General features: G+C 66.5%; 38 protein-coding genes (1 of these 38 cut by a window edge). 28 read left to right on the plus strand and 10 right to left on the minus strand.

Annotated features, from left to right (window positions below):
- A protein-coding gene (locus AC1ROX_RS10795) for a hypothetical protein (RefSeq protein ID WP_493125247.1) crosses the window boundary here: on the minus strand, positions 1-226 show its 5' portion. Its footprint begins 143 nt before the window's first position; the window shows 226 of its 369 coding nt (coding positions 1-226); its start codon is at positions 224-226; its stop codon lies beyond the left edge, outside the window.
- Between the two features lie 64 nt (positions 227-290).
- Positions 291-1166, minus strand: coding sequence for a DUF4743 domain-containing protein (locus AC1ROX_RS10800; RefSeq protein ID WP_493125249.1), 876 nt, complete (start codon positions 1164-1166; stop codon positions 291-293).
- A gap of 30 nt (positions 1167-1196) precedes the next feature.
- On the opposite strand from AC1ROX_RS10800, the gene AC1ROX_RS10805 reads away from it, so the two are divergent.
- Positions 1197-1568 carry a hypothetical protein gene (locus AC1ROX_RS10805; protein WP_493125251.1) on the plus strand — a complete coding sequence of 124 codons (372 nt, stop codon included), beginning with the start codon at positions 1197-1199 and terminating at the stop codon, positions 1566-1568.
- Here the strand turns inward: AC1ROX_RS10805 and AC1ROX_RS10810 are convergent.
- On the minus strand, positions 1555-3708 hold the full coding sequence (locus tag AC1ROX_RS10810; protein ID WP_493125253.1) for a TonB-dependent receptor: 2154 nt from the start codon (positions 3706-3708) through the stop codon (positions 1555-1557). The two genes, AC1ROX_RS10805 and AC1ROX_RS10810, sit on opposite strands and share 14 nt — an antisense overlap.
- Positions 3709-3760: 52 nt before the next feature.
- On the opposite strand from AC1ROX_RS10810, the gene nikR reads away from it, so the two are divergent.
- Complete coding sequence (gene nikR / locus AC1ROX_RS10815) at positions 3761-4231, plus strand: nickel-responsive transcriptional regulator NikR (RefSeq protein WP_493125255.1); 471 nt, start codon at positions 3761-3763, stop codon at positions 4229-4231.
- A gap of 13 nt (positions 4232-4244) precedes the next feature.
- On the opposite strand, the gene AC1ROX_RS10820 is transcribed toward nikR, so the two are convergent.
- Entirely contained in the window at positions 4245-5660 is a 1416-nt protein-coding gene (locus AC1ROX_RS10820) for a short-chain fatty acyl-CoA regulator family protein (protein ID WP_493125257.1), read from the minus strand.
- A gap of 142 nt (positions 5661-5802) precedes the next feature.
- On the opposite strand from AC1ROX_RS10820, the gene AC1ROX_RS10825 reads away from it, so the two are divergent.
- Genes AC1ROX_RS10825 through folB form a run of 6 tightly spaced genes read left to right on the plus strand, consistent with a single transcriptional unit; the run spans position 5803 to position 12653 of the window.
- Positions 5803-6231, plus strand: coding sequence for an acyl-CoA thioesterase (locus AC1ROX_RS10825; RefSeq protein ID WP_493125259.1), 429 nt, complete (start codon positions 5803-5805; stop codon positions 6229-6231).
- Entirely contained in the window at positions 6228-7748 is a 1521-nt protein-coding gene (locus AC1ROX_RS10830) for an MmgE/PrpD family protein (protein ID WP_493125261.1), read from the plus strand. Before AC1ROX_RS10825 ends, AC1ROX_RS10830 begins: the two co-directional genes overlap by 4 nt.
- 11 nt (positions 7749-7759) lie before the next feature.
- A complete protein-coding gene (gene prpC, locus AC1ROX_RS10835) occupies positions 7760-8941 on the plus strand; it encodes a bifunctional 2-methylcitrate synthase/citrate synthase (RefSeq protein ID WP_493125263.1) in 1182 nt (393 codons plus the stop codon).
- Between the two features lie 5 nt (positions 8942-8946).
- Positions 8947-9885: a methylisocitrate lyase gene (gene prpB, locus AC1ROX_RS10840; protein ID WP_493125265.1), complete on the plus strand. Its 939-nt coding sequence runs from the start codon at positions 8947-8949 to the stop codon at positions 9883-9885.
- 36 nt (positions 9886-9921) lie between these two features.
- Complete coding sequence (metE, locus tag AC1ROX_RS10845) at positions 9922-12264, plus strand: 5-methyltetrahydropteroyltriglutamate--homocysteine S-methyltransferase (RefSeq protein WP_493125267.1); 2343 nt, start codon at positions 9922-9924, stop codon at positions 12262-12264.
- A 5-nt stretch (positions 12265-12269) separates the two neighbouring features.
- Positions 12270-12653, plus strand: coding sequence for a dihydroneopterin aldolase (gene folB / locus AC1ROX_RS10850; RefSeq protein ID WP_493125269.1), 384 nt, complete (start codon positions 12270-12272; stop codon positions 12651-12653).
- Between the two features lie 126 nt (positions 12654-12779).
- Here folB and AC1ROX_RS10855 read toward each other — a convergent pair whose 3' ends face one another.
- Entirely contained in the window at positions 12780-14759 is a 1980-nt protein-coding gene (locus tag AC1ROX_RS10855; RefSeq protein ID WP_493125271.1) for a methylmalonyl-CoA mutase family protein, read from the minus strand.
- Positions 14760-14863: 104 nt separating this feature from the next.
- On the opposite strand from AC1ROX_RS10855, the gene AC1ROX_RS10860 reads away from it, so the two are divergent.
- Both AC1ROX_RS10860 and AC1ROX_RS10865 read left to right on the plus strand, forming a co-directional pair.
- Positions 14864-16090 carry a DUF898 family protein gene (locus tag AC1ROX_RS10860; RefSeq protein ID WP_493125273.1) on the plus strand — a complete coding sequence of 409 codons (1227 nt, stop codon included), beginning with the start codon at positions 14864-14866 and terminating at the stop codon, positions 16088-16090.
- Positions 16091-16092: 2 nt separating this feature from the next.
- On the plus strand, positions 16093-17151 hold the full coding sequence (locus AC1ROX_RS10865) for a M48 family metallopeptidase (RefSeq protein ID WP_493125275.1): 1059 nt from the start codon (positions 16093-16095) through the stop codon (positions 17149-17151).
- A 22-nt stretch (positions 17152-17173) separates the two neighbouring features.
- Here the strand turns inward: AC1ROX_RS10865 and AC1ROX_RS10870 are convergent, their stop codons facing one another.
- Positions 17174-17713 carry a chlorite dismutase family protein gene (locus tag AC1ROX_RS10870; protein WP_493125277.1) on the minus strand — a complete coding sequence of 180 codons (540 nt, stop codon included), beginning with the start codon at positions 17711-17713 and terminating at the stop codon, positions 17174-17176.
- A 48-nt stretch (positions 17714-17761) separates the two neighbouring features.
- Between AC1ROX_RS10870 and AC1ROX_RS10875 the strand changes: the two genes are divergently transcribed.
- Complete coding sequence (locus AC1ROX_RS10875) at positions 17762-18637, plus strand: ATP-grasp domain-containing protein (protein WP_493125279.1); 876 nt, start codon at positions 17762-17764, stop codon at positions 18635-18637.
- On the opposite strand, the gene AC1ROX_RS10880 is transcribed toward AC1ROX_RS10875, so the two are convergent.
- On the minus strand, positions 18555-20189 hold the full coding sequence (locus tag AC1ROX_RS10880; protein WP_493125281.1) for an ABC-F family ATP-binding cassette domain-containing protein: 1635 nt from the start codon (positions 20187-20189) through the stop codon (positions 18555-18557). The genes AC1ROX_RS10875 and AC1ROX_RS10880 overlap by 83 nt on opposite strands.
- Positions 20190-20372: 183 nt before the next feature.
- Between AC1ROX_RS10880 and AC1ROX_RS10885 the strand changes: the two genes are divergently transcribed.
- Positions 20373-21320 (plus strand): LysR family transcriptional regulator, encoded by a 948-nt coding sequence (locus AC1ROX_RS10885; RefSeq protein WP_493125283.1) that lies wholly within the window; start codon positions 20373-20375, stop codon positions 21318-21320.
- Here the strand turns inward: AC1ROX_RS10885 and AC1ROX_RS10890 are convergent.
- Positions 21302-22420 (minus strand): mandelate racemase/muconate lactonizing enzyme family protein, encoded by a 1119-nt coding sequence (locus tag AC1ROX_RS10890; RefSeq protein WP_493125285.1) that lies wholly within the window; start codon positions 22418-22420, stop codon positions 21302-21304. The two genes, AC1ROX_RS10885 and AC1ROX_RS10890, sit on opposite strands and share 19 nt — an antisense overlap.
- 257 nt (positions 22421-22677) lie before the next feature.
- Here AC1ROX_RS10890 and cimA point away from each other — a divergent pair, with 257 nt between their 5' ends.
- From cimA to AC1ROX_RS10960, 14 genes are all read left to right on the plus strand, one after another.
- On the plus strand, positions 22678-24285 hold the full coding sequence (cimA, locus tag AC1ROX_RS10895; RefSeq protein WP_493125287.1) for a citramalate synthase: 1608 nt from the start codon (positions 22678-22680) through the stop codon (positions 24283-24285).
- 170 nt (positions 24286-24455) lie between these two features.
- Complete coding sequence (locus AC1ROX_RS10900) at positions 24456-25520, plus strand: HlyD family secretion protein (protein ID WP_493125289.1); 1065 nt, start codon at positions 24456-24458, stop codon at positions 25518-25520.
- Positions 25521-25524: 4 nt separating this feature from the next.
- Positions 25525-27033 (plus strand): DHA2 family efflux MFS transporter permease subunit, encoded by a 1509-nt coding sequence (locus tag AC1ROX_RS10905; protein WP_493125291.1) that lies wholly within the window; start codon positions 25525-25527, stop codon positions 27031-27033.
- 18 nt (positions 27034-27051) lie between these two features.
- Positions 27052-27816, plus strand: a complete 765-nt coding sequence (locus AC1ROX_RS10910) for an RNA methyltransferase (protein ID WP_493125293.1) — start codon at positions 27052-27054, stop codon at positions 27814-27816.
- A gap of 2 nt (positions 27817-27818) precedes the next feature.
- A complete protein-coding gene (locus AC1ROX_RS10915) occupies positions 27819-28241 on the plus strand; it encodes an OsmC family protein (RefSeq protein WP_216961073.1) in 423 nt (140 codons plus the stop codon).
- 189 nt (positions 28242-28430) lie between these two features.
- A complete protein-coding gene (rpsD, locus tag AC1ROX_RS10920) occupies positions 28431-29045 on the plus strand; it encodes a 30S ribosomal protein S4 (protein ID WP_493125295.1) in 615 nt (204 codons plus the stop codon).
- Between the two features lie 150 nt (positions 29046-29195).
- On the plus strand, positions 29196-30455 hold the full coding sequence (locus AC1ROX_RS10925; protein ID WP_493125297.1) for an efflux RND transporter periplasmic adaptor subunit: 1260 nt from the start codon (positions 29196-29198) through the stop codon (positions 30453-30455).
- 19 nt (positions 30456-30474) lie between these two features.
- On the plus strand, positions 30475-33600 hold the full coding sequence (locus AC1ROX_RS10930) for an efflux RND transporter permease subunit (RefSeq protein WP_493125299.1): 3126 nt from the start codon (positions 30475-30477) through the stop codon (positions 33598-33600).
- 122 nt (positions 33601-33722) lie between these two features.
- A complete protein-coding gene (locus tag AC1ROX_RS10935) occupies positions 33723-34901 on the plus strand; it encodes an amidase (protein ID WP_493125301.1) in 1179 nt (392 codons plus the stop codon).
- A 21-nt stretch (positions 34902-34922) separates the two neighbouring features.
- On the plus strand, positions 34923-35471 hold the full coding sequence (locus AC1ROX_RS10940; protein ID WP_493125303.1) for a sugar O-acetyltransferase: 549 nt from the start codon (positions 34923-34925) through the stop codon (positions 35469-35471).
- Positions 35472-35873: an oxalurate catabolism protein HpxZ gene (gene hpxZ, locus AC1ROX_RS10945; protein ID WP_493125305.1), complete on the plus strand. Its 402-nt coding sequence runs from the start codon at positions 35472-35474 to the stop codon at positions 35871-35873.
- Positions 35874-35896: 23 nt separating this feature from the next.
- Positions 35897-36943, plus strand: a complete 1047-nt coding sequence (locus tag AC1ROX_RS10950; RefSeq protein WP_493125307.1) for an amidohydrolase family protein — start codon at positions 35897-35899, stop codon at positions 36941-36943.
- 267 nt (positions 36944-37210) lie between these two features.
- Positions 37211-38776, plus strand: a complete 1566-nt coding sequence (locus AC1ROX_RS10955) for an ABC transporter substrate-binding protein (RefSeq protein ID WP_493125309.1) — start codon at positions 37211-37213, stop codon at positions 38774-38776.
- A gap of 282 nt (positions 38777-39058) precedes the next feature.
- Positions 39059-39670 (plus strand): 2OG-Fe(II) oxygenase, encoded by a 612-nt coding sequence (locus AC1ROX_RS10960; protein ID WP_493125311.1) that lies wholly within the window; start codon positions 39059-39061, stop codon positions 39668-39670.
- 3 nt (positions 39671-39673) lie between these two features.
- Here the strand turns inward: AC1ROX_RS10960 and AC1ROX_RS10965 are convergent, their stop codons facing one another.
- Positions 39674-40096, minus strand: a complete 423-nt coding sequence (locus AC1ROX_RS10965) for a winged helix-turn-helix transcriptional regulator (RefSeq protein WP_493125313.1) — start codon at positions 40094-40096, stop codon at positions 39674-39676.
- Between the two features lie 147 nt (positions 40097-40243).
- Here AC1ROX_RS10965 and AC1ROX_RS10970 point away from each other — a divergent pair, with 147 nt between their 5' ends.
- Complete coding sequence (locus AC1ROX_RS10970; protein ID WP_493125315.1) at positions 40244-40828, plus strand: flavodoxin family protein; 585 nt, start codon at positions 40244-40246, stop codon at positions 40826-40828.
- Between the two features lie 88 nt (positions 40829-40916).
- On the opposite strand, the gene AC1ROX_RS10975 is transcribed toward AC1ROX_RS10970, so the two are convergent.
- Complete coding sequence (locus AC1ROX_RS10975) at positions 40917-42446, minus strand: ABC transporter substrate-binding protein (RefSeq protein WP_493125317.1); 1530 nt, start codon at positions 42444-42446, stop codon at positions 40917-40919.
- A 136-nt stretch (positions 42447-42582) separates the two neighbouring features.
- Here AC1ROX_RS10975 and AC1ROX_RS10980 point away from each other — a divergent pair, with 136 nt between their 5' ends.
- Positions 42583-43338: a DODA-type extradiol aromatic ring-opening family dioxygenase gene (locus AC1ROX_RS10980; protein ID WP_493125319.1), complete on the plus strand. Its 756-nt coding sequence runs from the start codon at positions 42583-42585 to the stop codon at positions 43336-43338.
- The last annotated feature ends 101 nt before the right edge of the window (positions 43339-43439 follow it).

Genomic DNA, 43439 nt, shown 5'->3' on the forward strand with positions numbered 1-43439 from the left:
AGTTGCCGTCGTCCTTCTGGTAGGCGCGCGTCGGGCGGCAATCGCCTTCGACGCCGTTGATCGTGCCGTTGCAGCACGAGGCGCCGGTGCCCGGTTGTTTCAGCTTTTCGTACCAGTCGTGACTTTGGGCATGGCCCTGGCCGTGATGGCCGTCCTGCGCCATCACAGCAGGGCTAACGAACGCCGCGTAAGCAATGACTGCGGCGATCAGCAAGGGACGTGGCATGAGGGCCGCCACCTTTCGCTGTGTCGGCCGAGCCGGCAACGTATTCGAGGCGACGTGCCGTCGCTCAGCCTGAACCGTTGCGCGGAGTGTACATCATCCGCAGACCCGCGACGATGGGGATGAACTCGGGATCGTCGGCCGACAGCAATCCGTGCCGCACGAAGAAGTCGATCAACACAAGATTGCAGTTGTATTTGAACTCATCGGTATCGCGCACCGTCTCGAACACACGCTGCACCGGCCACAGCTCGAATGAATGGACCTCGCCGTCGTTTGCATGCGGTGTGAAGTCCTGCGGCAGTTCGAGATCGAAGCAGGTCATCACATCGGGCTTCAGTTGCTGGCCCGACTGGTTCCAGTAACCGACGACGCTCACCGCTTTCGCCTGCTGTGCAAGCGTCGGCGGGATGGAAGCTTCCTCGCCGCATTCCTTCACCAGGTTTTCGTGCAGGCCGAGTCCCGCGGGCTGGCCGCCGGCGACGGTATTGTCGAGCTGGCCGGGAAAGGTCGGCTTCTCGTAGGAGCGGCGCGGCACCCAGATGTGCAGCCCGTCTGAACGGCGCACATAACCTGTCATGTGCGGCCCGCCTGCGCGCACGCCGAACCAGGGCACCGCCGAGCGCTCCATCGCCATCAGGAACGGCGCGCCGTCCTGCGGCGCCACGGCGTAACTCTCCTCGCGCCACAGGCCGTTGAAGTAACCGCGCTCGCGCAAGCCGAGCAGGAAAGTGCGGACCTCCGCCGTGCGCTTCCGCGGTGTGTCGAGGCGGGGATCGAGGTGCCATGCGCCGTCGCGGCGTTCGAACAGGCCGGAGCCCTGCACCGCATCGGCCGCGAAGTCGTGGTGCACGAAACCGGCACGATGCTCGCCAACGAACCATGGTTCGAACTGGGCAAGGTCGGCGTTGTTGCAGCGGCGGATATGGTCGAGGAAGGACATGGGGCGAGGAAATAGCATAGAGTGAAGTCGATGACCGAAGATGAACTTCAGGCGCTTATCGAGAAGACACTGCCACCGGCCGATCTCCACGGAATTTTCGTCGAGGAATGCCAGGACCAGGACGTGCGGCTGCGCTTTTCACTGGCGGCTGGCGTTGAATGGACGACGGCGGCGCTGCTGTCGCTGGTCGACACGTCGCTGCGCGCCGCTGCCGGCCTGGAGGCGCGCGTGTCGCATCTCAACGTGACAGTGCTGCGGACCGCACAGCCGGCCGACGTGATCGCGCTCTCCCGCGTGATCCGTCGCGACGGCGACTCGGTCCATGCCGAGACCTGGCTGTTCAGCCACGCCGTCGTCGAGCCGATGCTGCACGCGACGGCGACGTTGCTCAAAAAGCCTTAGCCAGCGTGAAGCGCACGGCCAGCGGCTCGACCGGGTGGAAATGGCGGTCGGCGACGCCGTCGGGGCCTTCGTTGGGCAGGCGGGACGTATAGTAGTAGTCGATCTGGCTGGCCTGCGTGTTCAGCAGGTTGAAGGCGTCGACCTGCAGCTTCAGGCCGCTGTCGAACACGTAGCCCAGGCGGGCATTGATGATCGAGGTCGGATCGGACGTCACGCTCGTATCTTCCACCAGAGGCCGCGCGCCGAAGTAGCGCCAGCGCACCGCGCCGAACCAGCCGGTGTCGGCGCCGAGCGTGATGCCGGCCGAGGCGATGAACGAAGGCGCGCCCGGGATGAAGTCGCCGGCCGGGTCGGAGTTGGTGAAACGGGCCTGCGTGTAGGCGAGGTCGAGGTCGAATAGCGCCCAGGGTACCGGCCGGTACTGGTTGGTCCATTCGACGCCGATGCGGCGGCTCGGGCGGCTGGCCTCCGTGGTGCCGGCATCACCCACGAACAACAGCTCGGAGTCGAAGTCGAGCACGAAGACGGCGAGGGCGGAGTCGAGTCCCTTGATCGCCTGCGTGCGCACGCCGACCTCGGCGCCGCGCGAGCGTACCAGCAGCGGGACCGAGGCGACCGGCGTGGTCCTGTCGTTGGGATCGACGGTGATGGTGGCGCCGCGCAGGTCGTTGCTGTGATAACCGAGGCCGGCATTCACGAAGAACTCGGTCTTGTTGAACGGCCCGAAGATGAGGCTGGCCTTGGGACTGGCGAGGAAGGCCGAGACATTGCCGGAGTTGGCCGTGGTATCGGAGGCGACGGAGCCCATGAACCAGTCGCCGCGGACGCCCAGGATCGAGCGCAGCCAGTCGGTCCATTGCAGCGTGTTCTTGGCGTAGACGGCGACGCTGGTCTCGGTCACCTGGTCGTAGCGCACCGTGTTGAACGGCGTGCGTTGCACGGTGTTGAACAGGCCGACGCCGATATTGTCGTAGCGGATCTGCGTGCCGACCGTGGTCTCCGAGGCGAAGCCCGCCAGCGAATGGCGCATCAGGTGGCTGGCATTGATGCCCAGGATCATGCGCTTGTCGCTCTGCTGGAACTGGTCGCCGTTCACCGGATCGTCGAGGAAGTAGGTGAAGTTGTTGAAGAGGTTCATCGTCGAGTAGATGCCGTAGGCCTCGACCTTCGACGCCGTACGCTCGTCGCTGCGGCTCCAGCGCATCGACAGCGAATAGCGCTGCGCATCGCCGCCGTCGGTCTGGTCGATGGCGCCGTAGCGGCCCAAGCTGGCGCCCAGACCGCTGCCGTCGGCGACGGCGCGCGCCGGGATCTGGTCGGTCGAATGCCAGGAGTTGCTGTAGGCCAGCGCGGTGATGGTGAGCCCGTTGGCGGTGTCGCCCTCGGCGTAGCGCAGGAAGCCGTTGAACTTCTTCAGGTCGTCGCCGACCTGCCACGGCCCGTTATAGGTCACGATCTCGCCGGCCGCCGTCAGCGTGCCGTTGCCCGCCGCCATCGACCCCGCGGCCAGCGCGCGCCAGTAACCGAAGCTGCCGCCGGTCGCCAGCACCACGGCATTCTCCAGCCGGTTGGCGTAGGACAGGCGCAGCGAGCCCGCCGAGGCGAAGTCGCTCTCCTCGGCATAGTAGGGGCCCTTCTTGATGATCATCTGGTCGACCAGCTCGGGGATCAGGAAGTTCAGGTCTGCATAGCCCTGGCCGTGGCCGTGCGTGCGCATGTTGACCGGCATCCCGTCGAGCCAGATGGCGAGGTCGGTGCCATGGTCGAGGTTCATGCCGCGCAGGAAGTACTGGTTGGCCTTTCCTTCGCCGCTGTGCTGGGAGACGATCAGACCGGGCACCGCTTCCAGCATCTCGCCGGGACGCGAGATCGGCCGCGTGTTCAGCGTCTCGCCCGAGACGCGGCGCTCGCTGGCCGAATCGGTCGGCTCGGCCTCGAGGATGCGGGGCGCGGTGACGGTGATGGCGGGCAGCGCGGTCGAGGCACCGGTATAACCCTGCGCCGTGGGATTGGGCGCTCCCGGCTCGGACGGTCCCTGGCCGGGGGCGAGGGGAGGCGGAGGCTCTGGAGGGACCTGGGCGAGTGCGGCGGCGGAGCTGGCTAACAGGGCGGCAGAGACGAGAAGGAATTTCGTATGCACTATTTATTAATTTTGCATACAACAGGCCAATGCGGCAAGCGGAGGAGTTGAGATGCAGCGTGTCACCCTGTCGGTCGACGACGATCTCCTGGCGACGCTCGATCGCCACATGAAGAAGCACCGCTATGCCAGCCGCTCCGAGGCGCTGCGCGACATCCTGCGCGAGGCCGCTACGCGCGAGACCTTGGCGGAGGAAAAGCCCGGCAAGGAGGAGGGCTTCTGCATCGCCACGCTCGCCTATGTCTACGACCACGAAACGCGAGACCTCGGCCGGCGCCTCACCCAGGCACAGCACAAGCATCACGACCTGCAGGTGGCGACCCTGCACGTCCATCTCGACCACGATTCATGCCTGGAAGTCTCGGTGCTGCGCGGCCCCGTCAAGGACGTGCGCGCCATGGCCGACCACACGGTGAGCCAGCGCGGCGTGCGCCACGGCCAGCTCCACCTCGTGCCGGCGGAGCTCGATCACAAGCGCCACGGCCACGGCGGCCGTGGGGACCACGACCATATCCATGCCTAACGGAATGAATGTGTCACGTCGTCGGATAGGGCGCGAAGCGGCTGCGGTTTTCGTCGATCGTTAGAGTCCGCCCAATCGGCGGGAAGGCGCGTTGCGGACAGGCGGGGCGCTCGCAGACTCGGCAGCCGGCGCCGATCGGCGTGGCGCTCGCGGCATCGGTGAGGTCGAGGCCCTTGGAATAGATCAGCCGCGAGGCGTGGCGCAGGTCGCAGCCCAGGCCGATCGAGAAGCTCTTGTCGGGCGCGCCGTATTCGCCGTGACCACGCTGCACGGTGCGGGCGATCCACAGGTAGGTGCGGCCGTCGGGCATCTGTGCGAGCTGCGTCAGGATGCGGCCGGGATGGGCGAAGGCCTCGTGCACGTTCCACAGCGGGCAGGAGCCGCCGACCCGCGAGAAATGGAAGTCGGTCGCCGACTGGCGCTTGGAGATGTTGCCTGCGCGGTCGACCCTCACGAAGAAGAACGGCACGCCGCGCGCCGACGGCCGCTGCAAGGTGCTGAGCCGGTGGCAGATCGTCTCGTAGCCGACGCCGAACCAGCGGCCAAGCCGTTCGATGTCGTAGCGCACGGTCTCGGCGGCGTGCAGGAAGGCGCCGTAGGGCAGCAGCAGTGCGCCGGCGAAATAGTTCGCGAGACCGATGCGGGCCAGGGCGCGCGCCTCGTTGCCGTCGAAGTCGGCCTCGTCGACCAGGCGGCGCAGTAGTCCGTCGATATCGAGGAAGGCGAGCTGCGTCGCCATCTGGAAGGCCTGCTGGCCCGGCCGCAGATGCGGCGAGAGGTGCAGAACGCGCGCCGCCTTGTCGTAGCGGCGCTGCACGCCCGACGGCTCGTCGCCGGCATCGCGCGCGACGCGCACGCCGTAGTGGCGGGACATGTAGTCGATCAGGCCGGCGTTTAGGTTGCCCACGGAAAGACCGGCCGTCTCATAGAGACGCTCCGCGGCTTCATCCAGTTCGGCGACATGATTGTGCCGCGCGTAGAAGAAGTCGCGGACTTGTTCGAAGGGCATCGGCGTCGGCGATGAGTCCGGCCGCTCATCGCCGAGACGTGCGGCCATCGCATCGGCCCGATCGGCTTCGCTGCGATAGCGCCGGTGGAGATTGACCAGCGCGCGGCCGACTGCCGGCATGCCGGCCGCCAGTTCGCGAATCTCCGCCAGCGGCACGGCCTCGCCAGGCTGCGCTTCCGACAGCGCATCGCGGAGGTCCGAGATCAGTCGCGCCTCGTCATTGTCCGAGAAGAGTTGCACGTCGATGCCGAACACGGCGTTGATCTTCAGCAGCACCGGCACGGTGAGCGGCCGCTGGTTCTTCTCGAGCTGGCTGAGATAGCTGTTCGACAGGCCGAGCGCGTCGGCGAGGGCGGCCTGCGTCATGTGCCGCTCCTCACGCAGCGCCCGCAGCCGAACTCCCATGAACGTCTTGCGCATCGTGGTCTGTCCTCGGTTTTGCAAAGTTTGCAAATCAGCCCTCAAGCGTCCGCAAAACATCGCAAATTCAGCGATATCCAGTCGGCGTTGCCTTGCAGATATTGCGGACACGATTTGCGATTGCAAGCCCGGAGCACCGCCCATGGAGGGCGCCATATCGAACCAGCCGCCGCCCGAAGAGACCCGCTTCCTGGAGATGGTCTTCCCCGAGCAGTCCAACCATTACGGCACGCTGTTCGGCGGCACCGCGCTCTCGCTGATGGGCAAGGCGGCATTCGTCGCGGCAAGCCGCCGCGCGCGTCGTGCCGTCGTCATGGCCTCGTCCGAGAAGATCGACTTCCATATGCCGGTGAAGGTCGGCCAGGTCGTCGAGCTCTACGCGCAGGTCGTCCGCATGGGCCGCACTTCGATGACCGTCGTCGTCGAGATGGTCGCCGAAACGCTGCTCAGCGGCCAGCGCACGCTCGCCATGCGCGGCAGCTTTGAGATGGTGGCGGTCGATGCCGCCGGACGCCCCGCGAACATCGCAGCTGGCGCCATCACCCCTTCGACAGAGGAACAAGTTCCGTGAAGCTCCACAGCGTCCGCACCCACAAGTCCGCCGAACCGCTGCCGCGCGAGCAACAGCTTGCCTGGAAGATCGCCGAGGTCGCGGTCGATCCGGTGGCGGTGACGGACGACGTGGTCGAGATGATCGGCAGCCGCATCATCGACAATGCCGCCGTCGCCGCGGCCTCGCTCAACCGCTCGCCGATCGTCAGTGCGCGGGCGCAGGCGCGCACCCATCCCGCCAAGCCGGGTGCGACACTGTTCGGCCTGTCGAGCTTCCCCTCGCGTCGCGTCTCGCCGGAATGGGCGGCGTGGGCCAATGGCGTGGCGGTGCGCGAGCTCGACTATCACGACACGTTCCTCGCCGCCGACTACTCCCATCCCGGCGACAATATCCCGCCGATCCTCGCGGTGGCACAGCATTGCGGCCTGGACGGCGCGGCGCTCGTGCGTGGCCTCGCGGCCGGTTACGAGATCCAGGTCGACCTGGTGAAGGGCATCTGCCTGCACGAGCACAAGATCGACCATATCGCCCATCTCGGGCCGTCGGCCGCGGCCGGCATCGGCGCGGCGCTCGGCCTGCCGGTCGGGATCGTCTATCAGGCGGTGCAGCAGGCGCTGCACGTCACGACGACGACGCGCCAGTCGCGCAAGGGTGAGATCTCGAGCTGGAAGGCCTATGCGCCGGCTTTCGCCGGAAAGATGGCGGTCGAGGCTGTCGACCGTGCGATGCGCGGCGAGGGTGCGCCGTCGCCGGCATACGAGGGCGAGGACGGCTTCATCGCCTGGCTGCTGGGCGGTCCGAAGGCCGAGTACACGGTGCCGCTGCCGGAGAGGGGCGAGGCCAAGCGCGCGATCCTCGATACCTACACCAAGGAACATTCGGCCGAGTATCAGAGCCAGGCACTGATCGACCTGGCGCGGCGCATGGGCCCGAAGATCGGCGATCTCTCCAGGATCGAGAGCATCGTGATCCGCACCAGCCATCACACCCATTACGTGATCGGCACCGGCGCCAACGATCCGCAGAAGATGGACCCGACGGCCAGCCGCGAAACGCTCGACCATTCCATCATGTACATCTTCGCCGTCGCCCTGCAGGACGGCGGCTGGCATCACGAGCGCTCCTACGCGCCCGAGCGCGCGGCACGGCCCGACACGGTGGCGCTGTGGCACAAGATCAGCACCGTCGAAGGTCCGGAATGGACCGAGCGCTATCACTCGACCGATCCGGCGCGAAAGGCGTTTGGCGGGCACGTGCTGGTGACGCTCGACGACGGTCGCGTGGTCGCCGACGACATCGCGGTCGCTGACGCCCATCCGCTGGGCGCCCATCCGTGGCGGCGGCCCGACTATGTCGCGAAGTTTCGCACGCTGGCCGACGGCATCGTCGCCGAAGCCGAGCAGAAGCGCTTCCTCGAAACGGTCGAGCGTTTGCCCGAGCTGAAGGCCGACGAGCTCTGTCAGCTCAACTTCGTCGTCAGCCCGGACCATCTCGCCGTCCCGACCGCACGCGGTCTCTTCGAAGCCAGCGAATAAAGGAGGCCACCATGTCCAATCCGACTCCGGCCAAGCCGGCGCCCAAGAAGTCCGTTGCCCTATCCGGCGTCGAGGCCGGCTCGACCGCGCTCTGCACCGTCGGGCGCAGTGGCAACGACCTGCATTATCGCGGCTACGATATCCTCGACATCGCCGAGCGCTGCACCTTCGAGGAGATCGCCCATCTCCTGGTGCACGGCTCCCTGCCGACCGAGGTCCAGCTCGCTTCCTACAAGGCCAAGCTGCGCTCGCTGCGCGGCCTGCCGGCGGCGGTGAAGCGCACGCTCGAAGCCATTCCGGCCGCCGCGCATCCCATGGACGTGATGCGCTCGGGCGTGTCGGCGCTCGGCTGCGTGCTTCCCGAGGCGGCGGATCACAATCATCCCGGCGCGCGCGACATCGCCGACCGGCTGATGGCCTCGCTGGGCTCGATGCTGCTCTATTGGCACCACTACGCGCATAACGGCCGCAGTGTCGACGTCGAGACCGACGACGACAGCATTGCCGCGCACTTCCTGCATTTGCTCCATGGCCAAGCGCCGACCGTCAGCCATGTCCGCGCCATGGACACGTCGCTGATCCTCTATGCCGAGCACGAGTTCAACGCCTCGACCTTCACGGCGCGCTCGATCGCCGGCACCGGCGCCGACGTCTATTCGGCGGTGACGGGTGCGATAGGCGCGCTGCGCGGCCCCAAGCATGGCGGTGCCAACGAGGTCGCTTTCGAGATCCAGCAGCGCTACGAGGATCCCGACGCGGCGGAAGCCGATATTCGCAAGCGCGTGGCCGCCAAGGAGGTCGTGATCGGCTTCGGCCATCCGGTCTACACGATCGCCGATCCGCGCAACGAGGTGATCAAGCGGGTCGCCCGCCAGCTCGGCGACGAGGCCGGCACCAGTCGCATGTTCGACATCGCCGACCGCATCGAGGCGGTGATGGGCGACACCAAGAAGACGTTCGCCAACCTCGACTGGTTCAGCGCCGTTTCCTACCACCTGATGGGCGTGCCGACGGCGATGTTCACGCCCTTGTTCGTGATCGCGCGGACCTCGGGCTGGTGTGCGCACATCATCGAGCAGCGCATCGACAACAAGATCATCCGCCCGGCGGCGCACTATACGGGGCCGGAGAACCGCGCCTTCGTGCCGTTGCTCCAGCGCGGCAAGCAAGCCGCCGCCGTCCGCGCGGCCTGAAGACGATGCCGTATCTCGTCGCGAAGGACTTGCCCGCCGAGCCTGCCGGCACGCGCTTGCGATCGTTGCTGGAGCGGCCGGGAATTCTCCAGATGCCCGGCGCTCACAATGGCATGGCGGCGCTGCAGGCCAAGGCCGCCGGCTTCGAGGCGCTCTATCTCTCCGGTGCGGCCATGACCGCTTCAATGGGCCTGCCAGATCTCGGCATCATCACGGTCGAGGAAGCCTGCTTCTTCATTCGCCAGATCGCGCGCGCCAGCAGCCTGCCGCTGCTGGTCGACGGCGACACGGGATACGGCGAGGCGCTGAACGTCATGCACATGGTGCGGGCCTTCGAGGATGCCGGTGCGGCGGCGGTCCATATCGAGGATCAGCTGCTGCCCAAGAAGTGCGGCCACCTGAACGACAAGAAGCTCGCGAGTGCGCACGACATGGCGGCCAAGGTCGCTGCTGCGGCCAGGGCGCGGCGGCACCTCTACGTGATCGCGCGCACCGATGCCTATGCCAGCGAGGGCATGGAAGGCGCCGTCGCGCGCGCCAAGCTTTACATCCAGGCCGGTGCCGACGCGATCTTTCCCGAGGCGCTGACCACGGCCGACATGTTCCGCGACTTCGCCAGGGCGCTGCCGGGTGTGAAGCTGCTGGCCAACATGACGGAGTTCGGCCGCACTCCGTTCTTCACCGCCGCCGAGTTCGAGGCGATGGGCTACGGCATGGTGATCTGGCCGGTCTCCTCGTTGCGCGTCGCCAACAAGGCGCAGGAGCGGCTCTACGCTGCGATCCGCCGCGACGGCGGCACGCAGGCGGCACTCGCCGACATGCAGACCCGCGCCGAGCTCTACGCCGCGATCGATCTCGCGGGCTACGAGGCGCTCGACGCCTCGATCGTCCAGACCGTCCTTCCCGCCACCCACGGCCGCAACGCGCTCGACGCGAGCTGCTGAAGCTCTCCCTCTCAACGAACGAACAGGAACAGATCCATGTCGATTCTCGTCAGCACGCTTGGCTTTCCCCGTATCGGCGCCCGCCGGCAACTGAAGATGGCGCTGGAAAGCTACTGGTCCGGCAAGACGACGGCGACGGCGCTACTGGAAAGCGCGGCGGCCCTGCGCGCGGCGGCCTGGTCGCGGCAGAAGGCGGCCGGCGTGTCGCACATGCCGAGCAACGACTTCTCGCTCTACGACCATGTGCTCGACACCAGCGTCATGGTCGGCGCCATTCCCGCGATCTACGGCTGGAAGGGCGGTGGCGTGCCGCTCGATACCTATTTCGCCATGGCGCGCGGCAGCCACGGCAAGGGCGACGAGGCGGGTGCTTGCGCCGGTCATGGTCATGATCATGGAACGCCGGCCCACGGCCTGCCGGCGCTGGAAATGACCAAGTGGTTCGACACCAACTATCACTACATGGTGCCCGAGTTCGGCCGCGGCCAGACCTTCAGCCTGGGCTCGACCAAGCCGGTCGACGAGTTCCTGGAGGCGAAGGAGCTCGGAATCCATACGCGACCGGTGCTGGTCGGCCCCGTGACCTATCTCCTGCTGGGCAAGAGCAAGGACCCGTCGGTCCATCCGCTGTCGCTGCTGAAGAACCTCCTGCCGGTCTATGTCGAAATCCTGGGCATGCTGGAGAAGGCCGGCGCCGACTGGGTGCAGATCGACGAGCCGGCGCTCGTCCTCGATATCGACGATGCGACCCGCGCGGCGCTTGAGACGACCTACGCGACTTTTGCCTCGGCCGTGCCAGGGCTGAAGCTGATGCTGGCCACCTACTTCGGCGCGCTCGGCGACAATCTGAATTGCGCCCTGAAGCTGCCGGTCGCCGGCCTGCACCTCGATCTCGTCCGCGCGCCCGAGCAACTCGCCGCGGTCCTGGCCGGTGCGCCACAGGATCTCGTCCTGTCGCTCGGCATCATCGACGGGCGCAACGTGTGGCGTGCCGATCTCGAAGCGCTGCTGGCCCGGGCCGAGGCGGTCGTCCGGCAGCGCGGCACCGACAAGGTGATCCTCGCGCCGTCCTGCTCGCTGCTGCATGTGCCGGTCGACCTCGCGCAGGAGGAGGGAATGGATGCCGACCTCCGGAGCTGGCTGGCCTTCGCCGTACAAAAGGTGGAAGAGCTGACGGTGCTCGGCCGGGCGCTGAACGAGGGCCGCAACGTCGTGAAGGCAGCCCTTTCCGACTCGAACCGCGCCGCGACCGCGCGCTCGATCTCGACCAAGATCCACGATGCCGCCGTCCAGTCGCGCCTCGCGGCGGTGACGCCCGCGATGGCACGTCGGCATGGATCGTTCGAGGCGCGGCGCGAGCTGCAGCGCCGGCAGCTCGGCCTGCCGTCTTTCCCGACGACGACGATCGGCTCGTTCCCGCAGACCGAGGGCGTGCGCAAGGCGCGTGCGGCCCACGCCAAGGGCGCGCTGAGCGATGGCGAGTACCAGGCTTTTCTGCGCCGCGAGACCGAGACGGCCGTGCGCTGGCAGGAGGAGATCGACATCGACGTGCTGGTCCACGGCGAGTTCGAGCGCAACGATATGGTGCAGTATTTCGGCGAGCAGCTTTCCGGCTACGCTTTCACCAAACACGGCTGGGTGCAGAGCTATGGCTCGCGCTATGTCCGGCCGCCGATCATCTTCGGCGACGTGTCGCGCCCGAAGCCGATGACGGTCGAATGGTCGCGCTACGCCCAGTCGCTGACCCGGCGGCCGATGAAAGGCATGCTGACCGGGCCGGTGACGATGCTGCAATGGTCGTTCGTGCGCGACGACATTCCCCGGTCCGAGACCTGCCGCCAGATTGCGCTTGCCTTGCGCGACGAGGTCGTCGACCTCGAAGTGGCGGGCATCCGCGTGATCCAGATCGACGAGCCGGCGATCCGCGAGGGCCTGCCGCTGCGCCGGGCCGACTGGAAGGCCTATCTCGACTGGGCCGTCGAATGCTTCCGCCTCTCCGCGTCGGGCGTGGGCGACAAGACGCAGATCCACACGCACATGTGCTACTCCGAGTTCAACGACATCATCGACTCGATCGGCGCGATGGATGCCGACGTCATCTCGATCGAGACGGCGCGGTCGAAGATGGAGCTGCTCGAGGCTTTCACCTCTTATCGCTATCCCAACGAGATCGGACCGGGCGTCTACGACATCCACGCGCCGCGCCTGCCGCCGGTCGAGGAGATGGCGGACCTGCTGGCCAAGGCGAAGGAGCGCCTGTCGCCCGATCAGATCTGGGTCAATCCCGACTGCGGCCTCAAGACCCGCCGCTGGGAAGAAGTGAAGCCCGCTTTGGTCAACATGGTCGAAGCGGCGAAGAAGCTGCGCGCGACGGCTTGAGGTTCATGTCCCTGTCCGGTGACTGTATCTTCCTCCGTGGCATCGAACTGGTCGCCTGCCACGGTGTGCTGCCGGACGAGAAGACGCGGCCGCAGCGCTTCGTCGTCGATGCCGAGGTATGGCTCGACACCGACCGCTACGCCCGCAGCGACGACTATCGACGGGCGGTCTGTTACGGAGCGATCCTCGACACGATTGTCGAGGTCGCCAACGGGCCGCACAAGTTCCTGATCGAGGCGCTGGCACTGGCCATCGTGGACGAATTGCTACGTCGCTTCTGGTCGATCGACGAGGTCAGGATCACGGTCCACAAGCCCGAAGCGCCGTTGCGCGGCAAGTTCGCCGATGTCGGCGTGTCGCTGACACGGCGGCGTTCGGTGCAGCGCTGAGGCGATTCTTAAGGATCCTTCGCTGCGCCCAGGATGACACTGTTGTTGGGATATGCGCAGTGCGCCAATCAAAGAACCGGTGTCATCCTGAGCGCTGCGAAGGATCCTTAAATCATATGCGCTCGGCTAAGCCGCGTCCTTCCACGCATTGTCGACCACCGCCACCACGTCGCGCATGATCTGCGTGAGGTCGAAGTCCTTCGGCGTGTAGACACGGGATACGCCGGCGGCGATCAGGGCCTCGGCGTCGGCGGGCGGGATGATGCCGCCGACCACGACCGGGATATCGCCGATGCCGGCGTCGCGCAGTCCCTTCAGCACGTCGCCGACCAGCGAGACATGGCCGCCTGACAGGATCGACAGGCCCACGACATGGACGCTCTCCTCGAGCGCTGCGTTCACGATACGCTCGGGCGTGAGGCGAATGCCCTCGTAGACGACTTCCATGCCGCAATCGCGGGCGCGCACGGCGATCTGCTCGGCGCCGTTGGAATGGCCGTCGAGGCCGGGCTTGCCGACCAGGATCTTTATGCGCCGGCCGAGGCGGTGTGACACCTGCTCGACCTCGCGTCGCGTCGCTTCGAGGCGGCCGTCGGTGACCCCCGCCGCGCGCGCGACACCCGTGGGAGCACGATATTCGCCGAACACGCCGCGCAGCGCCTCGGTCCATTCGCCGGTCGTGACGCCCGCCTTGGCGCATTCGATCGAGGCCGGCATGACGTTGCGGTCTTCCTTGGTCGCGGCGACCAGCTCCGCCAGCGCGGCCTTCACCGCCGCCGTGTCGCGCGTCGCGCGCCAGGCGTTCAGCCGCTCGACCTGCCCGCGCTCGACCGAGTCGTCGACCGTCAGGATCGATTCCTGGCCGCCGCCCAGCGGCGAGGGCGCACCCTCGGTGTAGGCGTTGACGCCGACCACGGTCTGCTCGCCCGATTCGATGGCCGCGAGGCGCTTCAGGTTCGATTCGACCAGCCGCTGCTTCATGTAGGCCGAGTCGATGGCCGCAACCGCGCCGCCCATGTCGGCAATACGGCCCATCTCGGCCAGCGCCTCCTGCTTCAGCGCCTCGACGCGGGCGGCGATCTCCTTACTGCCGTCGAAGATGTCGCCGTATTCCAGCAGGTCGGTCTCGAAGGCCACGATCTGCTGCAGGCGCAGCGACCATTGCTGGTCCCACGGCCGCGGCAGGCCGAGCGCCTCGTTCCAGGCGGGCAGCTGCACCGAGCGGGCGCGGGCGTTCTTGCTCATCACCACGGCCAGCATCTCGAGCAGGATGCGGTAGACGTTGTTCTCGGGCTGCTGCTCGGTGAGGCCCAACGAATTCACCTGCACGCCGTAGCGGAACAGGCGCTGCTTGGCATCGGCGACGCCGTAGCGGTTCAGCGTGATGTCGTCCCACATCTCCGCGAACGCCCGCATCTTGCACATCTCGGTGACGAAGCGGATGCCGGCATTCACGAAGAAGGAGATGCGACCGACCACCTTGGGGAAGTCGGCATCGGGCACCTGGCCGCGCGCCTTCACCGCGTCGAGCACGGCGATGGCGTTCACCAGGGCGAAGGCCAGCTCCTGCACCGGCGTCGCGCCGGCCTCCTGCAGGTGATAGCTGCAGACGTTCATCGGGTTCCATTTGGGAACCTCGCGATAGGTGAAGCCGATCGTGTCGGCCGTCAGCCGCAGCGACGGCTCGGGCGGGAAGATGTAGGTCCCGCGCGAGAGATATTCCTTGATGATGTCGTTCTGCGTCGTGCCCTGCAGCTTCGACCGGTCGACACCCTGAGCTTCGGCCGTCGCGATATATAAGGACAGTAGCCAGGCGGCCGGCGCGTTGATCGTCATCGACGTGTTCATCCGGTCGAGCGGGATGCCGTCGAAGAGGGCGCGCATGTCGCCGAGATGCGAAATCGGAACGCCGACCTTGCCGACCTCGCCCTTGGCCAGCACATGGTCGCTGTCGTAGCCGGTCTGCGTCGGCAGGTCGAAGGCGACGCTGAGGCCGGTCTGGCCGCGCGCGAGGTTGGTGCGATAGAGCTCGTTCGACTTCTCGGCCGTTGAGTGGCCGGCATAGGTGCGAATGAGCCAGGGCTTGTCGCGGTTCTGGTTTGTCATGGGTGGCGGTTTGCAGTCCTGTTGACGTAAACTTGCGTACACCAGATCATGCTGCGTCGCAGCATGGAAGATTTTGCAGTGCGGCGGAAGGGGAAAGAGGGGATTTGAGCGACGCGTCTTCCCCCTGGGTCCAGGCGGCTGTGCAAGCGGCCGGGCAGCCTCCGGCAGGCACTCCCGGGCCGACGGCCGCGCCCGGCACCCCCTGGCAAGGCGATCTCACGCCGAGCCGGCCGGTCTACGACGGGCGCCTCGGCGAGCTCTACGCCATCTATCTGCGCCACCTTGCGATGATGCTGCTGACCCTGGGCTGGTCGCGCTTCTGGGGCCGCACCCGCATCCGGCGCTACGTCTGGAACCACCTGTCCGTGCTGGGCGACCGTTTCGAATATCGTGGTCGCGGGCGGGAGCTGATGATCGGCTTCGTGCTGGCGCTGCTGATGATCGGCGCCTGGGCCGGCCTCATGTACGTGGTGTGGATCTACGTCTTCCACGAGAAGCCGTTCGCGAGCATTGGCCTGTTCGACCTGTTCTCACTGTCGGTCGTGCTGATCGGCTTTCCGTTGGCCTATGTCGGCCACTATGCCGGCCTGCGCTACAAGCTCTCGCGTACGCGCTGGCGCGGCATCCGCTGCGGCATGGCGGGCTCGGCCTGGCGGTACGGCGCCATCGCGACGTTCCTCCAATTCGCCAATGCCTCGACCGCTTATCTGCTGACGCCCGTCGTGTCGGTGAACCTGGCGCGCCCGCGCATCGCCAACGCGCGGGTCGGCACGCAGGACTTCGCCTTCGCCGGTCGGGCGGGCGACATCTACGGGCGCTATATCGGCTACTACTTCCTCAACATCGCGGCCTGGATCGTCGCGGGCATTGCCACCTTCGCGGCGATCGGCGGGACGCTCGAGAGTTTGGGATTCTCTCCCGGCGATTTCCTCAAGCTGTTCGCCCATCCCAGCCTTCGCACCGTTCTCGTGCTGCTGCTCATCGCCTTCGCCGCCTATCTCCTGTTCGGCCTGCTCATCCTGCCGCTGCGCTGCTGGTGGCAGGCCTATCTGCTGCGCTACCTCGTGACCCACACCCGCGCCGGCAACGTGCTGTTCGCGACGGCGCTCTCGACCTGGCAGATGTGGGGCTTCCTGGTGCTGAACTACCTGATCCTGCTCTTGACCCTGGGCATCGGCTGGCCGTGGGTGATGCACCGCACGATGAAGCTGATCGCGGGCCAGCTCTGGATCTACGGCGCGCCGCAGGGCCGCGATATCCGCCAGCCGACCGACCTCGGCCCGACCTACGGCGAGGGGCTGCTCGACATGTTCGACGTGAGCGGGATCTGACGATGGCCGCCCGCTACTATGACGGCGTGACCGCCGAGGTGCAGGAGGTGATGTTGAAGATCACCGCCAACGAGCTAATGATCTATCGCCCGGCCGACTCCGGCGTCGTGGCGCGCTGGCCGGTTGCCGACCTGTCGGTGCTGGGCGATTCGCACCACGAGGCGGTGCCGCCGGTGGCGATCCGTGGCAGCGAGGCGCGGCTGGTCGTCGAGGATCTGGCGTGGAGGAAGCAGCTCGCCTCGCTGGTGCCGGCGCTGAAGCCGCTGGCGCTGGGACCGACGAACGTCGCGCCACGGCTCGGCGCCTATTCGCTGGCGATCGTCGCCCTGGTCGGACTGTTCTGGAGCGCGATCGAGTACGGCACAGGCTACGCCGCGCCGCTGCTGCCTTACTCGTGGCAGGTGAAACTGGGCGAGACCGTGCTCGACGAGCTGACGGCCGACGAGGAGGAGTGCACGGGCAAGGCCGGCCTCACCGCGATCAACCGGCTGGCCAACGATCTGGCGAAGGAGGCGGGCTATCCGCACGAGGTCAGGGTGCATGTCGTGAAGGGCAAGCTGGTCAACGCCTTCACGCTGCCCGGCGGGATCCTCGTCTTCTATTCGGCCTTGATCGACGACGCGACCAGTACACAGGTGGCGGGCGTGCTGGCGCATGAGATCGGCCATGTCGTGCACTTTCATCCGACCAAGGGCGTGATCCGCGCCTTCGGGATCGACATGCTGATCAAGCTCCTGATGGGCGGTTACTCCGATGTCATGAGCACGGTCGGCAGCGGTGGCAGCACGTTGCTGGCCATGCGCAACGGCCGCACCTTCGAGCGCGAGGCGGATGAGACCGGCGTGCACCTGCTCGAACAGCGTGGCCTGCGCGCCGACGGCGTCTCGACCTTCTTCGAGAAGATGCTGAAGGACAAACCCGATGATGCCGCCACCGCCGCCGGCATCTGGTCGAGCCACCCGCCCACGCAGGAGCGCATCGCCGCGACCAAGCGCCCGCCGACCGGCAAACTGCCGTTCACGCCGGCCGAATGGCAGGCACTGAAGACCGTGTGCAAGTAGACCGCGCGGAGGCGTTTCCGGATCAGTCGGCGCGCCTCACCCTGATCTCGACCTCGCGCTCGACATAGGTCCATTCGACGCTCGCGCGCAGCTCGGCTAGCAGCGCGTCGAACGCCGTCTCATGCTCGGGCGCGAACTCGAACCAGGTGAGGAAGTCGAAGGGCTCGCCGAGGTCGCGGGCGTGGTGGAGGCGGCGCGCCACCGCCGGCAGGTACTTCATCGACAGGGTGATGTGCCGCGACCGGTCCTCGAAGATCGCCCGGCGCTCGTCCTGCGCCATCGACCACCAGGCCTCCGATTTGCGGATCGGGATCAGCGCAGCGTACGTGGCTTCGGCACGGCCGAGCCCGGCTTGAACACCGGCCAGCTCCTTCAGCTCCGCCGCCGTCGAGTAGCGCGGATGGCTGACGACGCCGCGCAGGCGCCATGTCGCATCGGGCGTGTCCGTCATCGCGAGATGCGTGGCGGCGGGAAGGCCGGGACCCGCAACGGTCGAGAGGCGCTCGATGCGCCAGGGACCGGTGGTCCCGGCGGAAAAGGTGACGGTGAAGGGCGGCGGCATGACCCGATCATAGCAAGACGCGCGCCGGGGCATTGGCTATGAAGCGCCATGAGCCCGCACATCGTTCTCGCCACCTCGACCGACGATCCTGCCATCACCGCATCCGACCGGCTCTATGCCGACGCGCTGGAGCGGCGCGGCTGTCGTGTCACGGGTGCGCCGTGGGACGGGCCGCGCGAGGCATTCGCCGGCGCCGATGCGATCGTGCTGCGTTCGACTTGGGGCTATTACCGCGCGCTCGATGCCTTCCGCGCCTGGACAGAGCATGTGGCGGCGGCGACGCGTCTCTTCAATCCCATCGAGCTGGTGCGCTGGAACCTGCGCAAGGACTATGTCGGCAAGCTTGCCGCTGCGGGTGTGCGCGTGCCGCGGAGTTTCGTCGTGCCATGCGACGCGGCGGCGATCGGCCGGGTGTTCGACGAGACCGGCTGGGAACGCGCCGTGGTGAAGCCGGCCAGCGGCGCCTCGGGCTATTCCGTCGAACTGCTGCAACGCGCGACGCTTGCTCAGCAGGTCGCCGGCCTCGCCGACGAGGCGCGCAAGGCGGGCGTCGTCGTGCAGGAGTTCCTGCCCGAGATCGCCGAGGGTGAACTGTCACTCGTCTATTTCGACGGCACCTTCAGCCACGCCATCCGCAAGCGCCCGCCGCCCGGCGAATTCCGCTCGAACTCGCGCTACAAGCCGACGCGCACCGCCGAGGCGCCGCCTGCCAGCGTGACGGGGCAGGGCGCGTCGTGCCTGGCGACGTTGCCGCAACGGCCCCTCTACGCCCGCGTCGACGGCGTGGTGCGCGATGGCACCCTCATCGTCATCGAGGTCGAGGTTCTGGAGCCGGCCCTGTTCATGGAGTTCGATCCGCCGTCGGCCGACCGCTTCGCCGAAGCGACGATGAAGCGTCTCTCGACAGTTCCAGCCGCCGTGTGATGCCGATGGCATCGAGGAAGGCCTCGTCGTGGCTGACGACGAGGAGCGCGCCGTCATAGGCGCGGAGGCCGGCCTCGACCGCCTCGATGGAATCGATGTCGAGATGGTTGGTCGGCTCGTCGAGGATCAGCAGTGATGGCGGCTTCGCGCTGCCCAGCACGCAGGCGAGGCCCGCGCGCAGCATCTGGCCGCCGCTCAGGGTCGAGACGATCTGCAGGGCCGCGTCGGCGCGGAACATGAAGCGCGCGAGGGCGGCGCGGCAGGCATTCTCGTCCGCGTCTGGATTGAGCCGCAGGAAGTTGTCGCGGATCGACAGCGACGGATCGAGCAGGCTCACCTGCTGGTCGAGCATGGCAAAGTCCGTGTTCATGCGCACACTGCCGGAGCGCGGCGCGAGCTTCCCCGTGACGAGCGCGAGCAGGGTCGTCTTGCCCGAGCCGTTGTCGCCGGTGATTGCCACGCGTTCCGGACCGGTCAGGGTGAACGACAGTCCATCGATGATCGCGCGGCCGGTCCCGTAACCCGCGCTCACGGCATCGAGGCGTAGCACGGCTCTGCCGTCGGGCAGGCCGGTCGGCGGAAGAGCGACGGAAAGTGGCTGCAGCACCTCGATGCGCCGGCGTGCGGCCAGGGCTTCCTCGGCCGCTTGCGCGCGTCGCCGCTCGGCTAGGCGTGCATTCTCGCCCGAACTGTTCTCGGCGCCGCTGCGTCGGGCATTGGCGACGATGCGCGGCATGTCGCCCTTCGCCCGCTTGCGCTGGCCCGCGCCGTCCCTGCGCGCCTTGCGCTCGGCGGTGGCCTGCGTCGTGCGCGCCACTTCGGCGACGCGGCGCTCGGCATCGGCGAGGTCGTGGCGTGCAGCGGCCAGCTCCAGCGCCTTGCGCTCGCGGTAATGGCTCCAGTTGCCGCCGTAGCGCGTTGCGCCAAGCGGGGTCAGCTCGACGATGGCGTCCATGGTTTCGAGCAGTTCGCGGTCATGGCTGACGACGATCGCGGCCGACCGCCACGCCGCCAGCAGCTCGATCACCGCGGCGCGCCCCTCGCGGTCGAGATTGTTGGTCGGCTCGTCGAGCAGGATGAAGTCGGGATCGGCCAGCACCAGCGCGCAGAGAGCGGCGCGCGTGCGCTGCCCACCCGAGAGTGTCGACAGGAGCGTTGCGGGCTCCGCCTCCAACCCGACGCGACCGAGCGCCGAAGCGATGCGCGCCTCCAGCGTCCAGTCCGCTCCGGAGAGTTCCTCGGCGCTGGCCCGGCCCTCTTCGGCGCGACGCAGGACGGCGAGCGCTTCGGCAACGCCCATCAGGTCAGCCAGCGTCTCTCCGGGTGCGACCTGCACCGTCTGGCGCAGGACTCCCAGCGTGCCGTTCACCAACACCGATCCGGATTGAGGCGACAGCGTGCCGGCGACGAGCCCGAGCAGCGTGGTCTTGCCGACACCGTTGCGGCCGACGAGGCCGGTACGGCCGCCGTCGAAACTCAGGTCGAGATTTGAGAAAAGTGCGCGGCCGTCAGGCGTGGTCGCGGTGAGGCCGGAAAGCGTGATGGACGGCATGGACATGGATTTCCCTGGTGGCAAGGCGAGCGGGCATTGCGGTCAGGTGGAAATCCATTGCGGTGAGGGTCCATTGCTGGTGGCGGGAGGCGGTAGATAGTCGCTGCCGCCACGCCGATCAAGGGTGCCGGCCTACTGCGCTTGCCGTTGCGACCGTTCGGCATCCGACGGTACGCTCGCCGCATGGATATCGACCTGAAGTTGCTGCAGCACGCGGTCGTGCTGGCCCGGCACCGTCATTTCGGCCGCGCCGCCTCGGCATTGCGCATCAGCCAGCCGACGCTCAGCCGCAACATCGCGGCGCTGGAAAAGAAGCTTGGCCTGCGCGTCTTCGAACGCTCGCGCCGCGATGTGGCGGCGACGCCGGCCGGCGACGATGTGTTGCGGATGGCCGACGAACTCGTGACGCGCGCCGAGGCGATCGCCAACCAGCTTGCGGTCGTGCGCGACGGGCGCGGCGGACGGCTGCGCGTCGCCGCCGGCGCCTTCGTCCACGATATGGCTGTCCAGCCTGCCGCCATCGACCTGATCAACGCCAATCCATTGCTCCGGCTGGAGCTGCTGGAGCGCGAATGGACCGCGGTGCTGGCGATGCTGATGCTTGACCGGGTCGACTTCGCGGTATTCGACGTCGCCACCTTGCGCGGCCTGCCATCGTTGCGCGTCGAGGCGCTCGGCGTCGTCCAGGGCGCCTACTACTGCCGCGCCGGCCACCCGCTGCTTGGGAAGAAGTCGTTGCAGCCCTCCGACCTTCGCGCATATCCCTTCGTCATGACCAGCGTTTCGCGGCAGCATGCCGGGCTGCTCGAGGACATCGATGCAGGCTTCACGACCGATTCCGTGACGGGCGACATGCTGCCCTCGATCGCGGTGTCGTCGATCCGGCAGGCGGCCGACATCGTGGCCGCCACCGACGCGTTCAGCATCGGGCACGCGGCGCAGGTGGACGAGGGGATCGCGGGCGGCCGCCTTGCACGGCTCGACATGCCGTGGAAGGAGCCGCCCACGGCCGAAATGGGCGTGGCCTGGAAGCGCGACCGCACCCTGCCGCCCTCGGCACGGATCTTCATCAACCTCATCCGCAAGCGCGTCCGCGCGGCGCGAGGCGCGCGTCAGCCCTTGAGGCGCTGACCGCCGATGCGGTGATCCTTCAGGATCTCCGGCCGGAAGGCGACGCCATGGCCGGGCCGCTCGGGCGGCGACATGGTGCCGTCCTTGGCGGGCAGCACCGGCTCGATCCAGAGGTCGTCGTTCCAGTCCATGTATTCGAGGTAGCTGGCGTTGGGGATCGAGGCCAGCACGTGCACCATCTGCTCGTGGAAGAGGTGCGGGGCGAGGCGGATGCCGTAGGGCTCGGCCATCGAGGCGATCTTGCGCAGTTCCGAATAGCCACCGCGCATCGGGTCAGGTTGCAGGATCGGCGTGCCGGGTTGCTCGAAGAACGGACGCAGGTCGTTCCTCATGAAATGGCTCTCGCCGCCCACCACGCGCGTCTTCAGCGCCGCGGCGATGCGGCGGTAGCCCGCGAAGTCCTCCGCGACCACCGGCTCCTCCAGCCAGTAAGGATCGAACTCGTCGATGCGATGGCCGGCCTGGATGGCGGTGTCGGCGTCCCAGCCCATGTTGACGTCGATCATGATCTCGATGCCGTCGCCCATCGCCTCGCGCATCGCCTTCACGTTCTGGACGTCCTCGCGCCACGGCCGGATATGCGCCACCTGCATCTTGATGGCCTTGAGCCCCTGGGCGGTGAACTCCTGCGCGCGCTTGATCATGCCGTCGCGCCCGAGCCCCCTGAAGCAGCCCGAACCGTAAGCGGGGATCTGCGTGCGCGCGGCACCCCACAGGCGGAACAGCGGCAGGCCGGCGCGCTTGCCCACAATGTCCCACAGCGCCATGTCGACGGCACTCTGCGCGAACAGGGTGACGCCCATGCGGCCCAGCCAGAAATTGTTCTTGTACAGCGTCTGCCAGATGCCCTCGATCTCGGTGGCGTCGCGGCCGATCACATAGGGCGCGATCAGCTCCTTCACGCAGGCATCGATCGTGTGCAGCCCGCCATGCAGCGGCATCAGGTAGCTCGTGCCTGTAAGCCCGCCCTGCGTCTCGATCTCCAGCACGAAGATCTCGCGCGGCCCCGGCGCCAGGATGCCCGCCGCCGGCGGCGAGGACCGCCACGGCACCTGCAGGAGCGTGGTGCGCAGTTCGGTAATGGTGGTGGCGGTGGTCATGGCGTTTCGTCCCTCGTCGTTTTCCACGGCTTGTCGTCGCCGCCGAATGTCCGATGAACCCGGTACCGCCGTCTACCTGCTGAGTGCGCGGGCGGCAGTCGCTATGTAGGTTCACGGTCATAAATAGGGTTAGCGCACTAACCCTATTTATGGAGCCGCCAGGAGTCCCCTTGAATAGGGTTACGGCCCCTCCATTGGCGGGTGTCGCGGCGGGCTGGTTAGGCGTATGGTCCCGGCCCTTCGGAAAAGGCCGAGTCATGACGTCATCCAACCGAGTCTATCTCTTCGACACCACCCTGCGGGACGGGGCCCAGACGCAGGGCGTCGATTTTACTGTGGCCGACAAGGCCGCGATTGCGCGCGAGCTCGACCTGTTGGGGATTGACTATATTGAAGGCGGTTGGCCGGGCGCCAATCCGACGGACGACCGGTTCTTCGCCGATCCGCCGGAGTTCCAGAACGCCAAGTTCGTAGCCTTCGGCATGACCCGCCGCGCCGGGCGCAGCGCCGCCAACGATCCGGGCCTCGCCTCGATCCTGCAGACCAAGGCGCGCAACGTCTGCATGGTCGGCAAGACCTGGGACTTCCATGTCGACGTGGCGCTGGAAGTCGATCGCGCCGAGTATCTCGAGATGATCTCCGACTCGCTCGCCTATGCCAAGACGCGCATGGAGGAGACGATGTTCGACGCCGAGCATTTCTTCGACGGCTACAAGGCCAATCCGGAATACGCGATGGCCTGCCTCGCCGCTGCGGAGAAGGCGGGCGCACGCTGGCTGGTGCTCTGCGACACCAACGGCGGGACACTGCCGCACGAGGTCGAGCGTATCGTGGGCGAGGTCACCAAGAAGATCCCGGGCGAGCGGCTCGGCATCCACACGCACAACGACACCGAGAATGCCGTGGCCAATTCGCTGGCCGCCGTGCGCGCCGGCGTGCGCCAGGTCCAGGGCACGATCAACGGGCTCGGCGAGCGCTGTGGCAACGCCAACATGATCGCCCTGATCCCCAACCTCGTGCTGAAGATGGGCTTCGACACCGGCCTCAAGGATGGCGCGATGCAGCGGCTCACGCACCTGTCGCGTCTGCTCGACGACCGGCTGAACATGCCGACCAACCGCAGCGCAGCTTACGTCGGCACGCGCGCCTTCGCCCACAAGGGCGGCTTGCACGTCTCGGCGGTCGAGAAGGACCCCAAGACCTACGAGCATGTCGATCCGGAAATCGTTGGCAATCAGCGCATCATCGTGGTCAGCGACCAGGCCGGCCGCTCCAACATCATGGCGCGCTTCCGCCAGATCGGCCTCGAGGTCGATCCGAAGGATCCCGGCGTTGCGCGCCTGCTGGAGATCGTGAAGGACCGCGAGTCCGAGGGCTATGCCTATGATGGCGCCGACGCGAGCTTCGAGCTTCTGGCACGACACCAGCTGCATACCGTGCCGGACTATTTCGCGCTGCACAGCTTCCGTGTCCTGGTCGAGCGTCGCGTCAACGCGCGCGGCCAGACCGTGGCGATGTCGGAGGCGACGGTGAAGCTCGACGTCGCCGGCCGCCGCGCGATGGAAGTGGGCGAGGGCAACGGTCCCGTGAACGCGCTCGATGCTGCGCTGCGAAAGGCGCTGATGCCGGTCTACCCGGAGCTGGAGGACATGCGGCTGGTCGACTTCAAGGTCCGCATCCTCGATTCGACAGGGGGTACGGCCGCCACGACGCGCGTCATGATCGAGAGTGCAGATGCGAAGGGACGGCGCTGGAGCACGATCGGCGTGTCGCCCAACATCGTCGATGCCTCCTACAACGCGCTCTTCGACGCCATCACCTACAAGCTCTTCCGCGACGGCGCCCGGCCGGCGGAGCCGGCGTAGCAGCACCTCCGGCGGAGCGGGGCGATGCGTAGCAGCCATGCCACCACTGCCAGTTGACCTAGCGTAGGCCGGGGCAGACCATATATCGCGTGAGAGACGGAGAGCATCTGGATACCCAGTCACCGCCCATCGCGGCGGCTTCGATGCGCCGTCCGCGAGTGGGGATGCGCGTGCTTGCGCGCGCTTTCATGTGGACCCTGCCGGCGATCGTGCTGGCCGCCACGCTGTTCATCTGGCTTTCCTCGGGCGGCACGGTCACGACCGACAACGCCTATGTGAAGGGCGACCGCGCTCAGATCGCGACCCAGCTTTCCGGCCTCATCGTCGAGGTGCTGGTGCAGGAGAACGAGAAGGTCTCGCGCGGCCAGCTCCTGTTCCGGCTCGACGACCAATCCTCCCGCCACGCGCTGGCCCGCATCGAGGCCGAGACCGAAACGGTGCGCGCCGAGATCCGCGGCCTGCGCGCCCAGTGGCGCACCAAGCGCGAGGAGATCAAGGCGGCGCTCAGCCAGCAGACCTTCGCGCAGGCGGAGTTCGACCGTCAGTCGGAGCTCGCCGAGAAGAAGGTCGCCTCGACCGCCAAGCTCGAGGAGGCGCGCATGGGCCTCGATGTCGCGCGCCAGCGCATCTCGGCGGCGCAGGAGGACCTGCAGCGCATCGAGGCGGCTCTCGCCGGCGATCCCAAGATCCGCACCGACGATCATCCCCGCGTACGTCAGATGATGGCGACGCGTGAGGAAGCGCTGCTGCAGCTGCGCCGCACGACCATCGAATCGCCGCTCGATGGCATCGTCACCAAGCGCCCGGTGCCGGGCAGCTTTGCCACCGCGGGCGTGCCGGTGATGGTGGTGGTGGCCGACAGCGATCTCTGGATCGAGGCCAACTTCAAGGAGACCGAGCTCACGCGCGTGCGGTCGGGCCAGAAGGTGCTGATCCATGTCGACACGTACCCTGACTCCGAATGCCACGGCACGGTGTCGAGCATCTCGCAGTCGACGGGTGCGGAGTTCGCCGTGCTGCCGCCGCAGAATGCCAGCGGCAACTGGGTGAAGGTGGTGCAGCGCATTCCGGTGCGCCTCTCCGTCACCTGCCGCGAGGGCGATCCACCGCTCCGGGTCGGCATGAGCACGACCGTCGAGGTCGAGACCGGCCATACGCGGTCGCTCAGCAGCCTGTGGGCCGGGTGGGCCAAGTCGCTCGGCTTGTCGAGCGCGTCGGCGTCACCCAAGCCCTGAGCCGATGGCGCCGGCAGTCGACCCGGCGATCCTGCGCCGCCGTAAACTGATCACCCTGTCGGTGATGGCCGCCACCATCATGCATGCGCTCGACGGCACCATCGCCAACGTGGCGCTGCCGTCGATCCAGGGCTCGTTGTCGGCGACGCAGGAGCAGGTCTCCTGGGTCGTCACTTCTTATATCGTGGCCTCGGCCATCCTGACGCCGCTCGCCGGCTTCTGCGCCATGCGTTTCGGCCTGCGCCGGACGCTGGCGACCTGCGTGATCTGCTTCACCATCGTCTCGATGATGTGCGGCGCGGCGCAGTCGCTCGAGCAGCTCGTCCTGTTCCGCGCCCTGCAGGGCGGATTCGGCGCCGCTCTCGTGCCCGTCTCGCAGGCCATCATGATGGACACCTACCCGCGAGAGGAGCAGGGCAAGGCGATGGCCATGTGGGGCGTCGGCACCATGGTTGGTCCGATCGCCGGTCCCTCGCTGGGCGGCTGGCTGACCGACGAGTTCACCTGGCGCTGGGTGTTCTACGTCAACCTGCCGGTCGGCATCCTGTGTGCCATCGGCATCCTGGCGCTGGTGCGCGACAACGTGCAGGGCACGCCGCGGCGCTTCGACCTGCTGGGCTTCACCCTGCTGGCGGTCGCCATCGGCTCGTTCCAGCTCATGCTCGATCGCGGCCACTTGCTCGACTGGTTCGACTCGGTGGAGATCATCGGCGAGACGCTGGTGGCGGGCGTGGCCTTCGCCATGTTCCTGATCCACATGATGACCGACCGCCAGCCATTCGTGTCGCGCGAGCTGTTCCGCGACCGCAACCTCACGGTCGGCCTCTGCTTCACGGCGCTGGCGGGCCTCGTGCTGATCGTAACGGCCACCCTGATGCCGCCCTTCCTGCAGCAGCTCATGGGCTATCCGGTGTTCACCACGGGCATCGTTCTGGCGCCGCGGGGCGCGGGCATGATGGTGTCGATGATGCTGGTTGCGCGCCTGATCGGCCGCGTCGATGCGCGGATGCTGATCGGCCTGGGCTTCGCGCTCTGCGCGGTGTCGCTCTACGACATGACGCTGTTCAACCTCAATGTCAGCGAGGCACATATCGTCTGGAACGGCGTGCTGCTGGGCTTCGGGCTCGGCCTCGTCTTCCCGCCGCTCACCGTGCTCACCTTTGCGACCTTGCCGCCGCGGCTTCGTACCGAGGGCGCGGCCGTCAACGCGCTGCTGCGCAACCTGGGCGCCAGCATCGGCATCGCCGTGCTGGTCTCGATGCTGGCCAGCAACACCCAGCAGAACCGCGCCGACATCGTCGAGAAGTTCACGCCGTATCATCCGGGTTGGCCGATGAACCCCGCCGGGGTCAGTCTCGACCCGACGCAGCTTGCAATCTGGGACGGGGAGATCACGCGCCAAGCCGCACTGATCGGCTACCTGAACGACTTCCGCATCATGATGATCTGCTCGCTGGTGCTGATCCCGCTGCTCTTCCTGATGAAGCGGCCGGCCCTTATCGGCGGCCGCTAACCACGTTATTAGGGCGGCATGGGACGCGCATCGAAGGGCCGCGACGTCGCCGCCGTCACGCCGGTGGTCATCCTCGTGCGCCCGCAACTCGGCGAGAATATCGGCATGGCCGCGCGCGCCATGCTGAATTGCGGCCTGTCGACCCTGCGCCTGGTGGCGCCGCGTGACGGCTGGCCCAACGACAAGGCCCAGCGTGCCGCGTCGGGCGCCGACATCGTGCTGGAGAAGGCCGAGGTCTTCGACACGGTGGGCGAGGCGGTTGCCGACCTCGAACGGGTGGTCGCCACCACGGCGCGCAATCGCGAACTGGTGCAGCGCATCCTGACGCCGCGCCAGGCCGCGTCCGAGATGCGCGGCTGGATCGGGCAGGGCGAGGGCGTCGGCATCCTGTTCGGGCCCGAGCGCACCGGCCTCGAGAACGACGACATGGTCCACGCCGACACCGCGCTCTCGATCCCGCTCAACCCGCAATTCTCCTCCCTGAACATGGCCCAGGCAGTGCTGCTGGTGGCCTATGAATGGACCACGGCCGGCGACGCGACGCCGCCCGCCCGGCTGGCCGACCATGCGACGCGGCCCGCCACCAAGGACGAGCTGCAAAGCCTGTTCGACCATCTGGAGCGCGCGCTCGACCAGTCGGGCTTCCTGCGCAACAAGGAGATGCGGCCCTCGATGGTGCTCAATCTCAGGGCGCTGCTGCAGCGCGCCGAGATGACGGAGCAGGAGGCGCGCACCTTCCACGGCGTCATCAAGTTCCTGTCCAAGAGAAACCACGAGGAATAGCCATGTCCACGACCGCCAAGATCTCCTGGGTCGACGGCGCCCTGCTGGTCGCCGAAGGCGGCAGCGGCCACACCATCACCATGGACGGCGCGCCCGATATCGGCGGCCGCAACCTCGCCTCCCGGCCGATGGAGGTCCTGCTGATGGGGATGGGCGGCTGCACCGCCATCGACGTCGTCTCGATGCTGAAGAAGCAGCGCCAGGACATCGAGGGTGTCGAGGTCTCGTTGGTTGCCGAGCGGGCCGAGGACCATCCCAAGGTCTATACCTCGGTGAAGCTGGTCTACACGGTGCGCGGCCGGAAACTGAACAAGGCGCTGGTCGAGCGGGCGGTCAGCCTGTCGGACGAAAAATACTGTTCGGCCACCGCCATGGTGAAGAAAACCGCCGACGTGACCCACGAAATCGTGCTGGTCGAGATCTAAGTTGTTGATTTGTAGGGATTAACGCCTGCTTGACTGGCCGGAAACGGCCAGTATGTTCCGCGCTTCTTCCGGAGAACGTGGTGGAGGGCCGTTCGGGCTCGCCTCCCGCCCCAGCAAATCGCTGGAATCAGGCCTATCCGGACAACCGAGCGTACCCGCAAAGCGGGGCGCATAACGACGGAGTGCTGCGTGAGCAAGCGCGCGAATTCGAAGTACAAGATTGACCGCCGCCTCAGGGTGAACCTGTGGGGCCGTCCCAAGAGCCCGCTCAACAAGCGTGAATACGGTCCCGGCCAGCACGGCCAGGGTCGCACCAAGCCGACCGACTACCGCCTGCAGCTCATGGCCAAGCAGCGCCTCAAGGGCTACTACGGCTCGGTCAGCGAGCGCCAGCTGCGCCGCTATTATACCGAAGCCGTGCGCCGCAAGGGCGACACCGGCGAAAACCTGGTCGAGCTGCTCGAGCGCCGGCTGGACGCGGTGATCTACCGCATGAAGTTCGCCATCACCGTCTTCGCCTCGCGCCAGCTGGTCAGCCACGGCCACGTCAAGGTGAACGGCCGCCGCGTGAACATCGCGTCCTACATGGTTCGCGACAACGACGTCATCGAGCTGACCTCCAAGGCCAAGGAAATGGAGCGGGTCCTTGAGGCGACGCAGACCGCCGAGCGCGACGTGCCGGAATACGTCAACGTCGACCACAAGGAGATGAAGGGCACCTACGTGCGCGGGCCGAAGCTCGCCGACGTGCCGTACCCGGTCCAGATGGAGCCGTCGCTGGTCGTCGAGTATTACAGCCGCTAACCGGCCGATCCTGGAAAAGATGAAAAACCCGCCCTGTTGTGGCGGGTTTTTTGCATCAAAATTCCACGTGAAGGTGGTTCTTTCCCGCTATCGCCTCGCGATGGGAGAGATATAATCCTACTGGGGCTTGGGGACTCGGGAGTCTAGGCAATGGGATTCGTCCGTGCGGCGGTCTTCGCTTCGATCGTTGCGATCGGCGGGGCGGCCTATGTCTATCGTGCTGATGTCATGCGCGAAATTGGCCCTCATATCGGCATGGGCAATACGGCCAAGGCCGCCGAAACCCAGGCGAGCCCCGCTGCCGGCGCCCAGCCGCAGGGACGTCGCGGACGGGCCAATCCTGGCGGGGGCGTCCCCGTGGTCGTGACCACGATCGGCAAGAAGCCGATGTCGGTGGTGATCGAGGCGGTCGGCACCGTCCAGGCCATCGCCTCCATCCAGATCAAGCCCCGGATGGACAGCCAGATCATGAAGGTGAACGTCGAGGAGGGCGCCCTGGTCAAGGAGGGCGACCTGCTGTTCGAGCTCGACAATCGTACCCTCAAGGCCCAGCTCCTCGTCATCGAGGCGCAGATCCGCAAGACCCAGGCGCAGATCGAACAGGCCAAGCGCGACAACGATCGCGCCGACGGGCTCCTGAGCAAGGGGGCCGGCACCGCCGTCCAGCGCGACAACAGCGTCACGGCGCTGAAGGCGCTGGAGGCCCAGCTGCAGTCCGACGAGGCCAACCGCGAGCAGGTTCAGACCCAGCTCAGCTACACTGAGATCCGCGCGCCCGTATCGGGCCGCATCGGCTCGATCAGCAGCAAGGCCGGCACGATCGTGCGCGTCGCCGACAACACCGCGACCGCCACGCTCGCCGTCATCAACCAGGTCGATCCGATCTTCGTCAGCTTCGCGATCCCGCAGGTCCTGCTGCCCGACTTGCGGGCCGCCATGGCCAAGGGGCCGGTCCGCGTCGACGCGGTCGTCGGCGACAAGCGCCAGTCCGGCACGATGGCCTTCATCGAGAACACGGTCGACCCCAACACCGGCACCGTCACCGCCAAGGCGCGCATCAACAACGGCAACGAGGGCCTGTGGCCCGGCCAGTTCGTCAAGGTCGAGGTCATCCTGGGTGTCGAGCCGGAAGCGATCTCGGTCTCGGCCGCGGCGGTCCAGCTCGGACCGCAGGGTCCCTACGTGTTCGTAATCAACGATGGCGTCGCCGATGTCCGTCCGGTGGTGATCAAGCGCACGCAGGCCGGTGAATCTGTGATCGGCAGCGGCCTGGCGGAGGGCGAGTCGGTCGTGATCGACGGCCAGCTCCGCCTGGTCAACGGTGCGCCTGTCACGATCCGGCCGCCGACGGCATCGACGCCGGCGTCACCGACTGCACCCGCCACCACTGCCTCGAAGCCCCGCGGCTAACCCTTAACGGAGAGCGGATATGTCGCTTTCGGCTCTCTGCATTCGCCGTCCCGTCATGACGATCCTGCTGATGGCGATGATCGTCATCGCGGGCGTCTTCGGCTTCAAGCAGCTGCCCGTCGCCGCGGTGCCGCGCGTCGACTTCCCGACCATCCAGGTCCAGGCGCAGCTTCCGGGCGCCAGCCCCGAGACGATGGCCGCCTCCGTCGCCTCGATCCTCGAACGCCAGTTCTCGACCATTGCCGGCGTGACGTCGATGACCTCGACCTCGTCGCTGGGCAACACGGCGATCGTCCTGCAGTTCGACCTCAACCGCAGCATCGACGGTGCCGCGCTTGACGTGCAGTCGGCGATTTCCTCGGCGATGCGCCGCCTGCCGGTCGAGCTGCCGACGCCACCCAGCTTCCGCAAGGTCAACCCGGCCGACTTCCCGATCATGTTCCTGGCGCTGAAATCGAGCCAGGTGCGCCTGTCCGACGTCGACGCCTTCGCCAACCGCGCGATCCTGCCGCGTATCTCGACCCTGCCCGGCATCGCCCAGGTGCTGATCTTCGGCACGCAGAAATACGCCGTGCGCGTCCGCGCCGACCTCGACCAGCTCGCGGCGCGCGGCCTCACCCTGCAGGAATTGCAGAATGCCATCGTCGCGGCCAACTCGAGCAAGCCGGTCGGCGCCATTGCCGATTCGCGCCAGAGCTCGATCCTCGATGCGACTGGCCCGATCAACAAGGCGGCCGACTACATGCCGGTCGTCGTGAGCTGGCAGAACGGCGCGCCGGTCCGCATCTCCGACGTCGCGACCGCCATCGACAGCGTCGAGAACGACAAGGTCGCGAGCTGGCTCGACGGCACGCGGGCCATCCTGCTGGCGGTCTATCGCCAGCCCGATGCCAATACCGTCGAGGTGGTCAACAGGGTCAAGGCCATGCTGCCGGCCATCCAGGCCGAGATGATCAGCGGCGTCGACATCAGCATCCTGAACGACCGCTCGGTCTCGATCCGCGAAGCCATCGAGGACGTCGAGTTCACGCTGGTCCTCGCCGGCGTCCTGGTCATCATCGCCATCTACTTCTTCCTGCGCAGCGTGCGAGCAACCATCATCCCGGCCATCGCGCTGCCGATCTCGGTGATTGGCACCTTCGCGGGCATGTATCTCTGCGGGCATTCGATCGACAACATCTCGCTGCTGGCGCTGACGCTCGCCGTGGGCTTCGTCGTCGACGACGCCATCGTCATGCTGGAGAACATCGTCCGCCACATCGAGGCGGGCGAGAAGCCGCTGGATGCCGCCTTCAAGGGCTCCAAGGAAGTCGGCTTCACCATCGTGTCGATGACGCTGTCGCTGGTCGCGGTGTTCATCCCGGTGCTGTTCATGGGCGGCGTGGTCGGCCGCATGTTCAACGAGTTCGGCCTGGTCATCAGCATGGCCATCCTGATCTCGGGCATCGTGTCGCTGACGCTCACGCCGATGCTGTGCTCGCGGCTGCTGAAGCCGATCGACCACCACGAGAAGCACAACGCCCTGCTGCGGCTTTTCGAGTGGAGCTTCAACAAGATCACCGAGGGTTACTCGTGGTCGTTGCGCCGCGTCGTGAAGTTGCCGCGCCTGGTGCTGGCCATCACGCTCGGCACCTTCGTGCTGACGGCCTACCTGTTCCAGACCATTCCGAAAGGCTTCTTCCCGTCGGAGGATATCGGCCAGATCACCGGTTCGACCGTCGGTCCGGACGATGCCTCGTTCGATGCGATGGTGGCGCGCCAGGCGGCGCTCGCCGAGGTCATCAAGCGCGATCCCGACGTCGTTTCGGTCATGTCGACGGTGGGCGGCGGCAACGCGGCCAGCACGGTCAACTCGGGCCGTATCTTCATCACCCTGCGCGAAAAGCCCGAGCGCAAGGCGAGCGCCCTGGAAGTGATCGCCCGCCTGCGCCGCGCCTCGTCGACGGTGCCCGGCATCAACATCTTTTATCAGCCGATCCAGTCGATCAACATCGCGACCACGCAGAGCCGCGCGCAGTACCAGTTCGGCATGCGCTCCAGCAGCCTGGCGCTGCTGCGTGAATACGCGCCGCTGATGGAAGAGCGCATGAAGCGCATCCCGTCGCTCACCGACGTGAATTCCGATCTCCAGGTCAAGGCGCGCTCGACCGTGATCGACGTCGATCGTGACACCGCTTCGCGCTTGGGCCTTTCGGTCGACCAGATCCGCCTGGCGCTCTACTCGGCCTTCGGCACGCGCCAGGTCTCGACCATCTATGCGCCCGACGATACCTACCAGGTCATCCTCGAGGCCGACCCGAAGTATGCCGACACCAACGAGGTGCTGCGGCGCATGCAGATCCGCACGCCGACCGGTGGTCTGGTGCCGCTCGACACTGTGGCCAAGCGCAACGACAAGCCGACCTCGCTGACGGTCAATCACATCGCGCAGCTGCCGGCGGTCATCATCTCGTTCAACCTGGCGCCGGGCGTGGCGTTGGGCGACGCGGTGAAGGACATCGAGGCGGTGGCCCGCGAAGTCGGACTGCCGACCAGCATTGCCACCAGCTTCGAGGGCAGCGCCCAGGTGTTCCAGCAGGCCGTGGCCAACCAGGGCATGTTGCTGTTCGCCGCGATTCTCGTGATCTACCTGATCCTGGGAATCCTGTACGAGAACTTCATCCATCCGCTGACCATCCTGTCGGGCCTGCCGTCGGCCGGTATCGGCGCGCTGATCACCCTGCAGCTCTTCGGCATGGACCTCTCCGTGATCGCGCTGATCGGCGTGGTCATGCTGATCGGCATCGTGAAGAAGAACGCCATCATGATGGTCGACTTCGCGCTCGAACGACGGGCGCAAGGCGCGTCGGCTGAGCAGGCGATCGTCGAGGCGGCGGAGCTGCGTTTCCGGCCCATCATGATGACGACGACTTGCGCGCTGCTGGGCTCGCTGCCTATCGCGCTGGGCCATGGCGCCGGCGCCGAGCTGCGCCAGCCGCTCGGCGTCACGGTGGTCGGCGGCCTGCTCGTATCGCAGTGCCTCACGCTCTACATCACGCCGGTCGTTTACATGTGGTTCGACAAGCTCACCGGCATGAAGTTCAGCCCCGGCTGGGCCAAGCGGTGGCGCACCAAGGACCGCACGCCGCCGGCGCCGGCCGAGTAAAGTCGGTCATCCAGAGCGCAGCGAAGGACCTCGCACCGCGGCCAGACAATTGCATGGCAGGCGGGAGATTTTTCGCTACGCTCCGGGACGGGACTTCCCCCGTCCGTGATGACAGGTGTTCCATGACCGACGAGATCGGCGCTTTCGTTCCGGGGCCGCGCGTCCGCATCGAGGGTCGGGCCGGTGGTCCGCTGTCGGGCCTCACCTTCGCGGCCAAGGACCTCTTCGACGTGGCCGGTGTCCCGACGGGCGGCGGCAATCACGACTGGCCGACCGGCCGTCCCATCCCCGACAAACATGCCTGGGCAGTGCAGACGCTGCTCGATGCCGGCGCGACCCTGATCGGCAAGACCATCACCGACGAGGTCTCGCTCGGCATCTTGGGCGAGAATGCCTTCGACGGGACGCCGAAGAACGTTCGCGCCCCGGGCCGTGTACCCGGCGGCTCGTCCTCGGGCTCGGCGGCCGCGGTCGCGGCGGGAGTCTGCGACACCGCGCTCGGAACCGACACCGGCGGCTCGGTGCGCGTGCCGTCGAGTTTCTGCGGTCTATACGGCATCCGTCCGACACACGGCCGCATCGATGTCACGGGCATGCTCCCGCAGGCACCGACCTCCGACACGACCGGCTGGTTCGCGCGCGATGCCGAGACCTTCGCGAAAGTGTCCGCCGTCCTGCTGGGCGAGGAGATTCCATCGACGCTGCCGACCAGGGTCGTGATTGCGGTCGACGCCTTCGGCTTCGCGGATGCAGGCACGTCCAAGGCGCTGCAGCCGATGGTGAAAAAGCTCGTCGGGCTCGTCGGAGCGAGTCGCGAGGAGATCATGGCGCCGCAGGGCCTTTCGGTCTGGGCGCGCGCGCAACGTACGATCCAGCCGGCCGAGGCCTATGCGACGTTCCGGCCGTGGCTCGAGGCGCGCAATCCACGCTTTGCCTTCTCGGTCGCCAAGGCGCTGGTCGCGGGCTCGATGATCGCCGACGGCGACAGGGCCTGGGCCAACCTCATGCGCCAGGAAGTGCGCGGGCGCATGAAATACCTGCTGCCGGCCGGCACCATCCTCTGCCTGCCGACGACGCCGTTCCCCGCACCTCTCGTCGGTCAACCGCTCTCGAGGCTCGATCCGCTGCGCGACCGCATCACCTGCCTGTGCGCACAGGGCGGGTTGGCGGGCTTTCCGCAGGTCAATCTTCCGGGCGCCACGACGGTTGACGGTCTGCCGGTCGGCCTGTCCATCATCGGCCCGCGCGGCAGCGACGCGAACCTGGTGGCCGTGGCGCGCGCGATGGAGGCGGCGGCCTGATCGTTCGCCGCGGAGGGTTTCGTGGCGAGCGAAAAGCAGAAGATGCTGGCGGGCGAGCTCTACGTGGCGACCGGCGAGGAGCTGGCTGCCGACGCGCGGCGCGTTGCCGAGTGGATGGACCGCTACAATGCCTCGATCGCCGCCACGCAGCAGGACTATCCGGCCTTGTTGCGAGAGATCATGGCGTCGGTGGGCGAGGGCGCCTACATCCGTCCGCCCTTCCATTGCGACTACGGCTACAACATCAGCCTCGGCGCGGGCGTCTTCCTCAACTTCAACTGCATCATCCTCGACGTCGTGAAGGTCACGATCGGCGATCGCACGCAGATCGGGCCGGGCGTCCAGATCCTGACCGCGGACCATCCGCGCGATCCCGCGCAACGTCGCGCCGGCCTTGAGTTCGGCCGGCCAATTGCCATCGGCGCCGATGTCTGGATCGGCGGCGGCGCGATCATCCTGCCGGGTGTCACGGTCGGCGATGGGGCGATCGTCGGCGCGGGCGCCGTCGTCACCCGCGACGTGGCGCCCGGTGCTACTGTCGTGGGCAATCCAGCCAAGGAGAGGCGTTAAGTGACGGATCTGACACCGAACATTCCCGAAGTCGTCGAAGAGGTGCGCACGCTGTTCGAGCGCTACGAGCAGGCGCTGATCGACAAGAACGTGGATGTGCTCGACGCCACTTTCTGGAACAGCCCGCATACGATCCGCTTGGCCAACAACGAGCACGGCTACGGCTTCGACCGCATCCACGCCCATCGCGTGGCGCGCGTGCCCGGTCCCGGCACCAAGGAGAAGCGGCTGCGTCTCGACATCGTGACCCTGGGCCGCGACTTCGCCACCGCGACCCTCGTCTACAAGGTCCGCGGCAAGGAGATGACCGGTCGACAAATGCAGACCTGGGCGCGCTTCCCCGAGGGCTGGAAGGTGGTCGCCGCGCACGTCTCGATGATCGCCGATCCGATCGTCACCTGAACAATCAAGATATGGAGGAAACGATGGCTCAACCTGTCGAAGGCCTGGGCAATGTGCTGAACCCCGACAACGCCTGGGTCGCCAAGGTGAGCGAGCCCGCGCTCGAGCCCGACCTGCCGATCGTCGATCCGCACCATCATCTCTGGCAGCGCAGGGGCAACGACTACCTGTTCCACGACCTGCTGGCCGACACGCAGACCGGGCACAACATCGTCGGCACGGTGTTCGTCGACTGCCACTCGATGTATCGCAAGGACGGGCCGGCCGAACTGCGCTGTATCGGCGAGACCGAGTTCGCCAATGGCGTGGCGGCGATGAGCGCCTCGGGCCTCTACGGCAACCTGCGCGCCTGCGCGGGTATCGTCAGCCATGTCGACCTGCGCCTCGGCGAGAAGGCGGGTGACGTATTCGATGCCCAGATCGCCGCCGGCAACGGCCGCTTCAAGGGCATCCGCCACCAGACCGGCTGGGATGCCGACCCGGGCGTCCGCAACTCGCGCAACGATCCGCCGCCCGAGCAGACCCGCGACGCGACATGGCGCGAGGGTTTTAGGGAGCTGGCGAAGCGCGATTTGACCTTCGACGCCTGGCTCTACCATCCGCAGATTCTCGAGATCGCCGCGCTGGCCGACGCCTTCCCGAACACGCACATCATCCTCGACCATGTCGGCGGACCGCTGGGCTATGCCGGCTACGCCGGCCGCCACGACGAGGTGCGCGCGACCTGGAAGAAGTCGATGGCCGAGCTCGCCAAGCGGCAGAACATCGTGGTGAAGGTCGGCGGCCTCGGCATGGCCATGGGTTTCTTCGACTTCTACCAGCGCCCGACGCCGCCCGGTTCGCAGGAACTGGCCGACGCGTTTCGGCCCTGGGTCGAGACCTGCATCGAGCTGTTCGGCGTCGACCGCTGCATGTACGAGAGCAACTTCCCGGTCGACAAGATCACCTCGGGCTACGGCGTCCTGTGGAACGCCTTCAAGCGGATTTCGGCAGGCGCGTCGGCGTCGGAGAAGACAGCGTTGTTCGCAGGCACGGCGGCGCGGATTTATAAGCTTGAGCTGGCTGTCTGACGCTGATGAGGTGAGTTAAGGATCCCTCGCTTACGCTTAGGATGACACCGTTTTCTAAGTTGGCGCACCGTGCCAATTCCAAAACCGGTGTCATCCTGAGCGCAGCGAAGGATCTTTGCTCTTGCTGGACTCAAGGCCTTGCAAGAACCGTGTCAGCAGGCGGCCACCGGATGAAGTTTCTTTTTCATCGAACAAGCTCTCCCGCACTGACACAGGCTGTGAACTCGCCCTAGAATTTTGGCCTCGCGTTGTTCATGGGGCCCATTGATGCGTCGTTTCCTCCTATCCGCTGTCGCCGCCCTCGCCACCGTTTCCGCCATACCGATCGCCTCGGCGCAGACCCTCAAGGTGGTGATGCATTCCGATGTGAAGGTGCTCGATCCGATCTGGAGCGGTGCCTATATCACCCGCAATCACGGCTACATGCTCTACGACGTGCTGTTCGCCATGGACGAGAAGTTCCAGGTGAAGCCGCAGATGGTCGACACCTGGACGACCAGCGACGACGGGCTGACCTGGACCTTCAAGCTGCGCGACGGGCTGGAGTGGCATGACGGCCAGCCGGTGACGGCGGAGGATTGCATCGCCTCGCTGAAGCGCTGGTCGGCGCGCGACGGCATGGGCCAGAAGCTCGCCCAGGCGCTGAAGGAGTACAAGGTCGTCGACGCCAAGACCTTCCAGATCGTGCTGAAGGACAAGTTCGGCGCGGTGATCGAGGCACTGGGCAAGCCCTCGGTCGTCGTGCCCTTCATGATGCCCAAGCGAATCGCCGAGACCGATCCGTTCAAGCAGATCGAGGAATATATCGGCTCCGGTCCCTTCGTGTTCAAGAAGGAGGAATGGAAGCCCGGCGAGAAGCTCGTCTACACCAAGTTCGCCAAGTACAAGCCGCGCGCCGAGCCGATGTCCGGCCTGTCCGGCGGCAAGGTCGTGAACGTCGACCGGGTCGAGTGGATGTGGATCCCCGACGCCGAGACGCAGGTCAACGCGCTGCTGAACGGCGAGATCGACTATCTTGAAGGCGTATCGTCCGACCACCTGCCGCTGATCGAGAAGGACAAGGGCATCCGGGTCATCAAGGGCCGCGTCTCCAACCAGTACGCATTCCGGCCGAACTGGCTACAGCCGCCCTTCAACAACGAGAAGATCCGCCAGGCTGCCGCGCTCGCGTTGAACCAAGAGGACTTCCTGCAGGCCAATATCGGCGACAAGCGCTTCTGGCAAACCTGCAAGGCGATGTTTACCTGCGGCTCGCCGCTGGCGACCGATGCCGGCATGGCCGGCTTGATCGAGGGCAATGCCGCCAAGGCCAAGGCGCTGCTGGCGGAAGCGGGCTACGACGGCACACCGGTGACTCTGCTGGCGCCGACCGATCTTGGCGTCATCAAGCAGCTCGGCCCCGTCGCCAAGTCACTGCTGGAGAAGGCCGGCTTCAAGGTCGACATGGTGTCGATGGATTGGCAGAGCGTGATCGTGCGCTTGGCCAAGAAGGTGCCGGTCTCCGAGGGTGGCTGGAACGCCTTCTCGACGAGCTGGTCGCAGGTCGACATCCTCGACCCGCTGATGACGCCCTTCCTGATCGCAAGCTGCGACAAGGCCCGCTCCGGCTGGCCCTGCGACGAGGAGCTGGAGAAGCTGCGCGACAAGTACGTGCAGGCGACCACCGAAGCCGAGAAGAAGGCCGCCGCCACTGCCGTCCAGGAGCGAGCCATCAAGGTCGTGACGCACGTCCCGCTCGGCGAGTGGTTCGGCGTCAGCGCCGTCCGCTCCAACATCGGTACGCTCAACCCGCCGCCGCCGGTGCCGGTCTTCTGGGGCGTGACGAAGAAGTAGGGGCAAAGGATCCCTCGCTTCGTTCAGGCGAGGGATCCTCATTCATGCTCATTTTTAGGGATACGAAGCGGCACTTCCTCATAATCCAGGTGAGCAGTCGGAAGAGAAAAGCGAGCTAACTCTTTGCATGAACTTTCGGGCTACCGGCACAGAGGAAATTCGGCTTAACGGTCATCGCTCCTGCATTGGATTAACACTCTGAGGGGCTGCTTCAAGTCTCGCTGAATTCACTTTTCAAAACAAAGGCTTGCCACGGTCAGTTAACACACCCAAAGCTGGCGGATGTCGGAACCGTCTTTCCTCGGCGGGCGGTTTCCGCCCCACCGGGTCCTCGCAGGCTGGCTGGGCGAGGCAGGCTCGGCCCGTTTGCTGGCCTACACGCTGGCTGCCGAAGCGCAGTTCATCCCGACTCGCCTGGCCCATGAGGGCACCGGCCGGCTTGAAACCCTCACTCGCCAGTCGTCTGTCCTGAAAGATCTCGGCGACTTTGCCCGTCCGCTCCGCCGCAAGGCGCTGGCGCTGCAGGCGGAGCTCGAGGCGGACTTCGAGATGGAACACACGCCACCCAACAGCACGCAGATGGAAGTGGTGGCGCACGGCGACGGCGCCTTCTATCTCCCGCATACCGATACTTTCACCGGCGACCAGTACACGCCGGGCGGCCGGCGGCGCCTCACGATGGTCTACTACTTCCATCGCGAACCGCGCCGCTTCACCGGCGGGCGGCTCAGGATCTTCGATCTGGGCGGTGGCGAAACGATCGATGTCGAGCCCGAGCATGACAGCCTGCTGGTCTTCCCGTCGACCGCCCGTCACGAGGTCGAGCTTGTATCCTGTCCCGGCGGCGGCTTTGCCGACAGTCGCTTTGCCGTGAACATCTGGCTCTGCGGCTGATCGCTACTCCGCCGCGTGGAGTTGCGCCGGCTTCTCTGACGGATTCGTGTCGACTGCGCGGCCCGTGCGCTTGGCGGCGTCCTCGGCTTCCCAGCGGATGGCGATCTCGGCCAGCTTGTCCATGACGCCGTCGAGCTCACCGCCGCGCTTGGTCAACGAGTAGGTGACTTTGGGCGGGATGGTCGCCTCGTAGTCGCGCTTCACTAGCGCGGCGCCCTCCAGCGTGCGCAGGCGTTCGGTCAGCATCTTGGCGGAGATGCCCGAGACGCGGCGCTTCAGCTCGCCGAAGCGCTGCGGCCCGTGGGTGCGCAGGTTGTAGAGGATGTACGTCGTCCAGGGCCCCATCAGCATGCGCAGGATGAAGTCCATCGGGCAGGAGACGCTTTCCTTGGCCTGGGCGGCGGTGGCCGGGGTTGGGATGCTCATGGAAAAAACCTTCAGGTTACGATTTGGTACCTACTGGTGAATATATAGCTCGCATCCCAGATGTTTCTAGTCACTTTGTGAAAGCAACTGAACTGGAGAAACGGCTATCCCGATTTCTTCAGTGAAATCAAAGGATTGGAATCCATCATGAGCAACGTCGCCATCGTCTATCATTCGGGCTACGGCCACACCCAGGCTCTCGCCGAAGCCGTCGCCACGGGCGCGCGGTCGGTTCCCGGTACTACTGTCAGCCTGATCCCGGTCGCCGAAGCCGAGGCCCGCGGGGCCGAGCTGGACGCGGCGGACGCCATCGTCTTCGGCAGCCCGACCTACATGGGCGGTGTGTCGGCCGACTTCGCCAAGTTCAAGGACTGGACGTCGAGCCGCTGGATGGAGGGCAAGTGGCGAAACAAGCTCGCCGCTGGCTTCACCGTCTCCGCGTCGTGGAACGGCGACAAGCACAACACGCTCTACCAGCTGCTCACCCTGGCGGTTCAGCACGGCATGGTGTGGGTCGGCCTCGGCCTGCCGCCGGGCAACAACAACTCGAAGGGCTCGAGCGCGGACCTGAACCGTGTCGGCGCCTCGATCGGCGCGATGGGCCAGGCCAATGCCGACCAGGGTGTCGAGGGAATCGGTGCCAGCGACTTCAAGACCTTCGAGGCGCTCGGCCGCCGCGTCGCCGAAGCCAGCCACCGCTGGCGCGAAGAGCCGCTCGCGCAGGCGGCTTAGTAGTCTGTGTCATCCCGAGCGAACGAGGGATCCTTCTGGTTCGGAAGGATCCCTCGCAAGGGCTCGGGATGACACGCCTAAATGCGTGTCACTTCTTGCTGATGTTCCAGAGCACCGGAACCGGGCCGGCGAGCCAGCCGCTGATCCGGTCCTTGCGGTAGGCGCCGAAGGCCTTGTACTGGCCGACCGGGGCGTAGAAGCCCTGGTCCATCAGGCGGTCGGAGATGGCGTAGCCCAGCTCCTTGCGCTTGGCGGGGTCGCCTTCCCGGATGAAGGCGGCGCGCAGGACCTCGATCTCGGGATCGCACGGCCAGCCGAACCATGCCTTCTCGCAGGTGCCGGCGGCGTAGGCGTTGGTGCCCGGGTTGTCGAGGTCGAGCGTGATGTTGGTGGTGAAGAAGATGTTCCAGCCACCCTGCGCCGGCGGCTCCTTGCGGGCGCGACGGGCCACCACGGTCTGCCAGTCCATCGCCAGCAGGTCGACCTTGAAGCCGGCCCTCTCGAGCTGCTGCTTGGCGACGGCCTGCACCTGGTTGGAGGATTGCAGGTCGGTCTGCTGCAGCATCGCGATCGGCGTGCCGTCATAGCCGCTCTCCTTCAGGAGCTGGCGCGCCTTGGCGAGGTCGGGCTTGATCAGCAGGTCGCCATATTCCTTGCCGTAGGTCGTGCCGCAGACGAACGGCGCGTTGCAGACCTTGTAGATTTCGGGATCGCCGACCTGGGCGCGCAGCATGTCTTCCTGGGCAAGCGCCCACATCGCCGCCTGGCGCGCCTTCACGTTGTTGAAGGGCGGGTGCAGCGAATTGAAGCGCATGATGATCTGGCTGCCGAGCGAGTTCCAGCCGAACAGGGCGATATTCTTGTCGGCCTTCAGCATCGGGAAGAGATCGGGCACCGGCGATTCGATCAGGTCGATCTCACCCGCCATCAGCGCGTTGACCGCCGTGCTGGGATCGGTGATCGCCAGCCATTCGATGCGGTCGACCTTGGCGACCTTGCCGCCGGCCAGCATCGAGGGCGGCTCGTTACGCGGCTTGTACTTGGTGTTCTTGACGTAGACGATCTTCTCGCCGGGCTTCCACTCCTCCTTCTTGAAGATGAAGGGGCCGGAACCGGTGTAGTCCTCGATCTGCTTGTTGGGATCGGTCTCGGCGACCCGCTTGGGCATCATGAACGGCACGTTCGACGAAGGCTTGCCCAGGGCGTCGAGGACCAGGCCGAACGGCTCCTTCAGCTCGATCGCGAAGGTCTTGGCGTCGACCGCCTTGATGTCCTTGGTCGCCTTCAGCAGCAACTGGCCGAAGCCGTCGCGGGCGCCCCAGCGCTTGATCGAGGCGATGCAGTCCTCGGACGTCACGGGCGTGCCGTCGCTCCATTCGAGGCCGTCACGCAGGGTGATCGTCCAGGTGAGCTTGTCGTCGGAGACGGTGTACTTCTCCGCCATCTGCGGCTGGATCTTGAGGTCCGCGTCCTTGGCGAACAGGACGTCGTAGACCAGATAGCCGTGGTTGCGGGTGATCAGCGCGGTCGTCCAGATCGGATCGAGGATCTTGATGTCGGCGTGCGACACCATCCTCAGCGTCGTCTGTGCCGCCGCCGGCACAGAAACCGTGGCCATCGCGGCCGCCAATCCGAGGGAAGCCGCCAGGGCAACCCGTCTCCGCAAACCCAACATTCAGTCACCTTTCCCGTGATAGACTTGAACCCATTTCATACACGCTGCCATGCAGTCCCAGAGGAATAAAGACATGTCGATGCCGACGATCTTTGTGTCGCATGGAGCGCCCACGCTGATCCTGAGCGACGCGCCCGCGCGGACCTTCCTGGCCGGCCTCGGCCAGCAAATTCCGCGCCCGACGGCGATCGTCGCGGTGTCGTCGCATTGGGATACCGACGTGCCGGCCGTGTCGGTGGCGCGCAAGCCCGACACGATCCACGATTTCTACGGCTTCCCCGAGGATCTCTACAAACTGCGCTACGCCGCGCCCGGCGCGCCGAAGCTCGCCGAGAAAGTGGCGAAACTCACAGGCGCCGCGCACGATCATCATCGCGGCCTCGATCACGGCGCCTGGGTGCCGGCGATGCTGGGCTGGCCCGAGGCCGACATCCCGATCTTCCAGCTCTCGGTGCAGCCGGCGATGAGCCCGGCGCACCACATCGCGCTCGGCCGCAAGCTCAGCACCTTGCGCGAGGAGGGCGTGCTGGTGATGGGCAGCGGCAGCGCCACCCATAACTTGCGCGCGCTGGTCCCCGGAGAGGACTCGGAGCCCGAGCCCTGGGCACAGGCCTTCGACGACTGGGTGGCCGACACGGTCGGGAAGGGCGACGAGGCGGCGCTCGCCGATTACCGCGCCCGCGCCCCCTATGCCCGCGAGGCCCATCCGACCGACGAGCATCTCCTGCCGCTGCATGTCGCGTATGGCGCGGCCGGCGAGGGAGCGCAGGGTCGGGCGCTCCATCGCAGCTTCACGTTGGGCAACCTGTCGATGGCCGCTTACGCGTTCGATTAGAACCCCTTCCTCCCCATTCCGATGTGTTTGGGCCGGGGAGATGGTGAACACCTGTTCGGAGACATGGTGAACACATTTCAGATTAGCCTGGCTTATCGATG

It is taken from the genome of Reyranella sp. GW821-FHT14A01 (assembly GCF_058803965.1).

What these genes read in the sequence shown, in the direction of transcription:
- AC1ROX_RS10905 (WP_493125291.1), top strand. Translation starts at nt 25,525, where the DNA reads ATGGCGCCGGCAGTCGACCCGGCGATCCTGCGCCGCCGTAAACTGATC.
- nikR (WP_493125255.1), top strand. Translation starts at nt 3,761, where the DNA reads ATGCAGCGTGTCACCCTGTCGGTCGACGACGATCTCCTGGCGACGCTC.
- AC1ROX_RS10880 (WP_493125281.1), bottom strand. Translation starts at nt 20,189, where the DNA reads ATGCCGTCCATCACGCTTTCCGGCCTCACCGCGACCACGCCTGACGGC.
- metE (WP_493125267.1), top strand. Translation starts at nt 9,922, where the DNA reads ATGTCGATTCTCGTCAGCACGCTTGGCTTTCCCCGTATCGGCGCCCGC.
- AC1ROX_RS10965 (WP_493125313.1), bottom strand. Translation starts at nt 40,096, where the DNA reads ATGAGCATCCCAACCCCGGCCACCGCCGCCCAGGCCAAGGAAAGCGTC.
- AC1ROX_RS10935 (WP_493125301.1), top strand. Translation starts at nt 33,723, where the DNA reads ATGACCGACGAGATCGGCGCTTTCGTTCCGGGGCCGCGCGTCCGCATC.
- AC1ROX_RS10825 (WP_493125259.1), top strand. Translation starts at nt 5,803, where the DNA reads ATGGAGGGCGCCATATCGAACCAGCCGCCGCCCGAAGAGACCCGCTTC.
- prpB (WP_493125265.1), top strand. Translation starts at nt 8,947, where the DNA reads ATGCCGTATCTCGTCGCGAAGGACTTGCCCGCCGAGCCTGCCGGCACG.
- AC1ROX_RS10925 (WP_493125297.1), top strand. Translation starts at nt 29,196, where the DNA reads ATGGGATTCGTCCGTGCGGCGGTCTTCGCTTCGATCGTTGCGATCGGC.
- AC1ROX_RS10885 (WP_493125283.1), top strand. Translation starts at nt 20,373, where the DNA reads ATGGATATCGACCTGAAGTTGCTGCAGCACGCGGTCGTGCTGGCCCGG.
- AC1ROX_RS10930 (WP_493125299.1), top strand. Translation starts at nt 30,475, where the DNA reads ATGTCGCTTTCGGCTCTCTGCATTCGCCGTCCCGTCATGACGATCCTG.
- AC1ROX_RS10870 (WP_493125277.1), bottom strand. Translation starts at nt 17,713, where the DNA reads ATGCCGCCGCCCTTCACCGTCACCTTTTCCGCCGGGACCACCGGTCCC.
- AC1ROX_RS10890 (WP_493125285.1), bottom strand. Translation starts at nt 22,420, where the DNA reads ATGACCACCGCCACCACCATTACCGAACTGCGCACCACGCTCCTGCAG.
- AC1ROX_RS10950 (WP_493125307.1), top strand. Translation starts at nt 35,897, where the DNA reads ATGGCTCAACCTGTCGAAGGCCTGGGCAATGTGCTGAACCCCGACAAC.
- cimA (WP_493125287.1), top strand. Translation starts at nt 22,678, where the DNA reads ATGACGTCATCCAACCGAGTCTATCTCTTCGACACCACCCTGCGGGAC.
- AC1ROX_RS10805 (WP_493125251.1), top strand. Translation starts at nt 1,197, where the DNA reads ATGACCGAAGATGAACTTCAGGCGCTTATCGAGAAGACACTGCCACCG.
- AC1ROX_RS10910 (WP_493125293.1), top strand. Translation starts at nt 27,052, where the DNA reads ATGGGACGCGCATCGAAGGGCCGCGACGTCGCCGCCGTCACGCCGGTG.
- AC1ROX_RS10960 (WP_493125311.1), top strand. Translation starts at nt 39,059, where the DNA reads ATGTCGGAACCGTCTTTCCTCGGCGGGCGGTTTCCGCCCCACCGGGTC.
- AC1ROX_RS10955 (WP_493125309.1), top strand. Translation starts at nt 37,211, where the DNA reads ATGCGTCGTTTCCTCCTATCCGCTGTCGCCGCCCTCGCCACCGTTTCC.
- AC1ROX_RS10980 (WP_493125319.1), top strand. Translation starts at nt 42,583, where the DNA reads ATGCCGACGATCTTTGTGTCGCATGGAGCGCCCACGCTGATCCTGAGC.
- AC1ROX_RS10855 (WP_493125271.1), bottom strand. Translation starts at nt 14,759, where the DNA reads ATGACAAACCAGAACCGCGACAAGCCCTGGCTCATTCGCACCTATGCC.
- folB (WP_493125269.1), top strand. Translation starts at nt 12,270, where the DNA reads ATGTCCCTGTCCGGTGACTGTATCTTCCTCCGTGGCATCGAACTGGTC.
- prpC (WP_493125263.1), top strand. Translation starts at nt 7,760, where the DNA reads ATGTCCAATCCGACTCCGGCCAAGCCGGCGCCCAAGAAGTCCGTTGCC.
- AC1ROX_RS10820 (WP_493125257.1), bottom strand. Translation starts at nt 5,660, where the DNA reads ATGCGCAAGACGTTCATGGGAGTTCGGCTGCGGGCGCTGCGTGAGGAG.
- AC1ROX_RS10970 (WP_493125315.1), top strand. Translation starts at nt 40,244, where the DNA reads ATGAGCAACGTCGCCATCGTCTATCATTCGGGCTACGGCCACACCCAG.
- AC1ROX_RS10800 (WP_493125249.1), bottom strand. Translation starts at nt 1,166, where the DNA reads ATGTCCTTCCTCGACCATATCCGCCGCTGCAACAACGCCGACCTTGCC.
- AC1ROX_RS10865 (WP_493125275.1), top strand. Translation starts at nt 16,093, where the DNA reads ATGGCCGCCCGCTACTATGACGGCGTGACCGCCGAGGTGCAGGAGGTG.
- AC1ROX_RS10915 (WP_216961073.1), top strand. Translation starts at nt 27,819, where the DNA reads ATGTCCACGACCGCCAAGATCTCCTGGGTCGACGGCGCCCTGCTGGTC.
- AC1ROX_RS10875 (WP_493125279.1), top strand. Translation starts at nt 17,762, where the DNA reads ATGAGCCCGCACATCGTTCTCGCCACCTCGACCGACGATCCTGCCATC.
- AC1ROX_RS10975 (WP_493125317.1), bottom strand. Translation starts at nt 42,446, where the DNA reads ATGGCCACGGTTTCTGTGCCGGCGGCGGCACAGACGACGCTGAGGATG.